50 protein-coding genes (2 of these 50 only partly in view) are annotated in these 57,671 nt (G+C 38.8%); 38 read left to right on the top strand and 12 right to left on the bottom strand.

Going from position 1 to position 57,671, the window contains the following annotated elements:
• Nucleotides 1-126, bottom strand: partial view of a hypothetical protein gene (locus ACYVHJ_RS05035; RefSeq protein ID WP_460513128.1) — the start only. The gene continues 294 nt to the left of window position 1, outside the view; only the first 126 of its 420 coding nucleotides appear in the window; the start codon lies at nucleotides 124-126; its stop codon lies beyond the left edge, outside the window.
• A gap of 499 nt (nucleotides 127-625) precedes the next feature.
• The gene (locus ACYVHJ_RS05030) at nucleotides 626-1,291 is read right to left on the bottom strand and encodes a hypothetical protein (protein ID WP_460513126.1); all 666 of its coding nucleotides are present in this window, start codon (nucleotides 1,289-1,291) and stop codon (nucleotides 626-628) included.
• Nucleotides 1,292-1,909: 618 nt separating this feature from the next.
• On the opposite strand from ACYVHJ_RS05030, the gene ACYVHJ_RS05025 reads away from it, so the two are divergent.
• Genes ACYVHJ_RS05025 through ACYVHJ_RS04990 form a run of 8 tightly spaced genes read left to right on the top strand, consistent with a single transcriptional unit; the run spans nucleotide 1,910 to nucleotide 17,308 of the window.
• Nucleotides 1,910-3,493, top strand: coding sequence for a type I restriction-modification system subunit M (locus ACYVHJ_RS05025; protein WP_460513124.1), 1,584 nt, complete (start codon nucleotides 1,910-1,912; stop codon nucleotides 3,491-3,493).
• Nucleotides 3,490-4,701, top strand: a complete 1,212-nt coding sequence (locus ACYVHJ_RS05020; RefSeq protein ID WP_460513122.1) for a restriction endonuclease subunit S — start codon at nucleotides 3,490-3,492, stop codon at nucleotides 4,699-4,701. Before ACYVHJ_RS05025 ends, ACYVHJ_RS05020 begins: the two co-directional genes overlap by 4 nt.
• A gap of 11 nt (nucleotides 4,702-4,712) precedes the next feature.
• Nucleotides 4,713-6,509 (top strand): GmrSD restriction endonuclease domain-containing protein, encoded by a 1,797-nt coding sequence (locus ACYVHJ_RS05015; protein WP_460513120.1) that lies wholly within the window; start codon nucleotides 4,713-4,715, stop codon nucleotides 6,507-6,509.
• Nucleotides 6,510-9,941: a DEAD/DEAH box helicase family protein gene (locus ACYVHJ_RS05010; RefSeq protein ID WP_460513117.1), complete on the top strand. Its 3,432-nt coding sequence runs from the start codon at nucleotides 6,510-6,512 to the stop codon at nucleotides 9,939-9,941.
• Nucleotides 9,938-10,111: a hypothetical protein gene (locus ACYVHJ_RS05005; RefSeq protein WP_460513115.1), complete on the top strand. Its 174-nt coding sequence runs from the start codon at nucleotides 9,938-9,940 to the stop codon at nucleotides 10,109-10,111. The genes ACYVHJ_RS05010 and ACYVHJ_RS05005 overlap by 4 nt, the downstream gene beginning before the upstream one ends.
• A gap of 14 nt (nucleotides 10,112-10,125) precedes the next feature.
• On the top strand, nucleotides 10,126-11,559 hold the full coding sequence (locus tag ACYVHJ_RS05000; protein ID WP_460513113.1) for a hypothetical protein: 1,434 nt from the start codon (nucleotides 10,126-10,128) through the stop codon (nucleotides 11,557-11,559).
• 28 nt (nucleotides 11,560-11,587) lie between these two features.
• A complete protein-coding gene (locus ACYVHJ_RS04995; RefSeq protein ID WP_460513111.1) occupies nucleotides 11,588-12,229 on the top strand; it encodes an OmpA family protein in 642 nt (213 codons plus the stop codon).
• A gap of 6 nt (nucleotides 12,230-12,235) precedes the next feature.
• Nucleotides 12,236-17,308 carry a hypothetical protein gene (locus ACYVHJ_RS04990; RefSeq protein ID WP_460513109.1) on the top strand — a complete coding sequence of 1,691 codons (5,073 nt, stop codon included), beginning with the start codon at nucleotides 12,236-12,238 and terminating at the stop codon, nucleotides 17,306-17,308.
• Nucleotides 17,309-17,493: 185 nt separating this feature from the next.
• On the opposite strand, the gene ACYVHJ_RS04985 is transcribed toward ACYVHJ_RS04990, so the two are convergent.
• Nucleotides 17,494-17,859, bottom strand: coding sequence for a hypothetical protein (locus tag ACYVHJ_RS04985; protein WP_460513107.1), 366 nt, complete (start codon nucleotides 17,857-17,859; stop codon nucleotides 17,494-17,496).
• Between the two features lie 128 nt (nucleotides 17,860-17,987).
• On the opposite strand from ACYVHJ_RS04985, the gene ACYVHJ_RS04980 reads away from it, so the two are divergent.
• Genes ACYVHJ_RS04980 through ACYVHJ_RS04945 form a run of 8 tightly spaced genes read left to right on the top strand, consistent with a single transcriptional unit; the run spans nucleotide 17,988 to nucleotide 23,035 of the window.
• Complete coding sequence (locus ACYVHJ_RS04980; protein ID WP_460513105.1) at nucleotides 17,988-18,221, top strand: hypothetical protein; 234 nt, start codon at nucleotides 17,988-17,990, stop codon at nucleotides 18,219-18,221.
• Complete coding sequence (locus ACYVHJ_RS04975; RefSeq protein ID WP_460513103.1) at nucleotides 18,211-18,804, top strand: helix-turn-helix transcriptional regulator; 594 nt, start codon at nucleotides 18,211-18,213, stop codon at nucleotides 18,802-18,804. Before ACYVHJ_RS04980 ends, ACYVHJ_RS04975 begins: the two co-directional genes overlap by 11 nt.
• A 52-nt stretch (nucleotides 18,805-18,856) precedes the next feature.
• Nucleotides 18,857-19,138, top strand: a complete 282-nt coding sequence (locus ACYVHJ_RS04970) for a hypothetical protein (protein WP_460513101.1) — start codon at nucleotides 18,857-18,859, stop codon at nucleotides 19,136-19,138.
• Complete coding sequence (locus ACYVHJ_RS04965; RefSeq protein ID WP_460513100.1) at nucleotides 19,116-19,340, top strand: hypothetical protein; 225 nt, start codon at nucleotides 19,116-19,118, stop codon at nucleotides 19,338-19,340. The genes ACYVHJ_RS04970 and ACYVHJ_RS04965 overlap by 23 nt, the downstream gene beginning before the upstream one ends.
• Before the next feature lie 11 nt (nucleotides 19,341-19,351).
• Entirely contained in the window at nucleotides 19,352-19,696 is a 345-nt protein-coding gene (locus tag ACYVHJ_RS04960) for a hypothetical protein (protein ID WP_460513098.1), read from the top strand.
• The gene (locus ACYVHJ_RS04955) at nucleotides 19,697-22,612 is read left to right on the top strand and encodes a hypothetical protein (protein ID WP_460513096.1); all 2,916 of its coding nucleotides are present in this window, start codon (nucleotides 19,697-19,699) and stop codon (nucleotides 22,610-22,612) included.
• Nucleotide 22,613: 1 nt separating this feature from the next.
• The gene (locus ACYVHJ_RS04950) at nucleotides 22,614-22,841 is read left to right on the top strand and encodes a hypothetical protein (protein WP_460513094.1); all 228 of its coding nucleotides are present in this window, start codon (nucleotides 22,614-22,616) and stop codon (nucleotides 22,839-22,841) included.
• A gap of 56 nt (nucleotides 22,842-22,897) precedes the next feature.
• On the top strand, nucleotides 22,898-23,035 hold the full coding sequence (locus ACYVHJ_RS04945) for a hypothetical protein (protein ID WP_460513092.1): 138 nt from the start codon (nucleotides 22,898-22,900) through the stop codon (nucleotides 23,033-23,035).
• Nucleotides 23,036-23,066: 31 nt separating this feature from the next.
• On the opposite strand, the gene ACYVHJ_RS04940 is transcribed toward ACYVHJ_RS04945, so the two are convergent.
• The 5 genes from ACYVHJ_RS04940 to ACYVHJ_RS04920 form a co-directional block, all read right to left on the bottom strand.
• The gene (locus ACYVHJ_RS04940; RefSeq protein WP_460513089.1) at nucleotides 23,067-23,852 is read right to left on the bottom strand and encodes a hypothetical protein; all 786 of its coding nucleotides are present in this window, start codon (nucleotides 23,850-23,852) and stop codon (nucleotides 23,067-23,069) included.
• 366 nt (nucleotides 23,853-24,218) lie between these two features.
• Nucleotides 24,219-24,977, bottom strand: coding sequence for a hypothetical protein (locus ACYVHJ_RS04935; RefSeq protein ID WP_460513087.1), 759 nt, complete (start codon nucleotides 24,975-24,977; stop codon nucleotides 24,219-24,221).
• A 779-nt stretch (nucleotides 24,978-25,756) separates the two neighbouring features.
• Nucleotides 25,757-26,293 (bottom strand): hypothetical protein, encoded by a 537-nt coding sequence (locus ACYVHJ_RS04930; protein ID WP_460513085.1) that lies wholly within the window; start codon nucleotides 26,291-26,293, stop codon nucleotides 25,757-25,759.
• A complete protein-coding gene (locus tag ACYVHJ_RS04925; RefSeq protein ID WP_460513083.1) occupies nucleotides 26,286-26,987 on the bottom strand; it encodes a hypothetical protein in 702 nt (233 codons plus the stop codon). Before ACYVHJ_RS04925 ends, ACYVHJ_RS04930 begins: the two co-directional genes overlap by 8 nt.
• 164 nt (nucleotides 26,988-27,151) lie before the next feature.
• Nucleotides 27,152-27,631: a hypothetical protein gene (locus ACYVHJ_RS04920; RefSeq protein ID WP_460513081.1), complete on the bottom strand. Its 480-nt coding sequence runs from the start codon at nucleotides 27,629-27,631 to the stop codon at nucleotides 27,152-27,154.
• Between the two features lie 746 nt (nucleotides 27,632-28,377).
• On the opposite strand from ACYVHJ_RS04920, the gene ACYVHJ_RS04915 reads away from it, so the two are divergent.
• The 13 genes from ACYVHJ_RS04915 to ACYVHJ_RS04855 all read left to right on the top strand — a co-directional run bounded on the left by ACYVHJ_RS04915 (nucleotide 28,378) and on the right by ACYVHJ_RS04855 (nucleotide 42,262).
• Nucleotides 28,378-28,905, top strand: a complete 528-nt coding sequence (locus ACYVHJ_RS04915) for a hypothetical protein (RefSeq protein ID WP_460513079.1) — start codon at nucleotides 28,378-28,380, stop codon at nucleotides 28,903-28,905.
• Nucleotides 28,906-28,953: 48 nt separating this feature from the next.
• Nucleotides 28,954-29,388 (top strand): hypothetical protein, encoded by a 435-nt coding sequence (locus ACYVHJ_RS04910; RefSeq protein WP_460513077.1) that lies wholly within the window; start codon nucleotides 28,954-28,956, stop codon nucleotides 29,386-29,388.
• A gap of 6 nt (nucleotides 29,389-29,394) precedes the next feature.
• Nucleotides 29,395-30,729: a WD40/YVTN/BNR-like repeat-containing protein gene (locus ACYVHJ_RS04905; protein WP_460513075.1), complete on the top strand. Its 1,335-nt coding sequence runs from the start codon at nucleotides 29,395-29,397 to the stop codon at nucleotides 30,727-30,729.
• 2 nt (nucleotides 30,730-30,731) lie between these two features.
• Nucleotides 30,732-33,653: a phage head spike fiber domain-containing protein gene (locus ACYVHJ_RS04900; RefSeq protein WP_460513073.1), complete on the top strand. Its 2,922-nt coding sequence runs from the start codon at nucleotides 30,732-30,734 to the stop codon at nucleotides 33,651-33,653.
• 56 nt (nucleotides 33,654-33,709) lie between these two features.
• Nucleotides 33,710-34,654: a S49 family peptidase gene (locus ACYVHJ_RS04895; RefSeq protein WP_460513071.1), complete on the top strand. Its 945-nt coding sequence runs from the start codon at nucleotides 33,710-33,712 to the stop codon at nucleotides 34,652-34,654.
• 11 nt (nucleotides 34,655-34,665) lie between these two features.
• Nucleotides 34,666-36,237 carry a hypothetical protein gene (locus ACYVHJ_RS04890; RefSeq protein WP_460513069.1) on the top strand — a complete coding sequence of 524 codons (1,572 nt, stop codon included), beginning with the start codon at nucleotides 34,666-34,668 and terminating at the stop codon, nucleotides 36,235-36,237.
• A gap of 15 nt (nucleotides 36,238-36,252) precedes the next feature.
• Entirely contained in the window at nucleotides 36,253-36,816 is a 564-nt protein-coding gene (locus ACYVHJ_RS04885) for a hypothetical protein (RefSeq protein WP_460513067.1), read from the top strand.
• A 75-nt stretch (nucleotides 36,817-36,891) separates the two neighbouring features.
• Nucleotides 36,892-37,815 (top strand): hypothetical protein, encoded by a 924-nt coding sequence (locus tag ACYVHJ_RS04880; protein WP_460513065.1) that lies wholly within the window; start codon nucleotides 36,892-36,894, stop codon nucleotides 37,813-37,815.
• Nucleotides 37,815-38,492, top strand: coding sequence for a hypothetical protein (locus tag ACYVHJ_RS04875; RefSeq protein WP_460513063.1), 678 nt, complete (start codon nucleotides 37,815-37,817; stop codon nucleotides 38,490-38,492). The genes ACYVHJ_RS04880 and ACYVHJ_RS04875 overlap by 1 nt, the downstream gene beginning before the upstream one ends.
• A complete protein-coding gene (locus ACYVHJ_RS04870) occupies nucleotides 38,489-39,076 on the top strand; it encodes a phospholipase D-like domain-containing protein (protein ID WP_460513061.1) in 588 nt (195 codons plus the stop codon). Before ACYVHJ_RS04875 ends, ACYVHJ_RS04870 begins: the two co-directional genes overlap by 4 nt.
• Nucleotides 39,077-39,334: 258 nt before the next feature.
• Nucleotides 39,335-39,568: a hypothetical protein gene (locus tag ACYVHJ_RS04865; protein WP_460513059.1), complete on the top strand. Its 234-nt coding sequence runs from the start codon at nucleotides 39,335-39,337 to the stop codon at nucleotides 39,566-39,568.
• 44 nt (nucleotides 39,569-39,612) lie between these two features.
• The gene (locus ACYVHJ_RS04860) at nucleotides 39,613-40,545 is read left to right on the top strand and encodes a hypothetical protein (protein ID WP_460513057.1); all 933 of its coding nucleotides are present in this window, start codon (nucleotides 39,613-39,615) and stop codon (nucleotides 40,543-40,545) included.
• Entirely contained in the window at nucleotides 40,511-42,262 is a 1,752-nt protein-coding gene (locus ACYVHJ_RS04855) for a hypothetical protein (RefSeq protein ID WP_460513054.1), read from the top strand. The genes ACYVHJ_RS04860 and ACYVHJ_RS04855 overlap by 35 nt, the downstream gene beginning before the upstream one ends.
• A gap of 679 nt (nucleotides 42,263-42,941) precedes the next feature.
• Here ACYVHJ_RS04855 and ACYVHJ_RS04850 read toward each other — a convergent pair.
• Nucleotides 42,942-43,445 (bottom strand): hypothetical protein, encoded by a 504-nt coding sequence (locus ACYVHJ_RS04850; protein WP_460513052.1) that lies wholly within the window; start codon nucleotides 43,443-43,445, stop codon nucleotides 42,942-42,944.
• Nucleotides 43,446-43,505: 60 nt separating this feature from the next.
• On the opposite strand from ACYVHJ_RS04850, the gene ACYVHJ_RS04845 reads away from it, so the two are divergent.
• The 6 genes from ACYVHJ_RS04845 to ACYVHJ_RS04820 all read left to right on the top strand — a co-directional run bounded on the left by ACYVHJ_RS04845 (nucleotide 43,506) and on the right by ACYVHJ_RS04820 (nucleotide 48,988).
• Nucleotides 43,506-43,787, top strand: coding sequence for a hypothetical protein (locus ACYVHJ_RS04845; protein ID WP_460513050.1), 282 nt, complete (start codon nucleotides 43,506-43,508; stop codon nucleotides 43,785-43,787).
• Nucleotides 43,784-45,160 (top strand): hypothetical protein, encoded by a 1,377-nt coding sequence (locus ACYVHJ_RS04840; RefSeq protein WP_460513048.1) that lies wholly within the window; start codon nucleotides 43,784-43,786, stop codon nucleotides 45,158-45,160. The genes ACYVHJ_RS04845 and ACYVHJ_RS04840 overlap by 4 nt, the downstream gene beginning before the upstream one ends.
• Before the next feature lie 3 nt (nucleotides 45,161-45,163).
• Entirely contained in the window at nucleotides 45,164-46,180 is a 1,017-nt protein-coding gene (locus ACYVHJ_RS04835) for a DUF6712 family protein (protein ID WP_460513046.1), read from the top strand.
• Nucleotides 46,177-47,091 (top strand): hypothetical protein, encoded by a 915-nt coding sequence (locus ACYVHJ_RS04830; protein ID WP_460513044.1) that lies wholly within the window; start codon nucleotides 46,177-46,179, stop codon nucleotides 47,089-47,091. The genes ACYVHJ_RS04835 and ACYVHJ_RS04830 overlap by 4 nt, the downstream gene beginning before the upstream one ends.
• Nucleotides 47,088-47,519, top strand: coding sequence for a hypothetical protein (locus tag ACYVHJ_RS04825; protein ID WP_460513042.1), 432 nt, complete (start codon nucleotides 47,088-47,090; stop codon nucleotides 47,517-47,519). The genes ACYVHJ_RS04830 and ACYVHJ_RS04825 overlap by 4 nt, the downstream gene beginning before the upstream one ends.
• Nucleotides 47,520-47,953: 434 nt before the next feature.
• Entirely contained in the window at nucleotides 47,954-48,988 is a 1,035-nt protein-coding gene (locus ACYVHJ_RS04820; protein WP_460513040.1) for a hypothetical protein, read from the top strand.
• A gap of 261 nt (nucleotides 48,989-49,249) precedes the next feature.
• Here the strand turns inward: ACYVHJ_RS04820 and ACYVHJ_RS04815 are convergent, their stop codons facing one another.
• Genes ACYVHJ_RS04815 through ACYVHJ_RS04805 form a run of 3 tightly spaced genes read right to left on the bottom strand, consistent with a single transcriptional unit; the run spans nucleotide 49,250 to nucleotide 50,839 of the window.
• Entirely contained in the window at nucleotides 49,250-49,894 is a 645-nt protein-coding gene (locus ACYVHJ_RS04815) for a JAB domain-containing protein (RefSeq protein WP_460513038.1), read from the bottom strand.
• Nucleotides 49,894-50,376: an ArdC family protein gene (locus ACYVHJ_RS04810; RefSeq protein WP_460513036.1), complete on the bottom strand. Its 483-nt coding sequence runs from the start codon at nucleotides 50,374-50,376 to the stop codon at nucleotides 49,894-49,896. The genes ACYVHJ_RS04815 and ACYVHJ_RS04810 overlap by 1 nt, the downstream gene beginning before the upstream one ends.
• A 1-nt stretch (nucleotide 50,377) precedes the next feature.
• Nucleotides 50,378-50,839: a hypothetical protein gene (locus tag ACYVHJ_RS04805; RefSeq protein ID WP_460513034.1), complete on the bottom strand. Its 462-nt coding sequence runs from the start codon at nucleotides 50,837-50,839 to the stop codon at nucleotides 50,378-50,380.
• Between the two features lie 642 nt (nucleotides 50,840-51,481).
• On the opposite strand from ACYVHJ_RS04805, the gene ACYVHJ_RS04800 reads away from it, so the two are divergent.
• The 3 genes in view from ACYVHJ_RS04800 to ACYVHJ_RS04790 are tightly spaced (each overlapping or abutting the next) and all read left to right on the top strand, a layout consistent with a single transcriptional unit that may run on beyond the window.
• Nucleotides 51,482-51,868: a hypothetical protein gene (locus ACYVHJ_RS04800; RefSeq protein WP_460513032.1), complete on the top strand. Its 387-nt coding sequence runs from the start codon at nucleotides 51,482-51,484 to the stop codon at nucleotides 51,866-51,868.
• Nucleotides 51,861-55,943 carry a phage tail tape measure protein gene (locus ACYVHJ_RS04795; protein ID WP_460513030.1) on the top strand — a complete coding sequence of 1,361 codons (4,083 nt, stop codon included), beginning with the start codon at nucleotides 51,861-51,863 and terminating at the stop codon, nucleotides 55,941-55,943. Before ACYVHJ_RS04800 ends, ACYVHJ_RS04795 begins: the two co-directional genes overlap by 8 nt.
• A protein-coding gene (locus tag ACYVHJ_RS04790) for a hypothetical protein (protein WP_460513028.1) crosses the window boundary here: on the top strand, nucleotides 55,943-57,671 show its 5' portion. Its footprint extends 419 nt past the window's final position; 1,729 of the gene's 2,148 nt are visible here — the first part of the coding sequence; its start codon is at nucleotides 55,943-55,945; its stop codon lies off the right edge, out of view. The genes ACYVHJ_RS04795 and ACYVHJ_RS04790 overlap by 1 nt, the downstream gene beginning before the upstream one ends.

Genomic DNA, 57,671 nt, shown 5'->3' with positions numbered 1-57,671 from the left:
AAATTCCCCTGCAGTCAATTTGGATTCAAAATTATCCAGTTCCTCAGTAGATATCCCCATAGGACCATTGCAGCCCCATGTTGTAAATAATAATAAAAGAAGTGAAAATTGAATTAATGGCTTCATGCTTCATTTTCATTTAATTGATGAGGAATTTAATCCTTTTGCAATATTGAAAGAAAATTACAGAACATCAGTTTTAGGGGGTGAAAATTGATTGGTTTATAATTAGGCAGTACCATGCCCTTAAACACACGGTGTTTATTTGCAGGTTAATAAACCGAAAATTTCGGTAAGGGTGAAAGGGTTGGGCTGTGAAAGATCTAACCATTTTCGATGGAATTGGAATATAGAATATTTATCTGTATCTTTGTGTTAACAGTACACACCACGCTACCCGTAGAACAGCGTCCCAGGGTGTGTCTTTTGCTTTTTAAGGGTTTTATCTTAATTTTTGATCATGTTTGATAAGAGACCCACTACTATCAATGAACAAATTGAAATCCTTAAATTCCGAGGACTAATGATTGAATCTGTGCACTAATTCGGCAGAGGGAGATTTATTAGAAATTCCCAAAAGTAATGGCCGTAATTTTTTTATTAAAATCAACTTTTTAAGATGTAATCAATTAATATATTTTCTCAAATATTCAGAAATACCCTCGAAGTGGATGTAAAATTTATCTAGTAAAGCATTTTCACTGTCATTTATGTCCCTAGGAAGATTTTCAGTTATTTTTAAAAACTGGTCACACCATAGACTGGTAGCTAAAGTTTGTTTATTTGAGGTTTCATTATATAGTTGGACTTGTTTTCGTAATACTGTTTCATATTCCTTAATTACAATTGTAATATTTTCAAGGTATCCATTATACAATTCGTTTAATAAAGGATCTTGCAAAAAACTCACGTAAACCTTGAATCGTCGTGAGAGTTTGGTAATTACTCCTTTTTTCTCTTTAAATCTATTCATAACCCAATAGTTTTTATAAAATGGCATTAAAGTGTCTACCCTTTCATAAATATTGTAGCGATTATTTTTGAATTCTAACTTTTCTTGATCAGACATTTCATTAGAAATTACACTTTCCAAGAACTCCTCCAAGTTTATTAGTATCGTAATAATTTCAAATGCATATCTTTCTTGATTTTCCGCTTTTACTTTAGATTTATGATCGGACAAAAAATTCCTGGCAAACTTATATGAAAGGTAAATAATGATAGTTTGGAGAAAAGCAGCGCCCACCAATACTATATGACTTACGATTTGTATTAATTCCACAAGATCCATTTTTTTTACTTAAATATAGCAACTAACCTTTCCATGGGCAATTTTTAAAGTTGACTTTTTAGTTTAAATAACTTTGTTGTCCCATTTCACCTTTTCTTCAATTTAGAGTCAAGTAGGAGGTTGTGCTTCTCAAATCCTTACCTTAACTTAAATCTACAAATTTCAGGCATATACTTTCGATTTTTGGATTAATTACTCATTGGCAATCAAGAAATAAGAGTTACCCTGGACATGATTTTTATCCCTCTTATATTCCCCATTAAATTCAATTTCAAGAAAGGATGTTTCTGTTTCAATCACTTTTGAAAGGATTGATAACCTATGAAAAAAAAAGTCAATATTGGACATTGGGTTTTCTTAAATTAATGACTACTAATACCTCCGATACCTGTGCTAAATAATTTCTGAAGGCCATATATCCAGATGGTAAATAAAACTTTAATTTCAACTTAGTAAATTATTCTTTAGTTTTAGGTGGTTGAAGGTTTTGGCTGGGCTAATGCTATTGCATTTTGCTATCTTCACCACCTTCAATTCGATTTTGTTAACTTAATACTTTTCATTGGGCTTGATTTTTATTGTAAAAATTACAACTGAATCAGGCCTTAAATACACCAAATGATCACCGGAGAATTAAAATCACAAGTAGATAAAATATGGAACTCCTTCTGGACGGGAGGAGTGGCCAACCCATTGACTGTCATCGAACAATTGACTTACCTCATCTTTATCCGTAGGCTGGATGAGATGGAAACACTGGAGGAGAAAAAGGCCAATCAGATGGGAATAGATAAAAAGCTGGAGTTTTTCTCAGCTGATCAACAGGATTTCCGATGGAGCCATTTCAAAGACAAGGATCCTGAAACCATGTTCAACCTGTTCACGCGTCCGGATGCCAATGGCTTGACGGTCTTTGAACACATGAAACAAATGGATAAAAAGGCCGGTGCTTTTGCGGAGTTTATGAAAGGGGCCACTTTTATGATCCCTACAGCCCGCTTACTGGACCAAGTGGTGCAGATGATTGATAAAATCAACATGCAGGACAGAGACACCAAGGGAGACCTTTACGAGTACCTACTTTCTAAAATTGCCACGGCTGGTACCAACGGACAGTTCCGTACGCCACGACATATTATCCGCATGATGGTGGACATGATGCAGCCACAAAGGGAAGATACGATCTGTGATCCTTCATCGGGCACTGCCGGGTTCTTGGTGTCGGCAGCAGAGTACTTGTATGAAAATCATGACGATTGGTTTCTGGATGCGGGTTTTCGCAAGCATTTTCACAATCAAATGTTTACCGGAGTGGAGTTTGATGCCACCATGCTTCGTATCGGGGCCATGAACCTGCAACTGCATGGCATCGAAAGCCCAAACCTTATAGGCAAGGATGCACTAAGTGAGGCCAATGAGGACCAGACAAATCTATATTCCTTGATCTTAGCCAATCCACCCTTTAAGGGAAGCTTGGACTATGATGTGGTGGAAAGTTCTCTGCTAAGCACCACCAAAACCAAAAAGACCGAATTACTTTTTATCTCCCTGATCTTGCGGATGCTTAAGGTAGGTGGGAGAGCAGCGGTGATTGTACCGGATGGCGTACTTTTCGGCTCTTCCAAGGCCCACAAGGAATTGCGCAAAACCCTGGTCGAAGACCAAAAACTCGATGCCATAATCTCCATGCCTTCAGGTGTGTTTAAGCCTTACGCAGGAGTAAGTACAGCCGTATTGGTATTTACTAAGACCAATAGTGGAGGTACGGATCAGGTATGGTTTTATGACATGCAAGCCGATGGTTTTAGCTTAGATGACAAGCGATCACCGCTGCTAAGCAAAAATGAAACAGTAGAAGAAGAAATAGCCGCAGTGCTAGGTTTAGGGATAGCAGCGGAAGAAAAAGTGCCCTATGGACTGAAGTCTACTGAGGAAGCACATAGCAAAAACAATATCCCTGATATCCAAAACCGCTGGCAAAATCGAAAGAAGGAAACCAGCCGATCCCGTACTGAGCAAAGTTTCTTGGTACCCAAGGCAGAAATAGCTGATAACGACTATGACTTGAGTATTAATCGCTATAAAGAAATTGTCTACGAGGAGGTAGAATATGAAAAGCCGGAGGTGATTATTGGGGAGATGGAGAAGCTTGACGAGGAGAGGGGTATCCTATTGGATAAATTAAAGGAGTTATTACGATGAAAAAAACTCTTGGTGAAATCTCTTTAAATAAGGGAGAATACGGTGGAGGCTTTTCTGCCATTGATTTTACAGTTGATAAGCCTCGCTATATTCGTATAACTGATATTAAAGACAATGGGACATTAAATAATGAGGTGAAAGCGCCATCTGGGACAAAATCTGAATGGGAAAAGTACTCTCTCCAAGATGGAGATTTATTGTTCGCTCGATCTGGCGCAACTGTTGGCAAAACGTTTTTATATGACAGTAGTTATGGAAATTGCGTTTATGCAGGGTATCTTATCCGGTTTAGGATAAATCAGTCTATTGCTAATCCAAAATATGTTTATTACTTCACTAAATCTGCGGGGTATAACTCTTGGGTTATCAGTAAACAAAATGTTGTTGCCCAACCAAATATTAATGCAAAGCAATATGGAATAGAGCTTCAGATCCCCCTCCCTCCCTTAGTGACGCAAAAGAAGATAGCGGCCATTTTGGATGCAGCGGATGCCCACCGCCAAAAAACCAAACAGCTTCTCGCCAAATACGATGAACTCGCCCAAAGCATCTTTCTGGATATGTTTGGGGATCCGGTGACCAATCCGAAGGGCTGGGAGGTGAAGAAAATGAAGGATATAACCTCGAAAATAATGAGCGGAAATACTCCGAAAGGAGGTAAGGAAGTGTATGTAGAAAAAGGAATTCTTTTTCTAAGAAGTCAAAATGTCTGGAGGAATAAGTTGATTCTTGAAGATGTTGCATATATAGATGAGGAGACACATCAAAAGATGAAACGAAGTAGTTTAAAGAAGGGAGATATTCTAATGACCAAAACTGGTAGGTTCAATACAGAGAATAGTAGTTTAGGTAGAGCAGCAATGTTCAGAGGAGAAGATAATTCCGCAAATGTAAATGGGCACGTTTATTTCATGAGACCAAAAACAAGTGTTAATGGTGATTTTGTCCTTTATATTCTAACGACTATTCAATACCGAGAATATATAAGGAGAATTTGTGTTGGTGGAATTGATAAAAGGCAGCTAAATAAAGATCATCTAGAAGATTTCCCCATTATTTATCCAAACCGAGAACTACAAGACTCATTTACAGAAAAGCTTAAACTGATAAATCAGCAAAAAGAACTTCTTGGAAAAGAAAGTATACGCTCCAATCATTTATTCAATAGCCTATTACAAAAGGCATTTAAAGGAGAGCTAGTGAAATAAACCAGTAAACAATGGAAACCCAAAAATACAATCTTCAACAACCACAAATAGGAACACTTCTGGCTTGGATAGACTCAAAAGACATTGCCATTCCGGAAATACAGCGGCCTTTTGTATGGGATGCGACCAAGGTGAGAAACTTGCTGGATAGCATTTACAAGGGTTTCCCTATTGGCTATATCATTACCTGGCTTAACCCGAATGTAAGACTTAAAGATGGCTCTACTTCTGTTGGGAAAAAGGTGTTGATAGATGGACAGCAGCGCATAACAGCCCTTACAGCCGCTCTTAAAGGACAAGAAGTGGTGACCAAGGAGTTTAAAAAAGTTCGTATTAAAATTGCTTTCAACCCCATTGAAGAAAGATTTGAGGTACTTACCCCGGTACTCAGTAAGGAGCCAAAGTGGATTTCGGATATATCGAATTTATTTACAGGACCTGGTAATCAGTATACTTTTATCAATGACTACCTTACTAAAAATCAACCGGAAAATCCTGACCAGGTAGCAGCCAATATTGGCAAGCTGGCGGGCTTGGTTTCCATGACTATCGGGATGATTGACCTGGCCCCGGAGCTAGACATTGAAACAGTCACAGAAATCTTTATCCGAATAAACAGTGCCGGAGTAGAACTAAGTCAGGCAGATTTTGCAATGTCAAAGATTGCGGCTTCGGAGGAGTATGGAGGTCAACTATTGCGTAAAGCCATTGATTATTTCTCTCACCTGGCTGTTGCTCCTGAGTTTTATCCCTTCATAAGGGAAAATGATCAGGAGTTTACAAAAACAGCGTTTTTTAAAAAGATGGAGTGGCTCAAATCTGAAAAAGAAGACTTGTACGACCCCACTTATACAGATGTGCTAAGGGTGGCTTTTACCAAAGAGTTCCAGAGAGGTAAACTTTCAGATTTGGTGGCTTTGCTAAGCGGTAGAAATTTTGAAACCAGAAAGTTCGAAGCAGAAATAGCAGAAAATTCCTTTGGAAAGCTGAAAAAGGGAGTCATTGATTTTATGAATGAAACCAGTTTCAAGCGCTTTCTGATGGCTATACGCTCAGCAGGCTTTGTCACGGCCTCCATGATTCGCTCCCAAAATGCAGTTAATTTCGCCTATATCGTTTACCTTACACTTAAGGAGCAAGGGGAAAAACCGGAGAATATTGAGCACTTGGTTCGAAGGTGGTACGTAATGTCTGTATTGACTGGTAGGTATTCCAGTTCCCCCGAATCACAATTTGATTTAGACATCAGGCGAATTGGGGAAAGCTCGGTAGAAGAGAGACTTCGCGATATAGAAGCAGGGGAATTGTCAGCTGCTTTTTGGGAGGCTTCACTTATTCAGAGTATGAATACTTCTGTGGCATCGAATCCTATTTTCAAGGTATATCTGGCTGCTCAAGTGAAGGCTGGGGATCGGGGTTTTCTTTCAAGAGATATCACGGTTCAGGATTTGTTACTATTTAGAGGAGATGTGCACCATGTATTTCCTCGCAATTACCTTAAAAAAGAAGGCCTGTCAAGAGGTAGGTATAATCAGATTGCTAATTATGTTTATATGCAGCAAGACATCAATATTCAAGTAAGTAATCGGAAACCCAGTATTTATTTTAACGAAGTATTAGAACAATGCAAGACAGGTATCACCAAATATGGAGGGATTACCAATGAATTTGAGCTGATGGAAAACCTCCATCAAAATTGTGTACCGGAAACCATCTTCACCATGGATGTTACAAATTATGATGAATTTTTGATAGCGCGCAGGTCATTGATGGCGCAGAAAATTAAAGGTTATTTCGAAAGCTTATAAATGAGTAACTTCCAGTTTATAGCGTCCGAGTTTCCAGCCATAGCCGAGAAGGCCCGGAAGGCAGAGCATTTTGCCCTGACCAGCCCGGTAGAATCTTGTTTTAATGCAAGGGCAGCATTGGAATTGGGGGTAAACTGGATGTATGAAAATGATGCAGAGCTCCATTGGCCCTTTGATAAAAACTTGTCAAGTTTAATGTTTGAGCCAAGCTTTAGGGAGATTTTTCATCCTTATGGTAACCTTATAAGAGAGCTTCATCTGATCAGGAAAATTGGTAATAGCGCCGTTCACAATGAGAAAATAAAGGCTGAAAATGCGGTGCATTTATTGAAATGCTTGTTTCGCTATTCAGCCTTTATGGTGGCTGCCTATGCGGATGAAGAGATTAAGATTCCGGAATTTAATGATGCCCTGATTCCTACAGGGGACGAGCTAAAGAAAACCAAGAAAGAAGTAGCCCTGCTCCGAGAAAAACTTATAGAGCTGGAGGAATTGCGTGAAAGGGAACGCCTTGCACTCGAAGAAAAAGAGGCGGCCAATGAACTGTTAAGAATCAATCATCAAAAGCATCAGCAACAGCTCAGTGAACTCAGAAAGGCCAGGGAACAGAAATCCATTCCGGAGGCCATGCCTACAAGCCCCTCTGAAGCTTTTACGCGCCAGCAATACGTAGATTATGCCTTAAGAGATGCCGGATGGAAGGTCCTGAGAAACGGCTATGAATTGGAGTATGAAGTGACCGGCATGCCTCTGTCCACCAATCCTACAGGTGTCGGCTTTGTAGATTATGTACTATGGAGTGACAATGGCTTGCCTCTTGCGGTAATCGAGGCAAAGAAAACAACGTTTAGCGCCAAAAAGGGCAGGCATCAAGCCACGCTTTATGCAGATTGCTTGGAAAAGAAATTTAAACAACGACCGCTAATCTATTATACCAATGGCTTTGATTTTTACCTCTGGGATGATCAGTTTGCTCCCGATAGAAAAGTCAGCGGCTTTATGACCAAAGATCAATTGGAATTGGCCATTAGAAGGCGTGTGGAGCGGTTTGATCTCAGGGGGTTTAAAATAAACCCTGACATCACCGGTCGACCCTATCAGGCCGAAGCCATACAGCGGGTGGCAGAAAATCTTTCCGTAATCAAAGATGGTAAATTAAAGCAAAGGCATAGAAAAAGCCTGTTGATAATGGCTACGGGAAGTGGTAAAACTCGGACAGCTGCCTCCATAGTAGACATGATGGTAAAGTGCAATTGGGCCAAAAGGGTGCTTTTTTTAGCCGATAGAAATGCCCTGGTTACCCAGGCAAAAAACGCTTTTACCGAACACCTGCCTGACCTGACAAGTATCGACCTGACCAAAGAGAACGAAAACGATGCCACCAGGTTGGTTTTCTCTACCTATCCCACCATGATCAACCAAATCGATAAAGCCAAAGACGGCGAAGGAAGGTTTTATGGGGTGGGGCATTTTGATTTGATCATTATTGATGAAGCCCATCGATCAGTTTACCAAAAGTACCGAGCCATTTTCCAATATTTTGATGCTTTTTTGTTGGGCTTGACGGCCACACCCAAAAAAGATGTGGACCACAATACTTATGAGCTTTTTGATATTGAAGACGAGGATCCAACCTTTGCCTATGAGTTGAAGGAGGCTGTTAATGATGGTTTTTTGGTTCCACCAAAAGCGATCAGCGTACCGCTAAAATTTATGCGGGAAGGGATCAAATATGCAGAGCTGTCCGCAGAGGATAAGAAGGAGTATGAGGAGATGTTTGGTGATCCAAGCAATGAAGAAGCAGAACCGGGGATAGACAAAAGCCAATTGTACAAATGGTTGTTTAATTCCAATACGGTGGATCAGGTGCTTTCTCATTTGATGACTTCCGGAATTAAAGTAGATGGCGGGGATAAAATTGGAAAGACCATCATCTTTGCCAAGAATCACCAGCACGCAATTTATATAGAGGAGCGTTTCAATAAGAATTACCCTGAATATTCAGGAAAGTTTTGCAGGGTGATTGACAACCAAACTGAAAAAGCCCAGGATCTTCTCGAGCGATTTGTGCTTAACAAGGAAGTGAAAGAGCCGCAAATAGCCATTTCTGTAGACATGATGGATACAGGGGTAGATGCGCCACGAGTGGTGAATTTGGTGTTTTTTAAGCCTGTCAGGTCAGTAGTGAAGTTTTGGCAGATGATAGGGCGTGGGACCCGATTGAGACCCAATTTATTTGGCCCGGAGAAGGATAAAGAAAGTTTTTTAATATTTGATTATTGCGAGAATTTCGAGTTTTTTGAAGTCAACCCGGAGGCGAGTGGAGGATCGGTTGGTCTTTCTTTGACCCAGCAAGCCTTTCAGCTGAGGCTGGACCTGGCGCTTGCGCTTCGCCAGTCCACTAGTAAACCCGAAAATGATTTTGCAGAAACCTTAATCGATTTGCTTCATTCCCAGGTGGTCGCATTGAATGACAATAATTTTGTAGTCAGGCATCACCTGGAGTATGTAGAGAAATACAGGAAAAAGAAAGAATGGATGGATATTGGTCCTTCCAAATTACAAGAAATAGCAGAGCATATTGTCCCCTTGCTTAGTCCGGACGAAAGCGATCACGTGGCTGCCCGAGGATTTGATGTGTTGATGCTCAATTATGAGCTGGCACTTAAAGGTGGAAGAGTCACTGCTAAATATGAGAACCGACTCACTACAGCCTGCCGGGTATTGGAAAAGAAGGGGAATATACCCTTAGTGGAAGCCGGAATGCCTACCATTAAAAAGGTGCTGATGGAAGGCTACCTGCAGCAGGCAAATGTAGTTAATTTGGATGAAGTGCGGGTGGCAATACGTGAGTTAATGCAGTTTATGGATGAAATAGATCAACCTATCATCGAGACGCATTTTCAGGACTACCTGGATCTCTCCAAAATAGAAGAAAGGGATATTGTCCGGGACAGTACGCTTGAACCCTACAGAAGGAGAGTGGAGCGTTATTTGGAAGCGCACAAGGATCATTTGGTAATTAGTAAAATCAAAAATAACCAGCCCATCACAGCAGCAGAACTTGCTCAACTCCAGGCTATCTTTTTCAATGCCGAAGAGGTAGGTTCCAGAGAGGAATTTGAAAAGGAGGGCAAAGGGAAAACTTTGGCTTATTTTATAAGAGAGTTGATAGGTTTAGATAAAGAAGCGGTACAAGCTGCTTTCGCAGAATTTATTCAGCAACACAACCTTAATGCCGCACAGATCAAATTTTTAGATTTGATCATTGGGTATTTGACTCAGAATGGGGTGATTGACAAAAGAGCCCTGTTTGAATCCCCTTTCAAAGATATAAATGATAGCGGCCCTTTTGGCTTGTTTGATGATGCACAGGTTACCAAGATTATCAGTATTTTGGACAGGATCAATGGGAATGTGGATGCGGGGTGAGAGTTCTTGGTAAAACCAACCTGGATATCTTCTGGCTGAAAGATAATAGGTTAGCAGACCTAAATAATCTTCCTGATTCTGATGTGCTGGCAGTTAAAATTCTAGAAGATGTGGAGGCAGCATTGGATGGGTTTAGGGGGATTTTTTGGATATTGGAAATTAAAGAATAATAATAGTAATTGTCATGAGAGAGTTCATATCAGAATATTTAAAGTTCGGATTAAATATTGCATCGCTTAGTGTATTTGGTGTTTTGATTATTGTTTCATCCATAACATATCTTAAAGCTAGAAAATCAAGAAAGTGGAGAAGTTTTTTTAAAGTTCAACCAACAATATGGACAGCGGCTGGAATTATTGGAACCTTTTTTTCTTTGTTAGTAGGCTTTTCAGATATTCAAAATCTGTCTAAAAATAGTGAAGCAATTAATGATCTGCCAGTAATATTATCGAATGCTTTTGTGACCTCTATCCTTGGCTTAATTGGCGCTATGATTATTAATGTCATTCTTTCCCAAATGGAAGATACAAATGGGGAAGAAGAACATTTTATCGAACCTCCTGAAAAATTTCTATTTGATCTAAAAAATAACTCATTCGCTCAAAATAACAGTATCATAGATGCTTTGCATACTCTCAATGGCAATCTGATCGCCATTGATAAACGGCTAGAAGCAAGTTCCACTTCTTTGGTAGAAAAGTTTGATCAAACAATGAAGTCAGTTTCTCAAAGCGTGAAGCAAAATATAAATGAGATTAACAAAGATATGTTTGATCAAATATCGGGAGTATTTACTGAGTTTAAAGATATTTCAAATCAAGCAGGCTCTCATTTTAAAGAATTGAATCAAAATAATGTTTCTATTATAACTGCTGAGATGAAAACTTTGATGAAAAAATTATCAGACGAGGTTTCTAAAGTTCAGTCAAACATTTCTCAGGAGAGTGAGGGCTTTATCAAAACTCAACAAGAGAGCTTATTAAAGCAAGTGGAGAAAAATGAAGCATTTCAAAAGATTTCATTGGAGAAAAATGAGGCGTTTCTTAACGATCAACTGATCAAATTTGAGAGTGTAACGAAGAGCTTAAATAATTTTTCAAAATCCCAACAGGAAGTCCAAGCTGAAAACTTTAAGGCAGTTAATACAAGCCAAAAAGAAGCTGTCGAAAGCTTTTTAAAAGAAATTAGTGCTATCAAACAAGAGTCCATCCAATCTTCTGAAAAAGCGAATGAATCACTTTCTAAACTAATCGATTCAATAGAAAGCAAAACTAAGGAGGTGTTAGAGACTATTCATAAGGATTTTGAAAAAGTAAGTAATGGTCTACAAAATTGGGCGACTTTGACTGAACAGGGGCTAAATGCAACTGCAGCGAGGTTAAAAGACTCTGTGACCTCCTTTGATGATCAAAGAGAAAATCATAAGAAGACTATTGAGCAAGCCGAGATTCATCTAGCTACGCTTGTAGATCTGTCAAAAAGTGAAGAATTGTATTCCCAAAGACTGGAAAGTTATGAGGAAAGGACGAATGAATTAGCTTCTGCAGTTATTCAGTTGAAAGAACTTGTCGAGCTTCTAAAAGAATTTAAGGAAACAAATGGTAAGGTCAGTGTTTAGGAGTAAGAATAATCCAGTAAACGTTTGGATGAGTTTTTCAGATTTGCTGACGGGGGCTTTAGTAGTGTTTATGTTGATCACAGTAGTCCTAGTAATCAAAACACAAACGGATATAAATACTATCAAAGAAGCAACGGAGGGTATCACTAACAATTTCACAACTAAATTAACTGGAATTCCAGGAGTTACAGTAACTGATGATGGTACTATACGATTTTATTCCCAAAGTAATGGAATAGAAGATCAATTATTCGAATATGATTCCTATGAATTGACTTCAACTTTTGTTGCTGGTCTTGATTCAATTACTCCAGTTTTTCTAAACGAATTAGAAAAGGTATTTGACGAGTTGGGGAATTCTAAAGTAGAGATTAAAGAAATTAGGATTGAAGGGCACACAGATTCAAAGGGGAATGATGATTATAATCTTAGATTATCTCAAGAGAGAGCTACCCAAACTTGGTTTGAAATAAGGGACAATATTTTAAGTAAAAGAAGCCCAAAATTTCAAGAATACTGTAAAAGTAAAATAGTAACTGTAGGCTTTGGAGAAACAAAATTACTTAATATTAAAGGAGAGTTAATTGATAACAATGGTGGGGTGGAGAATTCAACATTATCAAGAAGAGTAGAGTTAAGCGTGCTTTTTAAAGGCTTTGGTAAAGAATAGATTTAAATGAAAATTAGGGATTTAAGTGAATATATTAAACAGAAGACTAATTCTAAAATTGATTATAGCTCCGGATTAGAGTTATTGACTAAAAATGACCTATTACTAAAAGAGTTGTATGGCTCTTTTGATGATCCTGAAGGTTTTTTGAAAGGAGAATTGTTGAAGTTATCTTCTTTTGCTGAGGATTCTCAGGATCAAGTTTTTTATGAATTTTTACAAAATGCTAAAGACTCAGGGGGGGCAGGGCTTTGGGTTTTTTCTGATCCGAAGTTAGGATTGTTAGTTTTAAATGATGGAGAGCCTTTTCATACAAATCCGGAAATTACAGATGGTTCGTTATTTAGTTTTTTAGGTAAAGGAAAAGGTGTAAAGTTTAAGGATTCAAGTAAGAGTGGGAAAAAGGGAGTTGGATCAAAACTCATGTATAACCTGCTTGTCCCTCATGGTTCATCTGATAATTTGAAAGGTATGAGTGAACGAGTTGCTATGGCTCTTGGTAAAGATTTGCTTGCACCTATATTATTTTCTTGGTCTAAAAATGATATTAATGCTTTGAGAGGAATATTGGAGGTGGATGACATCTCTAAAATTGAGGTAGAAGCCCCAGGGAATTCAATTTTATGTAAGCTTTTTTTAAGTTATTTTCCTGCATTACCAAATGAATCACTCAGCTATCTTGGTAAAACTGTAGTCCCATTTGGTCAATATGAATTTAATCAATTTAAAAACTGTTTGTCAGCAGCATTAAATGCGTTTAAAAGCGATGAATTATTTTATTCACCGGGTACAATTTTATATATACCTGCACATGAATCTACAATCCATCGCTTAGAAAAAGAATTTGATGGAATATCGCAAGGTTTAGCACAATCATTATCGGTGCTTTCAGTAGATGGATCACTAAACAAGGTGAAAAGGATTCACATAGGTACTAAAAAAATTGAGAAGGGAGAATTTCAGTCCATTTCTATAACAGTCCAAGATGGTGAACAAGATATAAGTGCGTCATTTATTTTTAGTGTGAAAAGGAATGAAATACAGAAGACCCTATCTAATATTTTCACTGATTATTTTCCTGTATCAAAGGAGATTCATGGACTTGGTTATATCATTAGATGTAAAGATTTTGACATCCTCGACAACCGACAAAAACTTAGGTCTGAGCCAAATAAATTCTCAGCATTTGCTCGCAAATTGATTGAAGATTGGGATTATATTCCAGACTCTAAATATTTTCCATTTTTAGGAAGTTTGGCAATTTCTGATGATCCCGAGGAAGGTGAAGATGTGTTTAGTTTTCATGAAACAGTAAAAGAACATGCTGTAAATCATTTGCGAGTAAACCATTTTAATCTAAAACGAGCAAAAGCAAATCAGGTTTTTGTGTTACCGAGTGGGTTTGAAAGTCTGAATACAAGTAGTCTCTTGTCTAATAAATACCTGCTTCATCCGAGGTTAAATGAATATTATAAAGATGGTTTAGATAAATGGGGAGTTGAGAGTTATTCATTATCAAAATTATTCAATGAAGCGGGGGCAGAAAAGACCAAAACGTTTTTCAAAGAATGTGATGAATTTACGAAAATAATTAAGCAACTTGAACTTGAAAATGAGGGCGATTTCCTTTTCGAAATACCATTTATCCCTACTTCCAGTGGCTATTTATCAGTAAAAGACTTTTGTGAAAAGAAGGATACATTTTTGCTTTTTCCCCAAAATCAATTTGGATCTTTTAAAAAGCAATGTGAAAAAGGAAATGCACCCATTACCTTTAGTAGAGGTGTAGATAAGTTTCTGAATTTAGATTATTATCCAAATATCACATCACTGATAGGGGGCAATTGGGATGCTGAAAAGATTTTTGAGCGGTTTAATGATTTTTTTGAAAATGAAAAGATTAGCTTTTCCCAAGAATTAAAAAACCTCAGTCTTTCGGTTCTCTATTCCTTTAACAAGAAAGAATTTTCTTCATGGGTCAGTGATAAATTTGCTTATTTTTCTAATAGAAAAGGGGATAGCGATTTATTAATTAGCCATACATTTAACGAAGCCATCAACGATGACTTTTTCAAAGATTGGAAATTGCCGATAGAGCAGGAACTAAGTATTCTTAAATCTTTTCAGGCTAAAAAGAATGGTGTTTGGGGAATAGTTTCAAGTGATAGAACCTATTTGATAAATAAAATTAACAAGTTGAAAAAGTCCGATGTAATAGAGCCTGTGTTATTGCAACTTTTGGAATCGTTTAAGCATAGGTCTGATAAAGAGAATGATGATATCTTTTTTTCTTCACAAGAAAAGCTTGTATTTACTTACGATGATTTATGGGAGGATTTTGGGAAAAAGATATTCCACAAAGGATTTCAGAATCTTTCAGCAGATGAATATCGCTTAGCGAGTGAGCTGTTTTTTAAGTTTGGATATCGACTTCCAAATTTTGACTTATTAACTGTTTATAGTTCCAAAGAATTTCAGAAGCTCTTTGTAGTAAAGTCATTGCAGAATTTAAGTTTGAAATGGGTTACTATATCAACCGAGGAGATTCTAATTTTGAAAAAGCTATCAAAAATAGAGGGTTGTAAATTCTTTGATTTATTCACACTGAAACAAAGTAGAGTTCGCAGTTTTGAAATTAAATCCAACACTGAATCGTCTCGCCAGTTTTTTAATTCACCAACTGAAGTTTCTGAGTTTCTCGTGGAGCAAAATCAGTATTTCGAATTACCCGAATCGTTATTGAATTACTTCACTTTAAAAGATGGGTTGTGGGATGTAAGTAGTGAGCAGTTTAAACAAGAATTATTAGATGAATTTGGATCAGAACGGGTCTTTCTTATCTTATTTGAAAGAGCAAGTGATATTCTTAAATCATCCTATATCGAAAAAATTGAATTGATTGAAATTAATTCGAATGATCAGCAGATTCTTGAAGAAGACAGTTTTGAGGTCAGATTTGTAAGTGCTTTTGGGAATGATGAAATACTACTAGCTAAGGTTAAGAAGAAAATCCAAATCGATGGGCAAACTATTAGTCACGACGGCTATCGTGATACCATAAAAATAAATTCCCATGAATATGTTCTTTCAGAGCTGCTAAATGATCAAAAGGGGGCTTTAGAAAGAATAAACAAGGCTGCAAAGATATTTTCCTTACTCAAAACAAATGTTAAGGAAAAGTTTTTAGGATTAGTTGATAAACCCTTAAAGGAGATTAAGGATGAAATTTTGATGGTTGAAAAGGGGGAACCAGTTCATGTTTCTTTTTTGATTGATTATTTAGAGCAAATCAAAGAAGATGATCTGGAATTAGGTTTGGAAGACTTGCCTGACTTTTTGAAAATTGGAGTTCAAGAGCTTTTTACTGAGTTTAAGTATAGAGATATCAATTGGAAAGAATATTGGGAGAAGGATTGGTTTGGATTTAACCCAGATTATCAAATTATTCCTACTCAAAATGAATATTGGTTGGATTCAGAATCGATTCCTGAAGATCTTTTAGAGTGGGTAAAAAAATCGGGTGATAACAGCAAATATTTGGCTGCGAAACTAGATAACCAAAACTATGTTCAGAAAAGTGAGAGCTTCAGATTGTCACTTAGCCTAGGAAAAGTTCTAGATGATATTTATTTATCCAAAAAAATGTGGTCACGAGCTTTCGAATGGGGTATTTCCAGAGAAATTGATCTTTTAGAAAAAGAAGGAGAAAAACTCTGGACTATTATTGAAAATCAAAGGTTGTGGGAGAGTTATTTGGTGTCTTACACGTCATGGGGAGAGAGAGATGAGAGAACTCTTCGACTGAATAAATTTGGGACTTCAATTAAGTATTATTTTGATGGCACATCTCATTTTGAGTATCTACCAATGTCAGAAATGTCTCCAGGAAGTGTCGCAAATTTAGGCACAAGCTCTTCTTCAAAAAGAAGAAAATATGCAAAACAGCTTAAGCTAGAGCAATTATCTATACAAATAAGGGCAAAGGGAGATTTGCCTGATAAAACTGAATGGAAGGCGGGATATTACAATAGATGGAAAGATAATAGACCTTTCAATCATTATACGTATAGGATTTATACTGTAAATAGTATGATAGAATCTTCTGCCGTCATAGTTAAGAGCGGAGAATCATTTATGGAAATTAACTCTGTTAAAGACGAACCCAGGTTAAGAGTAAAAAAGGAAGGAAGCAGACGAGACTTATTTATATACTTGGATGACTTGGGAACTTTATCACTGAAATACTTGGAAGAATTTCAAAATGATCTTTTTGTTGGTGAAAGTGAATCAAAGGATTTAGTTCGACTTTTTTCAATTGCAAATGAATTTCAGGAAGAAGCCTTATCAAGACTAAAGTCAAGGGGGATTATTGATGAGGATTGTAACCCAATTTCTTTACCAAATACAAGCAGTGCTGATTCAAGTCCGAAAACAAAAAAAAATGTTTATTTAGAAGGGTTTGAGAATCTAAAAGATCCTCAGGTACTTCACGATAATTGGGATTTAATAAAGCAACTTATTGACAAATTCGGGGGTGATCTCGGTAATAAACTTCAGGAGACCCTTGAAAATGAGATAGATGATTCAAGACCGAATAAACTAAGTGGTTTTATTGGGGAGCAATTGGCAAGGGTATGGCTTGAGAAAAATCTTGATCAAGATGTTGAGTGGGTAGGGGATAAAGTTAATGAATTTGATATTAAATTAGGGGATAAAGTTGCGGTAGAGATTAAAACTAAAATTAATACTTTGTATGATGAATCAGTAGGAGGATCAGGGACAACCGCAATTTATCTTAGAAAAAGTCAAATAAGTTTTATAAGTAACCAACAAAGTTTTGAATACTATCTAGGGTTGATATCACTTGAAGATCTGGGGCTAAGAGAAAAGTATAATTTATGGTTGGAGACTTGGAAAAGTGAAGGGGGAAAAGATCTTTCCTTAGTACTTCAGGAAGAGATAAAAGCCTTTGCTGTAAATTTCATGAGCGACAACAATAATTTAGATTTATTCACTTTAAAAACAAGCTTTATCTCTTTGAAAAATGGGGGTAATATTGAAAGTTGTTATATTGGCTAATAAGTGTTTTTGTAGCCTAAAAAACACCTCAACTTAGGGCTAGGATTATTTTTAAAAATATACAAACTAAAAAACCCCTCCAAATTCACATCTGAAGGGGTTTTGTGTACCCAGGGCCGGTACATTTTTTATTTTGTAAGCCTTTTATTTTCATTGTGATACATTTTTTGTGTGAAAAAAAGGAATTAATCTTCTTTCATTTTGTCCATTAAAAGCTTGTTGTGGGTTTCTAATAGCTCTATGTATTTTTTTTGCCACAGCTCCTTTTCTGCTATGCATTGAGCCAGATCTGTGTATTTATATTTGTCTTTTTCTTCGGAAGAGAATCCATACTCTGTCAACATCTCCGGAAATTCTTGGGTAAAGTCATGTCCGATTGCCCTTCCGTATTTGTGAATTATGCTATAACTGAGATCATCTTTTATGAAGTGCCTATATGCGCTTGATTGATGATATCCGGCCTTTTTTGCAATAGAAAGAATGCTTACAGCATGTTCTCTGGCATACTCATCTAGTCTTTTCCTTACAATTTCTCCTCGGTGAACTTTCATGATTTCAAAGTTCTTTAAAAAATAATTCCTATTTCGAGACGATTTTAATTGCATAATATTCTTAAATGACGCATATTTGACGCATAGTTAATGCATAATAAGAATTAACGCAATACCAAAATATAAGTATGCTGACCCAACAAGAACTTAAAGACCTGAAAAATTCACTGCCTTATGGGTATTTTTCAAAGGTGGAAAAAAGGGTAAATGTGTCAAAAAGGACTATTTCTAACTTTTTTTCTGAAAAAAATCACAGATACAATACCGAGGTACATAAGGCAGCTCTAGATGTAATTGAAGAAAGCAAGGAATTGATTAACCGTCTTAAAAAGAGACAAAATAAGATTGTAAATGCGAAATAAACCCATCAAAACCCAAATGATCAACTTTAGCAGTGGCAAATTACCTGCGGGTATAGCAGATAAGAATGTTGAATTTTTCGCAAAAGACGAAAAAATATTCGCATTGATAGATGGTAATATAGCACCTCCAAATGAATGGCCTGACTGGCTATATGAAGGGGTTTTCAGGGACATGGAGAAGCATCCGGAGGCAGTTGAAGCACTTGTGAAAGCTGGCTTCATCACGGATGCTGAAATGGTCTCCCAATATATTAAGTGCCGGTATTCCGCTTTGGACAATGATCCTGATATGGTAGAAGGAAAGCTCCAGGATAGTGAATACATAGATTGCAATCTTAGAGGGAGCTGTCCTTATGAAGGAAGGATTTGTTCACTGCTCAAAGCTAAGTATGGAACCTTAACACCCCGTGAAATAGAAGTGCTGAAATTAATACCTGAAGGCCTTTTGGATAAAGAAATAGCTACGAAAATGGGTATTTCTGTTCTCACGGTTGGGGTATTTATGAAGAATATTAGAGAAAAAACAGGCTATAAAAACAAGGCTGAACTGGTCAGATTTGCCTTTGAAAAAAACCTTATATGACATTGCCGGATGTTCTATCCACGTTTGATCGACAATCAACTTTCCCGGGGCCATGCCGGCATTGGTCCCGGGATTAATTCAAAACACCATGGACAACTCAAGAATTGAAAAATTATTAATCGACCATGAATTTGCAATGAAAAAGAAAAATTTCTGGCAAGAAAAAGCTCATGGATTAGGTGGGATCCTCAGGCCAATGAATAACCTGAGTGCTCATAACTGGATACGAGTTGAAGTTAAACTTCGGATGAATATTTATCAGGTAGCCGATGAAATCATAAGCAACAATAAACTCTATAATGACCTGGATAATGGATCAAAAAAGACAGCTTGAGGATTATTTGTCTTTGCTAGAATTTGCAAGGCAAGAGTTAAAATTAGACCAAAAGAAGTTGGTCGAAACTAGAGATGTTTTAGGCTCTGATGAGTTAGACCGCCTGGAAAAGGATATAGAAACCTTGAAAATGGGGATTGACAGGTATCAAAAGAACATCAAAACATTAAAAACAATAATCAATGATAGTGACTGTCAATAAAAAACTAAGACATGAAAACGTTCCATGCACTTCAGCCTATTTTGAAACAAACATCAAGTCCCAGCCCCTTAGAGTTGTTTACCAAAACAACGATTACTACCGGGTCCGAGACATACGAAATGAAGAGTGGGGTTTCTTTGAAAGTCAGCTCGACCTCCAAGCGGCGACGAAAACAAAAAACATACAAGCGTCGGTATTACCTGGCCAGCAAACTAAAGGATAAATTTCAGGTAGACATGAAATCTCTTACCATTAATACCCCTTACAGCTCAGTTGAAGATATCCCCAGTCCCGAAAGATACTATGTCAGACAGGCACTTAAATCAGGCTTTCAACATCAATTATCGATTTTTTAAATGTTTATAAACCAAGCAGACATATTTGAAGCGACCGATGGTGGTCTCAATATTATCCTTTACTACTTTCCACAAGCTCAAAATTGTGTAGGAGTAAAGGGAAAGAAATTTAAAGTTCGTGAAAGTGAGAAAACGGCCAGTGCCACACTGAAGCAGCTGGAGGATGGCAATTGGGTGGTAACGGATTTTGGGGGAGATCAAAAACCAAAAAATGGTATTCATGTCTGCATGGAAGAAGAAGGGCTTGACTTTAAAGAAGCTCTCGAAGTACTTGCCGAAAGGTATAATGTTTCCGGAGAAACCACCTTTGAAATTTTAAAACCAGAAATTACAAGTAGGGATGCAAGGGCAGAGGAGAATGATGGGGAATGGTATTTTGAAGTAAGGAATGAGTTTACAGATTTTGAGATAAGAACTGTCCTGGCAGAGAAGGTCATCCCTGTGATGAGAGATAAGGAAGGGAAAGTTATCCGGGACAGTTCTGGAATTGTAGCAATAAATACCGATAAGGTTTATAAAATTTTTCGTAGGTATCATTTTTACTCCCTTATTTCTTACTCCATAGTGAAAAACCGGAAGGTGATTACGATTGAGGCCACAGATAAATACCCAATTTTCATGTGGGATGAAGGGGATTTTAAGAAAATTTATCAACCCCTCAGTCCTGATAAGAGTCGTAGGTTTATGTACTACGGCAAACGCAAAAGTGACTTTTTACATGGACTATCTGTTTGCAACGCTGCCTATGAGGAAATTCAAGAGGACGACAATTTTGAAGACCAAGAAGAAGGTAGTAAGCCAAGAAAGAAAAAAATGCTACCTGAAATCATATACTGCAGTGGTGGTTCTGATGCTTTGAACTTGGCCATGATCAGTTATCAGGTAGTCTGGCCAAATTCCGAAACTGCAAAGCTTACTGATAAACTTTTTAAAAAGCTTCAGGCCATTGCTGAAAAAGTAATGAACATGCCGGATATAGATTTTACAGGCAAAAGAGAAGCTCATCGGCTGGCCATGGAACACCTGGACCTGCACACAATTACACTGCCCGAAAAATTAAAAGAATTTCCGGACAAAAGGGGTAATCCTTCCAAGGATGTAAGGGACTATCTGAAGCGCTTCAGTGCCTACGAGTTCAAGCAATTGGTACGCACTGCTATACCTTATAGGTTCTGGGATGAAGTTTATTGGGTAGACAAAGCAGGTAATTGGAAATCTAAGTTCCAGGAAAAAAACACCAGGCTTTATAATTTCCTTACCAAAAATGGGTTCTATAGGCTTGAAAATAAGAATGAAAAGCAAGGGTATATTTTCATTCAGATCAAGGATAATATAGTCCGTGAAATTGAGGTGAATGAAGTAAAAACGTATGTAAATAAGTTTCTTGAGGAACGGCATTTAGATGAAGGATTAAGGGATGTTTTCTACAGAAGCAGTCAACTTAAAGAAGCCTCCATGTCCAATTTACCAATGACAGAAGTGGACTTTACCGATTTTGACCGAGAGTCCCAATTTTTCTTTTTTGGCAACAAAACAGTGGAAGTCAATAAAGGTAGGGTGAAGGTTCATAAGCTTGGAGAAGTGCAAAAATATGTCTGGCATGATGAGGTGATAGACCATCGATTTAAAGAACAGGATCCACATTTTAAAGTTTCCCAAAATAAAGATGGCCGCTGGGATATAGAGGTATTGAAGAAAGACAACACCTTTTTTAATTTCTTGATCAATACCAGTCGAACTCACTGGAGAAAAGAACTAGAAGAAAGGCTTGCCGGTAAATCGGCTGAGGAGATTAAAAAATACAAGCAGGAAAACCTGTTCAATATAGCAGGACCTAATTTGAATCATGACGAAATAATGGAGCAGAAGCACCATTTGGTTAATAAAATGTATGTGCTAGGCTATCTATTACACAGGTATAAAGACCCTTCCCGTCCCTGGGCTATTTGGACAATGGATCATCGGATATCTGATGAGGGAGAATCTCATGGAGGATCCGGTAAATCTATAGCCATGGGATCTGTGTCACGCTTTATGAAGTCGGTGACGTTACGTGGCCGGGATCCCAAAATGACAGAAAATCCCCACATGTACGACCGGGTCACTATTCATACAGATTACATCCTGGTGGATGATGCCAACCAGTATTTGAAGTTTGATGTGTTTTTCTCTGACATCACCGGAAATATGATCGTCAATCCCAAGAATAACAAGTCCTATGAGATCCCTTATGAAGAGTCGCCAAAGTTTGCTTTCAGCTCAAATTTTCCCTTGAGGAATATAGATAGTTCTGTACTACGGAGGGTGTTGTACTGTGTGTTTTCGGATTATTACCATCAGAATAAGGATGGCTATTTTAATGAAAGCAGGAATCCCAGGGAGGAGTTTGGAAAGAATATCCTGGGGCCGGACTATACAGAAAAGGAATGGAATGACTTTTACAATTTTATGATTCAATGCTGTCAGCTATACATGCAACACGGCAAAATAGATCCACCTATGGAGAATGTGGAGAAAAGGAATCTACTAAGTGAAATGGGTCCGGCCTTTCATGAATGGGCTGATACCTATTTTACAGACCGGCTGAATGATTTTGTGGTTAAAAAATATGCCTTTGAGGACTATACCAAAACCACTGCAAGTAAATGGACCTCACAAAAGTTTACCAAAGCACTTAAAGCTTGGGCTAGGTTCTATGGCTACGAGCTGGATCCTGAGGAATTCAAAAACTCATCTGGAAGAATAATCCGAAAAGAACAGATTAATGGTGTGGCCACCTCTGTAGAAATGATATATGTCAGCAGTTCCGGAAGTAGTCCGGATGCAAATCATAGGGCTGTCAATCAGGTAGTGATGCCACCTTCTCCGAATGATGGTTTGGCACCAGGGGATGAAGAAGATTTAGCTACTTTCTAAGATGGAAATAACTTTAAAACTTAAACCGGTAATGTCGATAAAGGAGTTTGTCGACAAACAAACCAAGACCAGGAAAAAGGGGCTGGTATACTTCCAACTCCTAGAGGGCGAGTCTGCGGTAATTACCCGTGTGATTTCAGATCAGACAGACAAGCTCTGGCTGATCAGGATGATAAAGCAGCGGAAAATATTTATGCAAACCTCTCAGAATATAGCCGAAAGCTCCTAATCACCTGTGCATTTCAAACCAGAAAAACAATTCGTAACCCTGTAACCCATAAAATAATGAAAAGAGAAGATAAAGAGCTTACCAGGTATGAAAGAAGAATCTTGGGCTTAGCTATTATTACCAGTTTTGCAATAATTCAGGCTGTTTTATTGGTAATTGTAATACTTGTTTCAGTTTTTCAATTATCTGGATGAGTTTAAATGCTATTGAAGAAAGCTTGATTCCTTATAGTTGAAGTTCAAAGAGTCTTGAATTGAAATCTTCCAAGATGAAAATCCGGTTGAACCCACATTTTATTAAAAGATTTTCATCAAATTTTTGTAAGATTTCGTATGAGCTTTTTGCTGCGCTACCTATAACAATTAATAACCATTGTTGATTTAGACCTGTGTTATTGATGTATTTTTGACGTTTACTTTCTTTTTTAAGTATTGCCGTAATCAAATGTTCAGGTTTTAAAGATTTCTTAATAAAGCCTCCAGATGGAATGCTATTAAACGTTAAATTTGAATCTTCCTGGCAAGTAATTCTATTTACTAAGTCGTTTCTTTCAAATTTTCCATGGATTAGGTGTTTTTCAACGATGGTTACTATAGAGTCTGCGTAAAATATTTTATTCTTTTTATTGAGTTTTTTTTTAATATTCACCCTGATGTTTACTAAAAACTTAAAGGTAGGAAATCGCTCCTTAAATTTATTTTCAGCAATTTTAACAATATCTTCAAAGCTTCCTTCAATTTTCTTTTGAGAGTGATCCAAAAGAATTTCGTGTTCCAATCCAATAAAATTATTGTTTGTAGATTTAATTATAAAATCAGGCTGTTCACCTACTGAATCGATCTGAAAATTAGCATTAAATAACATTAAGAATTTACCAACATGACAAATCTCTAAAGTTTTTTTTGGAGTATTTGGATCTAACTCATCCAGCTCTTTTAAAAAACTACCTATTAAATTGTCAAGGTTTTTTGCCTCACTAGGAGACGCTTGTCTTTTTACAATCTGTAGCATAACTCTTAGGTTTTAATCCGCATAGTTAATATCTTCTAAAGAAGTGTTTAACTTATTAGAGTTTGTCTAAAAATTAACAAATTTAACTTTGTCAATCTCCTTCATCAGTCTATCCGTTCCCATTAGAGCCACAATGATTTTTTGATAGTGTAGGATGTCTTTTAACCCTAGATCACAACCTTTGCGGTAATTTGTGACTTGAATAATTACACTGTCATGTCTGAGAAGAAATAGATATAAATTCATCCTTTCCTATTACCTCAAAACGCAACCCATAATCCGATGAACCGCCGTATAAGAGGCCTGTACTTAGGGTGTTGTGTGAGACACTTCCCTTCAGAGGAATCTTACGGGCCGTCTACACGATTAGGTAGCGTTGGTTATTAGATCAGATATTATATTAATAGCAATTCCCAATAGGACTACTCCAAAAATCACATAAGCTATATTTCTCCTTTTTCGATATTCTTTAACCTGTTTACCTGTTGCAATGAATAGAACAGGGAATAGAAAGTTCCTAAATAAATTGATGAAATAACCAGATAAGTAAATTGGAATCCACCACGCTACACCAACTATCCAACTAGAATTATTACTTCCAGAATTATTATAGTCAGTGTTAGTTAAGCCAGTTAAGCCAGCAACTTTTAAAAGATAATCTACGGAGAAGAATAGAATTGCAATAGCAACTAATAATAGCGGTAATCCCATTTTTAGATCCAGGTAAGTCAGAAAACTATAATATGGTCGAAACTCTTTAAGTTCTTGTCTTAAGTCATCTTCAAATTTGAAGCCCCAGTTTTGATTGTTATATCTGAGATAGTAAGATATAACCTTTGGTTTAAAGAAAAATCTATCATTTTGAAATTTTATGTCTACGGATTGTTCTTCATTTGAGCATGTTAATTCAAATTCAACAATTTTTCTCTTTTCAAAATTGGAATACGATATGAATTCGTTTAAATCGGAAAAATTGATATTGGTTCCATCTTTTGTTTTTCCGTTTATAGCAATTTCGACAAAGTCTTTAGCTAAGAAATCAACAAAGCTTCTTAATTCCGTTTCTAGAATTAAAACTGCTCCATAGAGCTCTCCGTGTTTACTATGTTTTTTAGTGTAACTCATGTATTGTGACTAGTGGCTCTGGCAAGTACGGGGTTTTGAAACCGATTCTATGTCCGCCAGATCGAATGTTATTAAGTTGTAATATCTTCATTTTTAAGTAGTCAGCCGCATTTCCTATAGCCCTTGTGTATGTATTGAATGATGAATGTAGGTCAAAAAGTTGACCTTTGCAACGGATAAGAGTCCGTTAGGTGCGGGAGTCGTTGCCCGAAGTCAAGCAAGTGAAAAGCTGGTTTGCCGTGAGGTATGCAGGGAAGTGAGCCAGACTCCGGTTTCTATACTGACTGACAGCAACCATATACTGGAGCCATGAGATCTGGCGAGGAGCCACATCACGCCGAGATCTTAGCATTAATAAGGAAGTGTTCAAATGGTAGGTAAGGAAGTGTTAGACACAAGGATATCACCTTACGGAGGGAGGTCTTGGAATAAATTTGGTTTCTATTAGCCAAGAAGTCGGCTGAGGTCATAGTAGTTGCCGGTAACGAGCTATAGGATTTAAAGAGGTCTAAAGCTCGCCCGCATAAACATTCGGACGATGACTGACTGTAAGGTGAAGTGAAGATTCAATAAATTGCCCATACGTAGCCTTATTTTAGAAGTAGGGAATGGGTAATATTGGTTAAAAGAGCAGTATTCATATCCTTTACGGACCGCTGGATAAAGTCTGTCCAGAATTTTTATCGCGACCCGTATAGCCTGCTCCGTGTTTTAGGGCCCCGGTCGTGAGAATCACAACCTGAGCTATTTAGAGCAGGTTGGGTTACTCATTAGGGTTTTTAATTTTCAGTCTCATTTTGAGATCCCTTATTCTTCAAATTCGGACCTTCATCTAAATTTTTTCTAATCCCTTTAACATCTTGTTTGATTTCTTTGACATCATTATCGAGGTTTGAATATGCGAAATAACCAACTGCCCCAAGTATGGAAATAAGGATTCCAATCAACCAAAAAAAGAGACTTCTAGAGACAAACATCGTTCGTAAATCGATCCCTTCGGTTCTAATCATTTCAGCAATTGTATCGAATCTTCCACGTACATAATTTGATTCTTCTCGAATTTCACCTCTTATCTCGGATACCTTGTTATCAATGGTATTCTTTATAGACTCTATTTCAATTGAAACAGATTTTTCAGGGTTTGAGTTGGTTTGTTCGTTATTAAAGTTGTTTTTCTTTTGGTAAACTGGTGAATCCTGTTGTTGAATTACCTCAGGAGTAGTTTCACTGTTGTAATTGAAACCATATTTCTCTTCGAGATTGATTAATCTTTTTTTCAGGCTAATAACCTCATTTTCCTTTTTCCCTTTACCCATAAATGCTGGAAAGTTTAGTAAATAATGTTTCTTCTACTTGAATGGAAGTTTCGTAGATATTCTTTGTTTCATTACTATTAATACCGCTTTTACTAGTGTTGTCAATAGCATAGTTATCTGTATCAATTGCAAACCCTCCTTTTTCAACTTTCTTGTCGTGTCTGAAGTTTTGAAGAACCCAGTTATCGTCCTTACGAATTGGCCCAATTGTGTATCGACCTGAAGAATAAGTTATGGTCAAACTAATATCTCTTACAGGAAAGTCTTTAATCAAAGCCTCATCATTAAAAACATGAAGAAACTTACCTACAGGAGTATTGATATTACCATTTTCAGGTTTATAGGAACCCATTATTCGGCAGCCAATTCTTCTAATTGTTGGCTTTTTAAGAAGGGAGGTAAAGACTTCAAAAATTTTAAGAAACGTTTCATAGAACGTTTCATGTTCAATCGCATATTCGTCAATGAAAGATAGACGATTCATACCTATGAAAACCCTTTTTGTAATATTGTTCTGATTCTCAGCGTTGAAAGCTTCAATGGTATCATTCGATATTTTCCAAGATTTACAATTCAATTCTGGAATTTCAATGAGTTTATCAGAAAATTGACCTCTCTTGTCAATAATAGCAGGCACTGGGTCGTAACGCAGTTCCAAAATTAGTTTTCTATTATGAATTAATTTTGATTTCATTATAATTTCTATATGGTATTAACTTTAATTGCTATGCTAATAAGGGTAAAGCTGTTAGTTTGGTTTTATAATTTTTTACGATAACTGCCAAAAGATTTTATCAAAATTAAAATCTTATTGTAAACTCTTAATAATAAAATTGCTACTATGATACTTCGCTTGTTTTAAAAACCATATTTCTTTTGTTGATTAATCAGGTAAAGGATACAATCTCTATAACTTTGGTTATTCTTTATCTTTTTCATCATATTATTAGCATTTTCTATCATCACATTTCTACCTTCTCCAAGTGCTAAAATAAATGTATAGTCCTCATCTCTACTGCTGTCAAAAATAAAATATAATTGATTGTTAAGTCTATCCAAGAAAACAAAATGACCTTCCAAATTTTCACCTATAATATAAGATTTTGTTATTTTTGAAGTTTCTAATATTTCATAAGCAAGGTTCGGATGACTTCTGAATTTGATAATCTCCTCGTCAAATTCAATCTGTAAATTATTTTCCTCTTTTTTAAACGAGGTTGCTTTATCTTTTGAAATACTGTGAGATACATAATAAAAAGGCTTAATATTAATTATATTTTGGGAATAAGCTGTAAAAGTCAAACAAAATAACACGAAATGTAAAATCCCTTTTTTCATAATTTTTCAGCTTAATAATTTGGTGGAGACAAGCGGGTTGAGTGATTACCCATAGCTACTTGGTTGAAAACCTTTTTTTCTCATTTGATAGGTTACTAAACAATCTCTTGACCCTCTTCCTGGCTCTATTGGTAAATAAAATAACTGTAACATCATAACACACTCGCTCCCTTCCCAGTCGTACTGATCATCACTGATCCCGGACGGCTAACAGCCCGGTTACAATATAGTTTAGTCTTTACTACAGTGCTGCAATTACGGCTCTGATCAGCGCCTCTCCCAGGAGCCGGGAGGGACGCCGTTTATGGATCAAGGACCAAGTATGGCCGCCCTTTCTGCCTTTCCTTCCCCCATTAAAATCTTAATTTACACTAAATTTTTGTAACTCTGTAACTAAAGAATGAAAACTATATAAATACCCCTGAAAATCAACAAAATATTTGGTTACAAACAGTGATTATTTTTAGTAACAAAAAGCGATAGGTTACAAAAATGTTTGTAACCAAAAAATACCAAATTTTAGGTTACAAAAATCTGTAACGGCCACATCTTTTTATGATTCAAAATGTAACTTGGTAAGTTCTTGAAAAATAAGATAATAGAATCAAAAGGCTACATGGATACAGGGTTACATATTTTTCTAGCTTAATTTATATTAGTCTGTTTTGAACTTTTGTATATTATTTTCTCAAAAAGAGATAATATTGCGATAAATGGGAGAATTGATTAAATTGTTAAAAAAAACAATGGACATTCAGCTCACCATCTCCAAGCCTTTATTGCTGGCATATCTTGATTTTCTTTTTCCAAAAGATGATTCGGGAATATATACTGTGGGTCGTACCAGCGATTTTGGTAAGGTGCTTTGTAGTTTCGTGCGGTATACCAGCGAGAAACCTAATCACCTTCCTGATGCGGTTCAATTGACTCTTCCTCGTTCAGATGGTCTTAAAAATGCGTCCAACTACTATTTATACTATTCCAGAGAAGATCTTGTAAGGATCAATGACCTTTTAGATGTGTTTTTTCACATAGATTTTGACCGCTATTACCTGAAGGGGAAAAAATTGGGGATGTTACAAAAGGATATCATTGAGTCCTTCATTGTAACCAGGAAGCTTGCCAATTTACTACATGACCATGAGACTCTAAAAAAGAAAGAATATAGGGATGAGATGAAGTTGCTAAAGCAGCGATGTAATATGCTCGTGCGAAAAGCATACTACAGGAATGAGAAGATTGAAAGAGGAATGGAGGATATTCTTATTAATTAATTATAAAATATTTCGTAAAAATCGGGGAATCGCCTAAAAAATAATTTCATGCTAGGACCAATCAACCATATATGCAGGGTGCGCTATGCTTCCATCAATGATGTAGCGCAGTATAGCTCCAGTCCTGTAGGTGGTGTAATGGTGTCTGCTGCATGGCAAGAACTGGCCATCAGTAAGCCTCCTAATCTTACCATCAGTGAAGAACATAGCAAAGCAGGTCGAAGCTATACCAGTACTTTTCGCACCTGGTTGAAAGAGCGTCGAATGATAACAGCTCCGGTGATCATTCGAATGGATTTCAGTGATGGCAAACCTACGCTTATTATAGGCAGTATTGATCATCCTGTATTTATTACAGAGGATCACAGCCTGACACAGAAAAACCTTCAATTCACCCATAAATTTTGGGCTTATCCGTTCAAGCTTGTCAATGTTAGCGGAACGGGGATTTTCACACCTGAATTTACACAAGAGTTTACTTAAAAAGTCATGACAGCGCTATCCGACAATCAACTAATTGCTAAGGCTAATTCCATCGGTAATAAGACCGAAGAAAACACCATAGATCCTAATATGGTGGCTCAGATGTTTAGAGAATTAATTTTGAGCAAATACAATAAGGACCAACCTCTTCCGGTAGGTCCACAAGGCCCTCAAGGGGTACAAGGTCCTGCGGGTTCTCCGGATACCGGTGCCATGATCGTGGATAAGCTCAAAGCCATAGATAATGAAGAGGAAAAGCTCCCTTCATCAGCATTACAAGGTACGCCAATGAATGACCTTCATTTTTTTCATAATAAGGAAATAGGTGCCTGGGAAATCATTAGAGAGGATGTTCCTAGCAAGGAAGGTATGGGATTTATGGCGGGGGCTGATTTGTGGAAATATGAGGCATCTGCAATTCAAGGACGGAAAGCCAAGGTATTTACTTTTTCTGAAACTGCGGACACAAAGGAGGTAAGCTTTAGGAAAATTATTGGTAGGAATGGGTATTTCTATGCGGTAAGTAGCTCAGGTGGCAGCAATAGGTTTTACATTTCTTCGGAAGGGAAAGTTTTCCTCGAAGGAGGGGATACCGGTTACCTCGAGTATTATGGCTTTGATATCTCAGACTGGGGAACCATCATTCTGGTAGGTAGATCTGGCGGCCCGGATAATATTCGGCGCAGTGAAGATGGAGGACGCACCTTTACCACCATTACAGCTCCCGGTACTTATGAATTTATTGATGTCACATTTATCGCCAATGGAAGATGGGTAGCATGCGCCCGAACAGGTGAGGCAGTTTATAGTATTGATGATGGGGTGACCTGGTTAGCTGCCACAGTAGACGGAGCGAATGCTTTCCGAGGAGTAGCCTATAATGAGGGCACGGTAGTGTTGGTTTCCAGTGATGGAACAAATAGAGTGCAGCTTTCAAATGATTTAGGAGAAACGTTTACTTCCACTTCACCTTCTACCAATAGGTATTTTTCAGGTGTAGCATTTTTTAAGGGGAAAATTATTCTACGGAGAGGTGGTACATCTTCCGGTGGCTATGTGACGGTAAGTACAGATAAAGGCTTGACATGGGAAGAGAAATTACCTCCTGAAGACAGTAATCAAGAAACCTCCGGAATGGCTGTCATAGGCGATTACCTGTACCTGTATGGTGCCAATGGTTTTATTATCCGTAGTTCTGATTTGGAATCCTATGAAGTGATCCCCTCAGGGACTACCAATAAAATATCAGCTATGGGTTGGACCATGATAAATGGGTTTCCGGTGGCCATGTTCGGTTGTGACACAGGTGACAATGAAGACCGTGTATTTAGCACCCTGTAATTATGAATTTTAAACATCCCATCACTCATACGGAGGATATTCGTACAGTAGCTGAAATTGCATCTGGCGTTGCTGAGTACAATCAATATTATATACTTCCGGACAATTGCGAAAACGATGACAATGTAGGGAAAGTAAATTTTCTGTGGTCGCACCAGAAATTTTACAATAGAAAGTTTGGCACTTCAATCATGGATGGATCCTATACATTTACTATTGTAGGAGGTAATGGAGACGGTGCATTCTCGATCGGGCATAACAGTGGGGAACTTTATATTGATAATGCTTCGCTCTTTACATCATCAAGGTTACTTACTGTAAGGGTGAAGCTATTTGAATCCTATTATCAGGATACAATTTGCAAGATTGATAGAATTGCAGCAACAGATTGTGTTTTCTTCGATAGTGGGGTAAGCGGTAACTCCGGATCGGGAACCAAAGCAGATCCTTACTCCGGATGGTCGGCACATTTTTACGGAGGAGACTTAATAGAATGGGGAACCGCAGGAAAATATTATTTATGGAAGCGCGGACAAACCTTTGAAGACTGGACGAAAATAAGAAACCCATTAGTAGAAGGGGTAAGGCCTGACTACATTACGCTTGGGGCCTATGGTAAAGGTGACAGACCCAAAATAAATGGAAGTAATAACGCTACAAGCGAGCGGTTTTGTGATGTTTCGGACTCCAGGTTAAACGGAACGAGTTATACGGCTACCAGTAACCCCGAAATGGTTGCCTATAATGTCCGGATCATGGATATAGAAACCACTTTTGACGGAAATGGAAGTTGGTATCCTTATCAGGTGGGAATGTATGGGAAAGGATTGAGGTTTCACAGACTTAAATCTTCCATGGTAACAGTTTGGGAAGATGGCTTCTTCTGGGTGAAAAACAATCCAGGTTCTGTGGGGGCCGGAAATATTGAGGCACTTTTTCAAGATATAGAAACGTATGACAGTAAATACCGGGGGATTAAATTTGAATCGGGCGGTATCATGGGAAGGAATTTTCGCTGTTATACTTCATTGTCAGATACAGAAACGCCATTAAGTCCTGCCAATGCTCCCTACGTTGACCTGAAATATATTGATCAGCAAGTAAGCGATAATCAACGTGGCTTAGGCATGCAGATCAGGGCCACCCAACATGTCATCCAATGGGCCTACCTGAAAGGTTACCGTGATGCCATGAATCCTTTTCGTCATGAGGCCCATAACGGCCTGGATGATAGTTACCGGTTAAAAAACTCAGGCTTTAAGCATATCCTAATTGACGGTTGTACCCGAAATATTGGTCAGTTTGTAAGCAATGGAGGGGATAAGGTGCCTAGAGATAATTTCTTTAGTCATATAGATGTGATCAATTCCGAGAATGTGAGTTTTGGACTCCATATTCATGAAGATGCAGAGAATACGCTGATAGAAATGTGTAACCTTGGGAATACTCCTGGTATAGTTGTTTTTGGCGATGCTTCCGGAACCCAGATCCGTAATTGTACCATTCCGGGAGTTATAGACAGGCGTTCGCCTGTAACCATCATTAACTCGGTTTATGGTAACTTGGTAGGTGTTGGTGGTGGCTTCGTGATCAGTAGTATTTCTCCACTGCAAGAGGCGTTCTTTAAGAATATGCAAGCTAAGGACTACCGGCCAGCTGAAGGTTCTGTTTTGATTGGAGCAGGGACGGATATTGATTTGGAATTTGACCTTGATGGGAATGATGTGCCAGGCGCTCCTTCTATTGGTGCTTATGAATACATTGAAACAGATCCGGACCCCGACCCTGATCCCAATCCTATCCCAGATCCTGAGCCGGTACCCGGTAAGGTATTTTACAGAGGTATCAGGTTCGTAACATTAAGTGATAGGTATGGAGAGGCAATATTCAATGCCTATAAACGGGTCAAGATTACAGATGCCAAGATGGGTGCTAGGCTTGCAGACGTAAAGCCAATAGTGGATAAAATATTAGCTTTTGGCTGGGATATGTTAAATGTACCCTTTGCAAATAAAGGAAATCAGCTTTATAGTCTTATCGGTCCTGACCTAACCGTGACTGGTGGCGGTGGTGGAAGCCGCTTTGACTGGGATAGATTATTACAGACCCAACTACCCGACAATCAGCCCCGGTTTACTTTTAATCCGGACACGGGGATTTTCGAAGGTGTGTTTTTGGAGGTTGAGTCAACGAACGAAATTGATGTTAGTCAAGGGGATGTTCAAGTACCAAGTCCATGGGGTAACTTAAATTGTTTTGAAATGAATAATTCATATGCTATTCAAGAATTAACATTTCATGGGAAACATACCGTTTCAGCTTTATTTAAAAGAGCTGACGGGGCAGGTATAAACTTCAGTGAATCAACATCAGGTTCAGGGGCATATGATGTTGTCTTTTTTATAAATGGGCTGCCGGGTAATGGGGCTGGTGCTTATAATCAGATAGAATTTTTCGAAAGAAAGGAAATCGGGCAAGGATGGGTCCAAGTTAATGTAATTACGGAACATAACCCCTCTTTTTCTAATTCTGCATTTTACATAAGGAACTCATCTGGAAACCCTGTCTATGTTTCTTTAGTGGACGATAAAAGAGGTGATTATTTGACCTCTTATATAAACACAACTGGATCTCCGGTTACTCGTCCTGCTGATCAGTACACTATGCCAGGGCTTATCGACACATCCGGCCCTTATTCATTATTCGAAATTAGGAATAGGTCATGTATTTTGAAATATGTCATTCCTGCCTCAGGAGTAATGAAAACTTATCAAGATGGAGTCTACATGGGGGAAGAGTCCATTTCTCCAACTGAAGATTATGAAATTCTATCCGAGGGTTCAGATAAAGTGCTTGCCTTTGGCTACTACTCAGGAGTTCTTACTGAGTCAGATAGGTTACATAGGTCTAATTTGATGGACTAGGGCTGTCCTTTGCCCTGAAATTGTATGTTGGTAAACTTGTGTCAAACAAGCATGTAATGACAAAACTAGCAGCTAACTGGCAATTTCTTCTAATGAATCAGATCCTACGGGGTAAGTATTTTATGCGTCCGGAGATAGCTCTGGGCTTGGGAATGCAGGCTTCTGAGGTACTCAATAAGGTGGATCGAAATTCCAGACAAAAAAGGTCTATCAACCTCTCCACCATGAGCATTTCAGGTGTGGAAAGTTCCCGCCTGATGATGGATTTGGATGATGAGGGGGAAGAGGATAAGGACTCCGGAAATATCTATGATGGTGCTCCTGAAGGCTCCGTGGCCATGGTTCCCATCAAGGGGAACATGATGAAATACGGCACCATGTGCGAATACGGCATGGTGGAGATAGCCGAATACATTACAACAGCTGCGGTTCATAAGAATATTGGCGCCATCGTCCTAGACATAGATACAGGAGGTGGTGGTGTGGATGCCATAGCACCCATCGTGGACGCCGTTAATCTCGCTAGAGCCAACGGAAAACCTGTAGTCGCTTCTGTAGACATGGCTTGTTCGGCTGGCTACTGGGCTGCATCTGTTTGTGACTACATCGTCGCTGATAACAATATCAGCTCGGAAGTAGGATCCATTGGCGTGATGTGTACCTTTCACGATTTGCAGGGATACTACGAAAAGGAAGGCATCAAAGTACATCACATCTACAGCTCAGAGAGCGAAAACAAGAATGAAGCCTTTCACCTGGCACTTAAAGGCGAATATGATCTCATCAAAGAGTCTGAGTTGGATCCTCTTGCTAGGAGTTTCCAGAACGCCATCAAAACAAATAGAGCAGGGAAATTGGATCTTTCCGCAAAAGGAATGCTCAATGGTAAAACTTACTTCTCAGACGAAGCCCTGCAAATCGGGCTTATAGACAGAGTAGGCAGCAAATCAACGGCTATAGACATAGCCCTGGCAAAGTCTCACGTAAAGCAATACCTATAAATTTTTAAAGCATGTTTAAAAAAATGAAAGCCATTGTACTCGGCTTATTGGGGATCAAGGAATTCTCAAAAGATGAGTCCGGTAACCTTACACTTTCTGTAGAGGAAAGCAATGTGATTGCCGATGTGCTTGGTCAGCCATTTGTTGACAAATTCAGGGAGGCCATGGCTCAGGAAAGCGTGGATCCGCAACCGCTCCTAGATGCGATAACGGATCACAATGCCACCCAGAACAGTGAGCAACTTACAGCACTACAAACACAGCTGGACCAGGCAAATAAAGACAAAGAAAGGCTACAAGCCAGTATCCTACAGCTAAGTAATGATCCGGAACCAGAAACAACGGCATTGGTAACAAATATGCCTAGAAAACAAGGGGTAAAGTCCATTATGAAAGTGGATATGAGCAAACCCCACTATCAGGCACTTTCAGGTTTCTTGAAGAGCGGATACATGGCTGCAGGGGCCACAATAAATGTGGATGATTTGATGTCTGAGTTTGGTACTTACCTGAGTCAAGGGTCGAATAATTTTGCAATGCTTGATAGTATCTTCAATGGGTTTACTTCCTCAAAACTATTCACTGAAGAGCCGGCTGTTACTGAATTTAGGTCTGTTATGCCATTGATCACTTCTGTTTCACAGCAGTTTGTGAACAAATGGACACCAAGCGGGGAATCCAAATTCGAACCAATGAAGATCCAAAACCGAAGGCATAAGCTCAATGTACCGATTATTCCTTCAAATGTTTTGACTTCCTATATTTTCAAGTTGTATAGAGAAAATCTGGCAGTAGATCAAATGCCAATTTTTTACTACATCTGGCAAAACTTGATTTATCCTCAATTGATGCAAGACATTGAATTAAGGATGATCTGGAAAGGGAGATTTGAGGAATTGCCTTGGAGTGGTGTTTCCGAAGGGGACCCAGGACAAGCTCCTGAAAAATCCATGGATGGAGCCGAGACTATTGTGGCTGATAATTTTGAAGCAGGTAACCCTAACAAAATGAACTACTTTGACGGAGGCAACTTCGATTGGTTTACAGCTACTGATGAGGAAGTACTGGAATTTGTTGCTGAGTATGATGCTTGGATGGCACCTATCTTTCAGTCAATGGTTTTCCCTGTATTGTGCTCTAAGGACGTTTGGAGAAGGTATCGAAGGGCCTACAAAAACATTTGGGGTGAAAAGTCCGGGACCGAAAACCACAACTTTGGATCAAATGCTATTGATTTCTCTAATAAGTACTTGGTACCTGTGGATGGCATGTATGGTTCTCCGGATCTAATTGCAACGCCTCCTGTTAATTTGGTGAAGTTGAGACACATCAACGGGGTGCCTGCCGTGGTGAATGATGTCCAGAAAAAGGATTATGAAGCCAGAATATTTGGAGAGTACTGGATGGGTGCAGGTTATCAATATGGGCCAATGGTATTTGCATACCATAAGCCTGGATACGACCCGCATTCTTTGGTAACATCTGTATATGGAGATCATGATGATTTTCAGCAATTCAAGGGAACTGATCCTAACAAGTCAGTTAATAGCTTTGGTAGTGGATCTGCAGGAGCAGGCATTTAAAAGAAAGGAGGAATTATGACTTACGTAAAAGTATCAATACCAAAAAATAGAGTGGGGGCAGGCTCTCCCAAGCCAAAGGAGCCTAATGTAATATTCATGCTTTCTGAGGAGGTGGAATCCATGCCAGCCAAAAATGGTGTGGTCTCCACCTCATCGATAGTAATGAAGGAAGGCAAGAAAGGGATGGCTGTATACCTCAATCCAAAATCCATCAATCGCTTTGATTCCTCTGAAGGGGAAGCCAGTGAGGAAATGGCAGGTTGGATTAGCAACTTTGAAGGAAAGCGGCCTGGTGATGATGAGCACTTTGCAGCATGGCTTCAGGAGCACCTAAATGAAGGTTTCTTGATCATGAGCAAAGAATGTGGTGATGCTAAAGGTGTAAGGCTTCAAGGGACTCCTTGTAATCCCCTCTTCATGTCCGTGACAGGTCAGGATAACACTGAAGGGATAAGCAGTACACTTACTTTCGCCTCAGGACAGCAATCCTTCAATAAGATGATCCATTACAGGCATGATGATCCCCCTGTATATGATCCTCCGTCAGATGGCAGTGGATCCGGTGGATCAGGAATCTAATTTAAATCAATCAGGCGTAGCCCTCCGGCCCGGACATCCGGACGGAGGGCTTTTTATTTTAATCCAATACATATTATGAATACCAAGAATCAAAAAAAAGATACAGATGTAAAGAAAAAGGGAGCATCTGTAGATGAAATTGTAACTAGTGAGCAGGATAAAATTGAAAATGCACCTAAGTCCAAAGCCAGTACAAAGAAATCTACACCAAAAAAAAAGACTGTGGACAATGCGCAGAATGCTGCTGCAGTAAAAAAGGCTAATGCAACAAGTATTGTGATTCCCTATCTGGCAGGTAAGGCTAAAGGTGAAGAGCTTCTCTATGCTGTTCGCGCCTGGGCAAAGCATTTTTCTGAAGGAAATGTGGTGATTATTGGAGACAAGCCACCTTGGGCAAGTAATGAATTGCAGCACATTCCACACAAGCCACAAAGCAAAAACCCTCAGATAGATGTGGCTCATAAGATGATAGCAGCAATCGCTTCTGATAAGGTGAGTGATGTATTTATCTGGACCAATGATGATATTTATACCTTATGTCCGGTGGAGATTGCGGATATTATTACATTGAAAGCACACGGTAAACTTTTAAAACGTGGTGTTGCCAATGGTATTTATGCAGAAAACTGTCAAAACACAGTAAAGGCCCTAAAAAAGGAGGGAATTACTGATCCTTTTGATTACGCTACTCATACGCCCGTGGTGATGGAAAAAAGTAGTTTGGCAAAGGTGGTTACACACTATAGTTGTGATAAAGAGGGGCACCTTATTTATTCGCTTTATGCTAATTCGATTTTTCCGGATTACAGACCGATCATTACTAAAAATGATGGCAGTGGATCCATCTGTGCAAGTGTATATCGAGGCAATCCAGATCCCAAAATCCTTAAGCGAGTAATAGCTACAAGGAAGTGGTTAAATAACAATGATGCTGGTTGGAAAGCAGTGGAGCCTCAATTGAAAGTTTTATTTTCAGACAAATGTAGGTTTGAAAAGTAATGGAAAAGGCTAATGTATACCAATGGCTTAAGGCCGGAGCTCCTCTGAGTGAGGGGCTTCGGCTTTTTGCTGAGGTTGCTGGAGAAAGACATCCATTCACAAGTCTTATCAGACACAACCATCAAGTGGCCTACCCCATCTTAATTCGTGAGTTGGCCTTTCGTTCTGGAATCAGCCTAAGCGAAGTCAGACGCATTCGGCAGGAGAAGGGAACCTTCCGAGAAAACTGGCCCTTTCTTTCTGATCCAGCCTGTCCTCCTGAACTTAAAGTCCTAGCTGCTGACAAGATCACTGCTTATTGGAGCTATGTTCGAGCTCATGAGCAGCTTTTCGACTGTGTTAGTCGTGAGGAGCAACTGGCCACGGTGAAAATGCTAATGGATAACTACAAGGAAAACAAAGCGATCATAGCAGAATTTGTCCACTACAAGGAGCATGGTATTGTCTTGGGTAAACATTCGGTTTTTAAGGAAATGAAAGCTCTGGAAAAACTTCGGGAATTGGGACCGATAGACCTTATCAAAATGGAAGAACGCTTGGAGCATAACCTTTGGCGTATAGAAAATGAATTGAAAAAAAACAGAAAACCCCATCTCCGGGCGGAGAGAGAAAGGCGAATACGGATTAAAAAACGTCAATTGGAGGAAGTAAGGAGATTGATCAAACAGTTTAAATGAAATTATTTAATGTCAATGAACTGGTTCCGTCCAGGACAACAGAAGGCAAGGAAGAAAAGGCCATGTTGCATTCTTCGAAATTTGAAAGCAAACACCTATCCAAAATAGCCTCTCTCAAGCAGTTAATTGGTAATTTGCCAGAAAGTGGGGAAGCCTATTTTTTATACACACTAAAAAGTTTCAATGCTTTCACATTTATTACTTATGTCATCAAGCACTGTGGTGAAATAGATCATTTGACCTTTAGTACTTACTCTATAAATGAGAGGATTCTTTCCAGTCTGTTGAGATGGTATGATAAGGGGAGTATTAAGAAAATTAGCATGTCCATATCTGATTCTATCAAGCACAGAATGCCAAAGGTATATGACTTGATAGAATTGCAAAAAAGAGAAAGGGACTTTGAAGTAAAGTACTGCTGGAACCACAGTAAAATTACACTCATTGCTAGCCAGGGGAATTATTTTGTGATTGAGGGAAGTGGGAATTTTTCGGAAAATGCTATGCACGAACAATATGTATTTATTAATGATAAGGGGGTTTATATGTTTAGAATGAGCTGTATAATGAGTATTGAATTGTGAATTGTATTAGTTAATCATCTAAAAATTTAATAATTAAATAATTCAATTAATTTAGTAAAAGATCATGTTAAATTTATTTAAAATAAAAAAAATGCAAAATATATACATTAAAATGTTGTTTAAAGATTAATGGTTGGTTAATTTTGGTTTATAGTTTAATGAAGAGAGTAGGCGGTTAAAAAGGACTAAAAAAATTGCCCAAAATATCCTCATAATTTCCGTCTCCTAGATATTGCGGGCTTATAACAGCAATTTGATATGGCAGAAAAAAGGCGTAAGCGTTTGGTTCTATTAGGAGAACAGGTTGAATTATTACACATGTTTGAGCGAGATTTTCTCCCCTATGTCTTGACCCTGGGGAAGATTTGTGTTTTGATTCGCTCTATTCCGATTTTGAATAGATATGTGAGCAAGGATGAGGTGCAGCATCTCTTGGTCATCAAAGATTTTTTTAGAAAGTGTAGGGAATTAAAAAATCAAAAGGCAGATTAATCGGATGTCCTTCCTTTACCAAGGGAGGACATTTATTTTTGAATATGAGTTTTTCGTTTCCATTGGATGATGAGCGTATTGCCGAACTGGAAAACCTGGCTTCCTTAGGGTATAGCCTGGAACAAATGTCGCTTTACTTTGACGTAGACAAATACTTTTTTATAGAAACGGCACAAGATGTAAATAGTAAGGTTTATTACCATATCCAACGTGGACAGCTAATGTCAGTGGCAAAAGAGCAGATGGCTCTTTTAGGGGACGCCGAGAAGGGGAATGTAACAGCCTCTCAGCAGCTTGGCAAGATTAGAAGGTCTAGGGGATGGAATATTTCCAAAATGGATATTTTTGGTGGAGCCTTAGATAAAAATAGACTCCGTAAACTGGAAAATTATATTCAGGGAGGCAGTGTAAATGATCTGAAAAATGAAGAGCAAATTTACCTTGAGGCTCTGACATTAATAAACTCCCTGAGCCGGAAATATGGTCGTAGGAATACGGTAAAGTTTTTTACCAGGGCTCCCTGGAATTTACAACATAGGAGAGCTTCTGAAATGTACGATGAGGCCGTTACGCTTTTTTATACCAATAGAAATGTTGAGAAGAAAGCACTGCGGAATATGTATGCAGACCAAATGGATGAGGCTGCACTAATTGTTAGAGATAACGCTGAATCTTCCAAAGATTGGGAGGTTTATGGAAACCTGACAGAGAAAGCGTACAAAATGCGAGGATTAGATAAGGAGGATCCTAAAAAGCTGGATAAAGGCGTGTATCTCAAGCCTCTCAGGTATTATTCCCTTGACTCAACGGTGGTAGGGCTTCCGGAGATCAATCGGCAGGAGCTGGCCAGCCAGATTGAAGCCCTGGAAATCCCTGAACGAGAAAAGTCCCGATTAAGAATGGAAGCCAATATGGAGCAAATCAAAATAGAAGAAAGACTTAATGAGCTGGAGAAGGAAGCCCAAGGCGGAGAGTAAAGGAGTTGACCGGGTATTTGCTAACTGGCTCAGCCAGTTGTGCATGATGATTCTGCCTAAGAGTTTGGCTATGGTGGCGGGTCGAGGATCTTCCAAGACTACAGATATTCAAGTCGAGCGTTTAATTGAAATGGTCTATGATATGCCGGGGGCTCCGGTTGCCTGGGTAGCTGATACCTATGCCAACCTGCAAAAGAACGTACTCAGAACGGTGAAAGAAGGCCTAAAGGCAAAAGGATTAATCGAGAATATACACTATGTGATTGGGAAACGACCTCCGGAAGTGAATCCCGAAGAATTGACAGATTTGCCAGAAAACATCAAAGAACATTTTTGGAAACCATACAATGAACTGGCCAGCTACAATCATACCTTTACCTTTTTTACCGGTTTTAACATCACCTTTGGTTCCCTGGATCGTCCTGCGTCATTGGCCGGTGGTAACTATGTGCATGTCTTTGGGGATGAGGTAAAGTACTTCCGAAAGGAAAGGATTTTGAACCTGCAGAAAGCAATCCGTGGGATGCGTGTAAAATATGGTAACTCTGTATTCTATCGAGGGCATACCTTCACCACAGATATGCCCAATGTGGACCACGTGGGAGAATATGACTGGATCCTGGAAAGAGGGACTCGGATGAATGCTGCTGCCTTGTTAAGGGTACTCAAGACAGCTATAGTAGCCAATGAATCCCTTGGGGAATACTTTGCTGCCTGTGAGTCTGGAGATACTGAAGAAATCATCAAAAAGAAAAGGGTCTGGCAGCGATGGACAGAAAGATGGGTGGCCACCCGTCTGGTAAAAGAAGCCCAACACTTGTTCTATATTGCCAGTTCTTATGTGAATGTCGATATTTTAACGCCCGAGTGGTTTGAAGATGCCTTTAATGATGATTTTATAGACGCCAAGACTACAGTGCTGAGTTTGAAACCAAGCCCTGAGACAGGGGAGTTGTTCTATGCCAATCTAGGAGAACGACATTTCTATATGGACGGTACCAGTCCTGACTGGGAATTACGCTTTGGGCTTCAGGATGAAGAAGATTGTAGAATCCTCAAGTATCATGATCGCCGAAAAGCCATAGACATGGGATTGGATTTTGGTAATATGAATTCCATGACCCTGGCTCAGGAATTAGGGAAGTTTTATCGGGTTCAGAAATTCATTTATACGCTTTCACCTGAGTGGATTCGGGAACTGGCAGACAAGTTTCTGGCCTTCTACAGGCCCCATCGAGAAAAGACCATTTATTTGTATTATGATAGAGCCGCCAATAACTATAAAAAGGCGGGGCAGGATCTGGCTACTCAGTTGAAGAATGCCCTGGAAAAAGACAGTGAGGGGAAGCCAACCGGCTGGAAAGTAATCTTGATGAGTGAAGGGCAAGGAAATATTGGACAGCCTGAAGAGTATAACTTTATGATGGAGCTTTTCCAAGGGCATAATCGCAAGTTACCAAAAGTGATGATAGACTATTTTCACTGTAAGCCATTGAGATCTTCCTTGCAACTGGCCAAAACCAAAAAGCGAACGGACCGAGGCAGAAATATTATAGGCAAAGATAAAAAGAGCGAACAGCTTCCCATCCATCGCCTTCCTCTGGAGAGTACCAATCCCTCAGATAGTTTTAAGTATCTGATGATGCGTAAAACCTGGAGAAGACATGTAAGAGGAGCGAAGAAACCTGAAGTGGGAATTGCGAGTGTTAGGGGTTAGGTTTAAATGTTTTTGACGCATAGATTGAACTTTTTTTCACATTAATTTGTATTCAATATACTATTAAATATTGAATTAAGATCTTGACATGATACCAACAATGATAATTCTATATTTATGTAGATTTTTTTCCAAAATTTTAATAAAATTTTTAACAACTAAAATTAAATTTATTATGAAGAAGACGTTTAAAATGTTGAAAAAAGGTAGTATTAGGATTTTAGATTATTTTGTTTATATTGTAGCTTCCAGTTTGGGGATAAATCGACCGGGTCAGGTCCTCAATTTGTAGTCAATTTTTGCAGGTTTTATTTAGTTTTGGAAGTATAAAATTGTTGGTAATCGTATGGATTTATCTCCATCTGGTCGACATTCGCCCCCATATAATATGGGGGCTTTTTTGTTTTTAGACAATAATGGTTGTTTTTTTATGCCAATTTTCAGATATGGGTAAATTAAGGAAAATGATATTATCAGCAGGTTTAGGGAGCTATGGAGAGTAGTTAACCAAGACTGTAATTTCAAAGGCAAAGACAAAAAGAGCGAACAGCTCCCTATTCATAGTTTAGTATTTGAACGTACCAATTACTGGTTGCATTATAAATATATTATGATGTAACCAACGGGAGCAGGCATGTTAGAGAAGGGAGGCTGATGTGGGTTTTGGTAGTTTGAGAAGTTAATCTAAAAATAAAATTTGGATGTCTTCACTTGATAAGAAGCTACCGACTTCATCCTTTATTATTATTCTAAAAGGATTTTTTGATGCAGTTTCAATGATTGATTTATTTTCTAATTCAAAGTACAAAGTATTTTTTGCTGGACTACCTGGATAAATAGTTTCTCCTAAAAAGGTAGCGTCTTCTTTTAACAATAATATTGTATGTTCTGAAGGAATTCCCTTATCAAAAAATACGATTTTACCATATTTTATATGAATTGGTTTTTCAGAGATATTGAAAATTTCAACTTTAAAATACAATTCTATATGGCTTTGATTTATTGATGGATCAACCCCTTGTTGAACCAAATAGAATTTTAGTTTTTTTTCTTTTGACCTATTTCTTTCTTCATCTTCAATAGCATCTCTCTTTTTATTACGTTGGTATTGCTTCCAATTAAAAAATAGCGAGGTTAAAAGTCCGATAGCCAGTAATATTGTATCCCATTCTAAATGCTTCATTTTTAAATATAATAAAAAAATGTCCTTTCAAAACCCCATTTCCCTCACGAAATTAGCTTAATGAGTAAGCTAACGGTATATGAGGCCATCAATAGGATGAGAGAGCTTTCAAGAGAAGGCAAGACTTTTTCCTTTTCTTTTATGTCCTATTCAGAGGAAAAACAGACTACGGATGGCATAGTGGAAGTTCGCAATGGGAGGCTAACTACAAAATCCGCACGATCGGAAATCCAAAACGCAGACCTTCTTCAACCTTATACAGACTTAGACCTCTTGGAGCCAAGGCGGTTCTACATTCCTGCCCTTATGACCTTTAACGGCCAAAAAACTACATTACTATGACAGAGAATGCTGAAAAAGTGAAAGAAGTAGGTAAGACCAGGCTGCTAAATACGGAGGCAGGAGCCTTTGTGATGGGGCAGAATCCATTTTCGGGTTTTGATGAGTTTGTTGGATTGTCAAAAAACATAGACTGGGAAGCAGATCCCGCTATCATCAATGGCAGAAAGATAGTTCCTCACGGCGTGAATAATGATCTTCCGGTGATTATCCGGGATATTATGGATAAAAACAACTTGGCGCCAGGCATACTCGAAAGGGAAATGGGTTTGCTATATGGTAATGGTCCCCAGCTGTACAAAGTCATCTATAAGGAAGGAAAAGTGAGTCGGGAATATGTGGAAGATAAAGAAATTCAGGCTTGGCTCGACAGTTGGAATTACAAACGCTATGTGGATATGGCCATGGTGGAATTTAAGTATATGAAAGGCATATACGTAAAACGGGTAAGAAATAAAGGGCCACGCATAGGAGGTGTAGGGAAAATTAAATACCTGGAAGTAATACCAGGAACTGATGCCCGTTTGGAATGGCCTGAAGTAGGACCTAAGCGACTGGAATCGGTAAAACATATCCTTACCGGAGACTTTCAGAATCACTGCCTGCATACCGGTATTACGAGCTATCCTGTTCATGATCCTTGGAAACCTTTCAGACATGGAATTTCCATAGGGTATCATAACAAATACAGTTTTGGTAGGAATTTTTATAGTGTACCTAGTTATTACGGATCCCTTAACTGGATCATGCGCTCATCTGACATTCCTGAAGTACTGAAGTACCTCAGTGAAAACGGGATCACCTCGGCTTATCATATACATAGTCCTGCGGGCTATTGGGAAGACAAGCTGGAGAAACTGGAGAAGATGCATCCCGGTAGAACTGATGCACAGATAGACAAGCTTCTGGAAGAGTTGAAAGATAAGACTTTCAGTAAAATGGCTCAAGTGCTTACCGGAAAAAGGAATGCAGGCAAGTTTATAGAAACTGTAGATTTTTATGATGAAGAGGGGAACAAGAATGAGTGGAAAGTAGAAGCCATAGACCAAAAAATCAAGGACTTTGTAGAGAGCCAGGTTAAAATTGGGGAAAAAGCAGATTCAGCTACAACCTCAGGTATGGGCTTGCATCCTTCACTTTCCAACATCATCGTAAATGGTCAGCTCAGCTCCGGCTCTCAAATGTTATATGCGCTAAATCTGTACATGGCCAGCGACACCTCAATTCCTGAAGAAGTGGTTTTTGAACCCATTAATCAAGCCATTACAGCTAACTTTCCTGGGAAAAATTTAAAGATGGGATTTTACCACGATGCTGTGATGAAAGAGCAGGAAGTGAGCCCGGAGGACAGATTAATCAATAAAGAAACCCCTTGATACATGTTATTTAATAAAGCCAATAATGGAGCAGTGGAGCTTAGGGATCGGACAGGATCCTACTACGCAAATAATAAATTTGATCGGATCGCTACAGATGTGATGCTGGCCGAGCATGCAATAATCAAGCTTGTTGGCCAAGGTATATACGACAGGGCGCATGATCATTATATGGGCAATGAATACCAGACAACAAACCCTACTGCAGCCCAAAAAATCAATGATCAATTGGTATTAATGCTGCAGATCCCCATTGGCTATAGAGCTACGTACAATTACTACCAGTCAAATATTGTTTCTCATGAGGATGCAGGCAGAAAACTAAAACTAGATCCGGAAAACGAAAAGGTGCCATGGGAGTGGATGTTGGACAGGGATGACCGTGCGCAAGTAAGCAAGGGGAATAAAACTACCGATATGTTGATTTCCTGGTTAGAAGAAAAAAGGATTCCGGAATGGCTTGAAAGTCAGAATAGAAAGATAGCTAGGGAACTGTTTGTATGGAATGAGGAAATCTTTCAGGATGCTTACCCCATTGATCAAAGTCCAAGATTTTTTTATACCACATTGGCATGGAATAAAGAAGTTCAGGAACGCGAAATCAAAAAAGCCCTTGGCAGTAAATATGCTGATCTTATGGCTTACCATTTGGAGTTAAATGAAGGGAGTGGATCAGGACTGGCAGGTATACCATCTGTAAATAATGGTGAATTGGAAGAGCTATTGAAGCTGGTTCAAAAAGCAATCCCTCTTTTGGTGATGGTAAAAGCTGTGAAGCGCCTCTCCCTGCAGGTGCTTCCTGAAGGAGTGGTGCAGCAATTTATGAGTGAAACAGAAGGGAGAGGTGCTAGTCAGGCGGCTCTTCTGGAGGTGATCAAATACCAAGTGAAGCGATTGGAAGATGATGCCTCAGATATTTTTGATGATGTAAAGCTTTGGCTGCAACAGGCGGATCCTTCGTCCGGAGAATTTCAATTGTTGCCGAATAACGAAGAGACTGATAAATTCTTCCGGACATGAATATCCTCGAATTATCAGAAAGGAATATTCGCCTTGAAATCCCTTCTCACTGGGACGAAATGGATTCGGGGCAGTTGCATTATTGCCTAAAACAGGCGGTAATGTGTACTTCAGGTGTTATAAGTATGGATGAAGCTAAGGTAAGGTGCTTTTATCATTTAGCAGAAATCAAAAGAAATGTGAGGGCTGTGGCTGTGGAAAGGGTGATGAGTAAGGAAATGTATGATGAAAAAAACAGTAAGGTGGTTTTGCTAGCAGAGCAGCTGTGTGGCTTTATGTTTAAAAAAAATGATGAGGGCCAAACTGAAATCTGTTATAATACAATCTATAATCATTTTCCCCTATTACAATCCGGGAAGACCAGGCTTCATGGCCCGCAAGATTTATTGGCTAATCTGAGTTTTGGGGAGTTCAGAGCGGCTCTAGAAGAAATGAAAGAATTTTTCCGGACAAAAGAGGCAAGTGACCTCAATAGAATGTTGGCATGTCTTTACCGTCCGGAGCGGATGGATTATGACTTAATTAGAAAAAGGGATGATTTTGATGGAAGTATTAGAGAGCCTTTTAACAGGGCAAGAATAGAGATGAATGCAGTTTATTTCAAAGAAGTTTCTCAGGTGTGGAAAACGGCTGTTTTGCTGTGGTTCACTTTTATGATTAATTATATACAAAAAGAAGAGTTAATACTAGGTGGTGAAGTGGTAAACTTCTCAGGGCTTTTTTCCGGTGAAGAAACGGAAGGTCGTAGACCTGCAGGAAGTGGTTGGGTGACAATACTACATCAAGTTGCAAAGGAGGGTCCCTTTGGGGATGTTGAAAAAACAGACAAAATGGGGCTATATGATGTGCTGTTGTATATGAAAGATTGCCACGAGCAAAATGAAGAGATCAAAAGAAAGTCCCGAAAATGATAGGCATTAGAGATTACAATACGATATGTGAAAACTGGGTGGATGAAATTCATGAATTGGTGAAACATCACCTAGTAGCACAGGACAATCATGCTGTGAATGCACTAAAGGACGAAAGGGGGATACAGCTGGTGGCCGTGATTCCATCAACAACAGCGTCAGGATCTGATCCCTCGAGCATTTCAGATAATCATAGTGCTTTATTTTTTGTGCTTAGCAAAGGATGGACAGGTCAAACTAAAGTTGAGGAACTTGATCAATATGAAAAAACACAGGCAATCACCCTGGAAATTAGAAGCAAAGTACTTGAAAGTTTTGAAGAAGGCTGCGGCCCATTTTGGCAACTTAGCTCTGAAAATATACCGATCGATCCGGAATACAATATATTCGGAGGTTGGAATGGCTGGTCCATGTCTTTGTCATTTTAGAAAGTGTGAGAGGAGTCAATTTGATGGCAGGGTAATAGTTGAAATTTGCAAAGAGTGTGGAAAGATAAAGTGTTTTCGTATTGAGTGATCCGAACTTTTAAAACCATCTTAATAGGATCCTAGGCACGGCGAAAACTGTGCTTTTTTATATATAAATATATGGTTATATTTGTATATGGGTTCTTTCAGAAATATAATTGTAATCAAAACTGGCGGAAAAGAAGAATTTTGGTCGAATCTGAAACTTTTGTGTGAACACCATCCTGAATTTTCTTATGAATACATCAAGTCCAAAAAGTTTCCATTTGAGTATAAGGAGTGGAGTTTTAGGAAAGTTGAGGTTAATAAAGTAATATGAATTTTTACGATAAAAATTGTTGTAAAGATTAAAGAATGCCTTCTCATCAAAATGATCATTTGACATATTTTTACAGATGACTACAATTTGTAAGCTTTGCAAGCTAAACACAGCTGATAAAACAGGATCTCATATTGTACCCCATTTTCTTCTAAAACGAATTGAAAATATTAAGGGTAAAACCGGGAGAGGGTATGAAATTGGGTTCGTTATTAATAAAGCCAATACAAAATCCTATTTTGGTAGAGAAGTGCTTCCGGAAAAACTGGAGGATGTTTATGGAGATCTTACGGAAAAAGAGCTAAGTGAAAATTCGCATTCGTTAATAATTGATAATATATTCTGTTCAGATTGTGAGAAGAAGCTAGCAGTCATTGAAGGAAGATACTCTCAAACCTTACCAAAAACAGATGATATTAATTATTCTTCAGATATTAATTCGGGTTATGGTTTTCTTTTTTGGTCAAGTTTAATTTGGAGACTATCTATTTGCGGAGTGGCGGGAATGAGCCTTACCCATAAACAGAGTGAAATTCTTAGAAGAATACTTTCTGAAACTTTAAAGCTGGATTTAAATAAAATAGACTTAAATCAATTGAAAAGGATAAAATTTGCAAAAAAAATATCATATAAATTGTTTAGATCACCTGGTTTTTCAGAGGAAGCTCCAACATACCTTCATTTTTACCCTAACTCTAAAAATCCATATTCCCTATTAATCTGGGAGTATATTTTGTTCTTTTCTTTTAATGATAATTATAATGACTTTTTACACAAAAAATTCTTCGGAATACAGAATGAAATTTTTTCCGCCCCTACAAATAAACTTGAAGATAACGAACAGATTTACTTTTTCGCAAATGAGTTAATGATGAAATTTCATAAAAACCTTATTGATTTCATAAAATCATTAAGATCAAACCATTTTTCTTCAGTTTTAGATAAATTACATATAAAAATGGGAGGTATAGGTAGTAAAATGCCTAATTACATAAAACAAGAGATAATAAATGAAATTACATCAGACGAAAAGAAAATAGGTAGGGCATATACATCCGAAAGTTTGTCTAGCGCAGTAATCAAAATATTAAATAAATATGTGAAAAAATGAGGTGTATTGATTGGGGTATCTTTGTAATCAGTTTTTACAGTCAAGCCTTTTTCCATTCAACATTTATTGTAGCAGGTGGGGAGAAATGTTGAAGGGCAAAAGCAGACCAACACATCCATTTTTCCCCAGATCCTATACGGTAGTATTAATTTTTTGTAAAAAAAAATCCGACGGATGTCGGGGGACTGGGGAAAAATTCCGATTCCAGCGCGCGAAACTACCTACTTAGTAAGTAGTTCGCGTTTAAGTAATAAAAGTAAATTAAATTAATCCTTCATCCGCAAAAGAGTAATAGCCACTATTGGCAAAAATCAGATGGTCCAAAATGGGCATTTCCAGTTCCTTACCTACATTTACAAGTTTTTTTGTGATAGCAATATCAGCCTTTGAAGGTTTTAAATTTTCGCTAGGGTGGTTATGAATTAATATAATGGCCTGTGAATAGTTCTCAATAGCAGATTTAAAAATTAGCTTGGAATCTACCACGGTTGCCGCTGTACCTCCGGAACTTATAAGCTTGTGATTTATTACCCTGTTAGCTCTGTTAAGCATTAGAATATAAAAATGCTCCTGTTGTTCATCTAAAAGAAATGGCCGAATGTATTCATAGGCATTATTTGAGCATTGAATTTTAAATGCTTTTGCAGGATCTATTTTATATCTTCTTCTCCCTACTTCAAAGCTGGCCACAATTGAAGCCGCTTTGTTTGCTCCGATGTTTTTAAACTTCATTAGGTCATGAAAGGAAAGTTTGGCAATATTTGCTAGTTCATTTTTTGCCATATCAAAAATTTCATTTACTGTTTGGTCTGGCAATTGAAAGGCTGTAGAAAATAGCATTTTGTCATTTAGTGCCATTTTTCCAGAGGTCAATAAAGTTTGTGCGGGTTCTCTTAAAGTTTTCATTATAATACAATGTCTAGTTTAACGGAATTGAAAAATTTTTCTGTGGGTTCTTGGGCTTTTGAAACCGTTTCTTTTTTGGTTTGTTCCCGTTCTTGGCTTAGCTCTTCGGCGGTAATTACCTGCTTATCAGAAAACAGGTAACAAAGCGGAAAATATTTATATTCTGCCTCGGGGTCATTTGGGTTTTCTTCTTCCTTATCCTCGTCATTTTTTTTGTAAATGGGTTGACCCCATACTAAAAAAGCTTTGGATCCTTTTTTTACTGTTGCTCCTTGCTCTTTCCATTGTTTGAAGGTATTAAACTCTGTGGCTCCATCAGTATTATACATATGGTTTAGCAACATATAATTGATGGTTTTAGAAGCCCAAAAAAGGGCTTCATTTTCGGTTTCGGATGCTTCTTCCATCGTTCCCCTGAGTTCCTTGGCTTCGTTGCTTAAAGCTATTAATTCAGCTCTTTTTGGGTTTTGTGGTTTCTCCATTTTAGGCATTGATTTGGTTTTGAATTTCTGTTCTTTTGTCCTGAATTTTACCAATGGCGAAGCCTAGAACATCTCCAATTAATTTTGGGTGGGCAATGGTTAAAACATCTTTTGGGGAACCATAAGAATTTTGTTTGTATTGGATTTTTAATTGAAAATGATCTGATAAGAAGACGTCGTTTTCTTTTAATGATTCATTAATTTGTTCCTGAACATTTAAAAGGTTTTCGGCATAGTCATTTAGAAGTCTGAGACGTTTTATCATTTCTTGTTTTTGTTGGAAAAATTTTATCTTTTCTTCTAAGCTTTCGGGTTGGAGGTCCAATTGGCTTTTCAATTTTTCGATTTCCTTTTTTAGTTTTTCTACTTCGTTGGTTTGTGTTATGGTTGGCTTGCCTGACTTTTTAGGCTGTTCGTTTGTCTTGCTTACTTCCATCACTTTACTTTTAGTTTGATTTTTCATTTTTAGAAAATTTAAAGGTGTTATTTCGTTTGATTTGATGTATAAATATAGGCAAATATTTATATATTTCAAACATGTTAAAACCTGTTTATTAGTATGTTATGGGTAAATGTCTTTGTGCTTAGGGTGTATTAAATGACTATAGGGTTAAATAAAATTTTACCTCTTTTTTCTAATGAAAAGGCCAAATAGGCCTATAAAAAGGCTAAAAATGTGGTGTTTTTGACACTGTAAAATTATTTAAAAAACTGAATTTCAGTGGTTTAAGGTTTTGGTTACTTTTTTTAAAAGTAATTCAGTCAGAATTGACCCCGACTCCGCCCCAACATTGGTTTGCAATTGCAAATCTTGGTTTTCAAAAGGATATATGATCCCCCGCCCCCTCTTAATAAAAATAAGGCCTCTAACTATACCAATCCAAATCCCACCATTAACACTAAAAACCCATAAAATCCCACCATTAATTAAATTATGCCCTAGGGTTATGAATTAGATCTTGGCTTAAGGATAGCAATGGTTAGCCCACAGACTTCTTAAAAGTCGAGGACTATGAATGGATAGCCTGGTTCGGCAGAAAAGCCCCAATACATTGTCCTTTGTAAAGCTAATAGGGAAAGATAGTTTAGTAAAAAAAATAAAGGTTTGGAAGGGGTAATTATAAAAAAGGCATTCGTTCAAAAAATACTCAGAGAAGAGTCTCAGCGACTAGAAAGGAATCAGGGTCTAGAAATGAGGAAGCTTTTGCACTTCCATACTGGTCTACTGGAAAGAGAAAGGGACTTTAAAATAAGTACAGAGAGTGGAATGGATGGCCAATTAAGATTTAAGCACAAGGCTTATCAAAGGTTTCTAGACCTAAGAAAAAATCCAAAAATAAAAAATGGAAGGAGGATCAGAAAGCGTAATTACCCTATACATAACAGGTTTGTTTTTGGGCATTATTATGTGATTGCGAATAGGTTGATGGTAGAGTTTACAAAGGAGGTTATGGACGGAATTAAACGTGAAATAGAGAATAGCCATGGGTAAAAAACTTAGGGATGAGGATCTAGTCCTTAATATCGTAGTCAATGGTGATCGCGGCCAAAAAGAAATAGGGGAGCTTGAACGAGCAGTAAAGGACACAAATAAAGAATTACAAGCTCTTGAGCGTTCCGAAAAGAAACTTCGTAGGTCAGGTAAATTGAATTCTGAACAGTACAAAGCTGTAACCCAAGCCATCGAAGATAAAAATAAAGCCCTAAGCCTAGCTCAAAGTAGATTGCAATCCTTGCGTTCTCAGGTCGATGTTAATAAGATGTCATTGGTCGATCTTAGAAGAGAGATGTACCGGATCAGGAGGCTGCGAGATTTGGCGGTGCCATATACCAAACAATGGATTGAGCATGAAAAACGATTGAATCAGGTAAATACCAGATACCAGGAATTAAATGGGCGTGCAAGGGAAACTGGTAGTTCTCTACAGAAAATGGCAGGAAGGTTTAATCATTACATTGGCGTAATGACTGCAGGTTTTGCTTCACTAATAGCCGCTATTAGTGGTATAAGGAAAACAATAAATGATTTTGCAGAATTTGATGATAAGCTAGCCGATGTAATGAAAACTACCAACCTTACCAAGATTGAGGTTCGTGAGTTGAATGAAGAATTAAAGAAAATTGATAGTAGAACATCACAGAATGATTTACTGGGCCTTGCTAGAGTGGCGGGAAAACTAGGTATACAAGGCAAAGAAGATATTTTAGGGTTTGTCAGAGCTGCTGATCAGATAGGTGTAGCCCTATCTGAAGATCTAGGAGGAGATGTTGAATCTGCCATTACTCAAGTAGGCAAATTAGTAGATATTTTCAAGGTTTCTGAGGATATACCTCTTGAACAAGCCCTTTTAAAAGTGGGCTCTTCGATCAATCAGTTAGGAATGGCCACAACTGCGAACGAAGGCTATATTGTAGAGTTTACACGAAGAATGGCTGGTGTTGGACCGTTGGCAGATATTAATATAACCAAATTAATGGGGATGGCTGCAACTTTGGATAGTCTCGGTCAAACCTCAGAGGTTAGCACAACAGCCCTATCCAAATTGTTTTTAGAAATGGCCAAAAATTCGGATGCCTTTGCCAAGTATGCATCGATGGATGTGAAAGCCTTTAAAGAGTTGTTGGATACGGATGCCAATGAAGCTTTTATCAGGGTATTGGAAGGTGTTAAAAGAAATAGTGATGGGCTAACCAGTTTGTCCGAAACACTTGGTGATTTAGGCCAAGATGGAGGCAGGGTGATTGGGGTTTTAGGTTCATTGGCTAATAATACTCAACTATTAAGAGAACAGCAGGAATTATCTAACCAGGCATTTGAAAAGGGTACTAGCCTAACAGAAGAGTTTGGATTAAAGAATGAGACAGCTCAGGCACAATTGGATAAGGCAAGAAAGGGCCTTCAAAACATGGTTGTTGAGTTAGGTGAAAAGCTATTGCCTGTGATGACAGTAAGTACCAATGGCTTTAGTTATTTTGTCAGGATTTTATCTGTACTTTTTGATTTCGTAAGTGATAATTGGAGAGTTCTTTCACTCCTAACTGTAGCCTTGGTAAGTTATAGCACTGCATTGCTTGTAAGTAATTCCTATACCAAAATTGCAATTATACAGGCTAAGCTAAAGGTATTTTGGGACAATGCCATGCTAGCATCTACTCAATTGCTTTCCGCTGCGCAAATGGTATTAGCTGGCAATATTAAAGGAGCGACACAAGCCATGAGGGTTTTTAACTCAGTAGCAAAAATTAATCCTTGGGTGGCACTGGCTTCAATAATAGCTGTTGTAGGAGTGGGAGTTTATCAATATAGCAAGGGATTAACTTCAGCTGAAAAAGCACAACGGAAATTGAATGATATTCAGGTAAGTGCTGAAAAATCCATAGTTCGGGAAAAACTTGAAATGGAAAGATTGCTTGCAGTGGCTAGAGACAAGACAAGGTCTGATGAAGATAGACTGAAAGCAATTCAAGCGCTTCAAAAATTATCCCCTCAATACCTGGGCAATCTTTCCCTGGAGACAATTAACACCAAGAAAGCTACAGAAGCTACTGACGCTTACATTGCTTCTCTGCTTAAGAAAGCATTAGTACAGGCTGCTGAAGATGAACTGGTAGATCTTCAGAAGAAACGAATCGAGGCATTGAAGACCGGGCAGGCTGAGGAGCTTAGTTTTTGGCAAAAAACAAAATTAGCGGTATTGAGCTTCGGTAATGAAGAAGCCTTGGTCAATGATGTTCGTGAGCAGTACAGGAAAGAGAATAGGGAAGCCATGGAGGCTGATTTTCAGGCACAGGAAGAGTTGCTTACTGATTTTATTCAAAAAAACATTGATCTAAACAAAAAGGTAAACCCTGTCATCAAAGATGACACCACCACTACAACTACTACAAATGGAGGGTCAAATAAGCCCAAAACCAATTCCAAATCAAACCTGGAAAAGCAACTCCAACAGCAAGCTGAATACCGCCAAAAAATCATCGACGGCCAAAAATCTCTCGTAGAGCAGGAAAAACTCGCTTATGAGGAAAGGCTTAGGCAAGCTGGAATCTATGGCAAAGATGTCACAGAGCTAACAGCTGAGGAAAATACCGTCCGAGAAGCCCTTCAGGAGCAATATTACAACAATATCAACCAACTGGATGCTGAGGCGGTTGAAGGCTTTATCCAAAACAATCAATCGAGATTCGAACGAGAGCTGCAGCAGCTCCGCACGCTCAATAATGAGAAGTACAAGGAGATCAAAACCCTCGAAGATGCCAAAGCACTCCTTCAGGATGATCTTTCCCAGGAAGCACTGGACGGTCTCAAAAACCTACGACAGGCACAAAAGGAAGTAGACAAGAAATTCATCCGTGATGAGGAGCAGATGGTCAAGGAGCATTTGCAGGGCCTCATGGCTCAGCTCAATTCCCTTATGGCTGGTGGTGAGGTCGAAGGTCTCGACCTTGCAGACAAGCTGCTTTCTGAAGAGGAGCGCCAAGTTCTTGCTGATCGAATTGCAGATGTTAAGGAACAGCTTAGTGAGCTTGGACTGAAGTCTGGCACTGAGATAGCAGAGGACGAAGGGCTTAGAAATTCAGGTGTCGATGTGCTTGGTTTCTCTGCTGAGGACTGGGATGCTTTTTATACCAGGCTTGAGGGTGGCAAGACCCGAATGGACGACATCGCCCAGGCTGCCAATGCGCTCGGACAGATCTGGACGCAATACAATGAATTCAAAGCAGCAAGTGAACGCAAGGAGCTTCAGGAATACAAGCAGGTCAATGACCAAAAACAGGCATCGCTCAAGAAACGACTAGACCAGGGGGTTATCTCTCAGGACGAATACAACGAACAGATTGACGAACTCAATCTGCAATTAGACAAGAAGACGGCGGTTCATGAGCGTAATCAGGCGAAGCGTGAGCGCAATGTTGCGCTTATGGCCGCTATCGTCAACACTGCCCAGGCTGTTACTTCCGCACTCACAGCGGGACCGGTCATGGGGCCTATCCTTGCAGGTATCATCGGGGGCATGGGCTTATTGCAAATCGCCAAAATCCGAAACGAACCACTTCCGGAGATACCCGGGGCAGAAGATGGGGGGTACATGGATGTGGTACGAAGCCAGGATAAAAAAATGTTCCGTTCTCGGGGTTTCATCAGGTCTGGTTTCGTTGACAAGCCAAAGGTTTTGGTGGGTGAAAATGGAACGGAATTCGTCGCCAATAATGAAGCCTACCAGAACCCAACCATCCGTCCGGTACTCGACGCCATCGACACCGCACAGCGAAACGGTACTATTTCCTCTATCAATTTGGAAAAGGTAATGGCCAAACGCATGGAGCTCTTCACACTTCCGGGAAGACAACGGGGAGGTTATTCTAGGAAAAAGAGTCCGGTACCTGTTCCTTCTATACAGCCGGATCCTGAGGTAATGGATTTGATCAGGCGAAACAATGACCTGATGAACATCCTTCAAAAGCAGATTAGCAAAGGCATCCGCGCAGATGTTAGCCTACTGGGTAAGCGGGGATTCTACGAAGCCGAAAAAGATTATAATGAAATCAAAAACAACACTGAACTGTAATGCTTAAGATGTTGCTCAAAGGTGTACCCGTTAATTACAACCCGGACATCGCTCTCAATCTCATATATGAAAATCCTTTTTTCTACAATGATCGAATTCCTTCCACCCATTCCCTTAACTTTGAGCTTCCGGCCACCAGGCACAACCTTAACCTATTCCTGCATCCAAACAGGATTAACACTTACGGAGCTTTCAAAGAATACGACGGGTTCGACATCTATTTCTCCACCGTCAAGATTCTCACAGGGGTACTTGTAGTTCAGGAGTTCGAGAAGAATATTAAGTGCTTTTTTCGTGGCTCTGTCATCACCGATGAAATGCGCAAATCCCTCCCCGATGTAGAGATGGAGCAGTTCAACTTTGGCGGAGAGAGGGATTCTCATGATTTTTATTCCACAGATTTTTACGGATATTTCTATAGAGAGACCATCCAAGGCACGCTATCCAATCCGGATGCCAGGTTCGTGGCGCCACCGGTAGCCGTCAAGGATATCAAGTGGCCAAGGCTCGAAAATCAAGCAATCGTCCCGGAATGGGGTGGAAATCTGGCGGCCAATCTTATGTACTTCAATTTCTTTAATGCCAGGGATGAGGAGTACATGCTTTTTGACGATGTCAATACAGCTCACACCATTGTTTTCCCTGCTGTTAAGATATGGTACATCTTCGACCATTTCTTTGGGAATAGCCTGGACCAAAACCCTTTCGCTTCCGGAGACCTTAAGCGACTTACTCTCCTCAGTACCTTTCATCCACGCTGGAAGGAAAGAATGGGGTACAGCGGTTATCAGTCCATGTTGCTTGATGTGTACCCTAGCGATTTGTATGAAAATGAAGGGTATTTCTATCTCAATTCATTTCTCCCTCAGCTCCCTGCAAACGACCTTATCAAAGAATCACTCAAATTAATCTGTCATTCTCTCTATCCTGCCGGCAATCGCTTCAGGGTCCGGTCTAATGAGGCAGTACTTGCAGGTACCGATTCCGTAAACTGGTCAGGTAAACAGATAGGAAGGCTTACCCTCTCTGATCAGGAAGGCCAGACCTATACATACGGTTATGCGGAAGCTGTTCCGGATATTAATCCTTCAGACTATGACAATGTAGTCAGCACCATCCACCAGATGTTTCAGTATCCTATGGGTGGAGAGGAAGATCTGGAGATTTACGTCACATCCACCAAGGAGGCTTACAAGAAGATCCTTCGAGAGAAGGCAAATTCTGGGACTCCCGATAGATTTGATTATGAACTTATAGGCTCAGCCATGGGCAGGGGTGAGGGTACCTCAGGTTTCGAGATGAAATCAAACATGGTACCGGTCACCATGTCTATAAAAGAATACTGGGCAGATCATTATGATGATGTCGGTATCAAGTTTGGTTCCTGGTATGTACCTGTATGGGAGGGTGACAGACTCCTTCGTCCGGACAAGCTGCATATAGGTCTTTTTCACGGTCTGCAAGATACGCACACCGAACTTCCCGGAGGGTCTGAAAACAACCCTAACCGATACCCATTAATGGCTCCGCATAATTACAATGCTTATGGAGAGCGTCAGGGAGGACTCTCCCTGGAGTGGGAGGGACCATACGGCTTGATTAATTTGTACCATCGTGCCTATATGAACTATATGCAGGCAAAAAAGAAAAAGGTAAGCAGTCTTTTCACACTCAGTGCCCTAGATATCAAGAACATGGATATGAGCAAAAAAGTCCACCTGCGGGGTG

The organism is Cyclobacterium sediminis, assembly GCF_054781075.1.
Note: the sequence above shows the minus strand (reverse complement) of the source record. Positions and strands in the feature narration are given on the sequence as shown.

Excerpts from the sequence above, each read along its gene's own strand:
- ACYVHJ_RS04845 (WP_460513050.1), top strand. The coding sequence starts at position 43,506 with ATGAGTAAGCTAACGGTATATGAGGCCATCAATAGGATGAGAGAGCTT.
- ACYVHJ_RS04950 (WP_460513094.1), top strand. The coding sequence starts at position 22,614 with ATGGAAATAACTTTAAAACTTAAACCGGTAATGTCGATAAAGGAGTTT.
- ACYVHJ_RS04945 (WP_460513092.1), top strand. The coding sequence starts at position 22,898 with ATGAAAAGAGAAGATAAAGAGCTTACCAGGTATGAAAGAAGAATCTTG.
- ACYVHJ_RS04935 (WP_460513087.1), bottom strand. The coding sequence starts at position 24,977 with ATGAGTTACACTAAAAAACATAGTAAACACGGAGAGCTCTATGGAGCA.
- ACYVHJ_RS04865 (WP_460513059.1), top strand. The coding sequence starts at position 39,335 with ATGGCAGAAAAAAGGCGTAAGCGTTTGGTTCTATTAGGAGAACAGGTT.
- ACYVHJ_RS04835 (WP_460513046.1), top strand. The coding sequence starts at position 45,164 with ATGTTATTTAATAAAGCCAATAATGGAGCAGTGGAGCTTAGGGATCGG.
- ACYVHJ_RS04840 (WP_460513048.1), top strand. The coding sequence starts at position 43,784 with ATGACAGAGAATGCTGAAAAAGTGAAAGAAGTAGGTAAGACCAGGCTG.
- ACYVHJ_RS04975 (WP_460513103.1), top strand. The coding sequence starts at position 18,211 with ATGCGAAATAAACCCATCAAAACCCAAATGATCAACTTTAGCAGTGGC.
- ACYVHJ_RS04830 (WP_460513044.1), top strand. The coding sequence starts at position 46,177 with ATGAATATCCTCGAATTATCAGAAAGGAATATTCGCCTTGAAATCCCT.
- ACYVHJ_RS04985 (WP_460513107.1), bottom strand. The coding sequence starts at position 17,859 with ATGAAAGTTCACCGAGGAGAAATTGTAAGGAAAAGACTAGATGAGTAT.
- ACYVHJ_RS04880 (WP_460513065.1), top strand. The coding sequence starts at position 36,892 with ATGAATACCAAGAATCAAAAAAAAGATACAGATGTAAAGAAAAAGGGA.
- ACYVHJ_RS04850 (WP_460513052.1), bottom strand. The coding sequence starts at position 43,445 with ATGAAGCATTTAGAATGGGATACAATATTACTGGCTATCGGACTTTTA.
- ACYVHJ_RS04980 (WP_460513105.1), top strand. The coding sequence starts at position 17,988 with ATGCTGACCCAACAAGAACTTAAAGACCTGAAAAATTCACTGCCTTAT.
- ACYVHJ_RS04890 (WP_460513069.1), top strand. The coding sequence starts at position 34,666 with ATGTTTAAAAAAATGAAAGCCATTGTACTCGGCTTATTGGGGATCAAG.
- ACYVHJ_RS04805 (WP_460513034.1), bottom strand. The coding sequence starts at position 50,839 with ATGAAAAATCAAACTAAAAGTAAAGTGATGGAAGTAAGCAAGACAAAC.
- ACYVHJ_RS04820 (WP_460513040.1), top strand. The coding sequence starts at position 47,954 with ATGACTACAATTTGTAAGCTTTGCAAGCTAAACACAGCTGATAAAACA.
- ACYVHJ_RS04860 (WP_460513057.1), top strand. The coding sequence starts at position 39,613 with ATGAGTTTTTCGTTTCCATTGGATGATGAGCGTATTGCCGAACTGGAA.
- ACYVHJ_RS04990 (WP_460513109.1), top strand. The coding sequence starts at position 12,236 with ATGAAAATTAGGGATTTAAGTGAATATATTAAACAGAAGACTAATTCT.
- ACYVHJ_RS04920 (WP_460513081.1), bottom strand. The coding sequence starts at position 27,631 with ATGAAAAAAGGGATTTTACATTTCGTGTTATTTTGTTTGACTTTTACA.
- ACYVHJ_RS04940 (WP_460513089.1), bottom strand. The coding sequence starts at position 23,852 with ATGCTACAGATTGTAAAAAGACAAGCGTCTCCTAGTGAGGCAAAAAAC.
- ACYVHJ_RS05025 (WP_460513124.1), top strand. The coding sequence starts at position 1,910 with ATGATCACCGGAGAATTAAAATCACAAGTAGATAAAATATGGAACTCC.
- ACYVHJ_RS04795 (WP_460513030.1), top strand. The coding sequence starts at position 51,861 with ATGGGTAAAAAACTTAGGGATGAGGATCTAGTCCTTAATATCGTAGTC.
- ACYVHJ_RS04915 (WP_460513079.1), top strand. The coding sequence starts at position 28,378 with ATGGACATTCAGCTCACCATCTCCAAGCCTTTATTGCTGGCATATCTT.
- ACYVHJ_RS04995 (WP_460513111.1), top strand. The coding sequence starts at position 11,588 with ATGAGTTTTTCAGATTTGCTGACGGGGGCTTTAGTAGTGTTTATGTTG.
- ACYVHJ_RS04895 (WP_460513071.1), top strand. The coding sequence starts at position 33,710 with ATGACAAAACTAGCAGCTAACTGGCAATTTCTTCTAATGAATCAGATC.
- ACYVHJ_RS04825 (WP_460513042.1), top strand. The coding sequence starts at position 47,088 with ATGATAGGCATTAGAGATTACAATACGATATGTGAAAACTGGGTGGAT.
- ACYVHJ_RS05010 (WP_460513117.1), top strand. The coding sequence starts at position 6,510 with ATGAGTAACTTCCAGTTTATAGCGTCCGAGTTTCCAGCCATAGCCGAG.
- ACYVHJ_RS04815 (WP_460513038.1), bottom strand. The coding sequence starts at position 49,894 with ATGAAAACTTTAAGAGAACCCGCACAAACTTTATTGACCTCTGGAAAA.
- ACYVHJ_RS04810 (WP_460513036.1), bottom strand. The coding sequence starts at position 50,376 with ATGGAGAAACCACAAAACCCAAAAAGAGCTGAATTAATAGCTTTAAGC.
- ACYVHJ_RS04905 (WP_460513075.1), top strand. The coding sequence starts at position 29,395 with ATGACAGCGCTATCCGACAATCAACTAATTGCTAAGGCTAATTCCATC.
- ACYVHJ_RS04965 (WP_460513100.1), top strand. The coding sequence starts at position 19,116 with ATGGATCAAAAAAGACAGCTTGAGGATTATTTGTCTTTGCTAGAATTT.
- ACYVHJ_RS04900 (WP_460513073.1), top strand. The coding sequence starts at position 30,732 with ATGAATTTTAAACATCCCATCACTCATACGGAGGATATTCGTACAGTA.
- ACYVHJ_RS04930 (WP_460513085.1), bottom strand. The coding sequence starts at position 26,293 with ATGGGTAAAGGGAAAAAGGAAAATGAGGTTATTAGCCTGAAAAAAAGA.
- ACYVHJ_RS04910 (WP_460513077.1), top strand. The coding sequence starts at position 28,954 with ATGCTAGGACCAATCAACCATATATGCAGGGTGCGCTATGCTTCCATC.
- ACYVHJ_RS05015 (WP_460513120.1), top strand. The coding sequence starts at position 4,713 with ATGGAAACCCAAAAATACAATCTTCAACAACCACAAATAGGAACACTT.
- ACYVHJ_RS05000 (WP_460513113.1), top strand. The coding sequence starts at position 10,126 with ATGAGAGAGTTCATATCAGAATATTTAAAGTTCGGATTAAATATTGCA.
- ACYVHJ_RS05020 (WP_460513122.1), top strand. The coding sequence starts at position 3,490 with ATGAAAAAAACTCTTGGTGAAATCTCTTTAAATAAGGGAGAATACGGT.
- ACYVHJ_RS04925 (WP_460513083.1), bottom strand. The coding sequence starts at position 26,987 with ATGAAATCAAAATTAATTCATAATAGAAAACTAATTTTGGAACTGCGT.
- ACYVHJ_RS04870 (WP_460513061.1), top strand. The coding sequence starts at position 38,489 with ATGAAATTATTTAATGTCAATGAACTGGTTCCGTCCAGGACAACAGAA.
- ACYVHJ_RS05030 (WP_460513126.1), bottom strand. The coding sequence starts at position 1,291 with ATGGATCTTGTGGAATTAATACAAATCGTAAGTCATATAGTATTGGTG.
- ACYVHJ_RS04970 (WP_460513101.1), top strand. The coding sequence starts at position 18,857 with ATGCCGGCATTGGTCCCGGGATTAATTCAAAACACCATGGACAACTCA.
- ACYVHJ_RS04875 (WP_460513063.1), top strand. The coding sequence starts at position 37,815 with ATGGAAAAGGCTAATGTATACCAATGGCTTAAGGCCGGAGCTCCTCTG.
- ACYVHJ_RS04885 (WP_460513067.1), top strand. The coding sequence starts at position 36,253 with ATGACTTACGTAAAAGTATCAATACCAAAAAATAGAGTGGGGGCAGGC.
- ACYVHJ_RS04955 (WP_460513096.1), top strand. The coding sequence starts at position 19,697 with ATGTTTATAAACCAAGCAGACATATTTGAAGCGACCGATGGTGGTCTC.
- ACYVHJ_RS04855 (WP_460513054.1), top strand. The coding sequence starts at position 40,511 with ATGAGCTGGAGAAGGAAGCCCAAGGCGGAGAGTAAAGGAGTTGACCGG.
- ACYVHJ_RS04960 (WP_460513098.1), top strand. The coding sequence starts at position 19,352 with ATGAAAACGTTCCATGCACTTCAGCCTATTTTGAAACAAACATCAAGT.